Source organism: Agrobacterium sp. LAD9 (assembly GCF_003031125.1).
Classification (GTDB): domain Bacteria; phylum Pseudomonadota; class Alphaproteobacteria; order Rhizobiales; family Rhizobiaceae; genus Agrobacterium; species Agrobacterium radiobacter.
This window is the reverse complement of record NZ_PHGS01000009.1, coordinates 167,436-225,106: the sequence shown is the minus strand read 5'-3', so window position 1 is coordinate 225,106 and position 57,671 is coordinate 167,436. Positions and strand designations below refer to the sequence as shown.

The following is a 57,671-nucleotide window of genomic DNA, read 5'->3' as shown; positions in this document are numbered from 1 at the left end:
TCGCCAAGGAGCCGATCTCGCTCGAAACCCCCGTGGGTGACGAAGAGGATTCGCATCTCGGTGACTTCATCGAGGACAAGAATGCGCTGCTGCCGATCGACGCCGCCATTCAGGCGAACCTGCGCGAGACGACGACCCGCGTATTGGCTTCGTTGACGCCGCGTGAAGAACGCGTTCTGCGCATGCGCTTCGGCATCGGCATGAACACCGACCATACGCTGGAAGAAGTCGGCCAGCAGTTCTCGGTTACCCGCGAACGTATCCGTCAGATCGAAGCGAAGGCGCTGCGCAAGCTGAAGCATCCGAGCCGCTCCAGAAAGCTCCGCAGCTTCCTCGACAGCTAAGCTTTTGCTTCCTTTAAAATTGAACCCGGTCAGTCACCTCTGGCCGGGTTTTTTGTTTCCCGCACTGGCGAACTCTGCGACAAGCCTTATGTGTGAAAACAGGCATTCCGCTTTTATTGGAAATGCTCCGGTTCGATTTGGTTCGATGAGATGCAACAGGTTTCGGCAGGCAGATGGCGGTGGAAGGGATGGGCTGTGCCCGTCTCCGTTCTCCTGCATCTTGCCGTTGTTGCGATCTTCCTTTTCGAACTGCCCGAGCGGATAGTCGAACCGCAGGAGCCGGAGAGCATCAGCGTCGATCTGGTGCCGCCGCCCGAGGAGAAAAAGGCGGAAGAGGCGCCGCCACCGGGTGAAGAGAAGGCGAAAGAGGAAAAGCCGCAACCTCCGCCACCACCGCCGGCCCCGCCGGCCGAAGAAGCGAAACCTTCGCCGCCGCCGCAGGCGACGTTGCCGGCCATCGCCATGCGACCGGAAGAGACGCAGGCGGACCCTGAAGACAAGCCAGGCAAGACCGAGGAAGCGGAAAAGACCGAGCCTTCTGAGGAGCCTGCAAGCCAGCCTGAGAAAACGGCTGAGGAAAAACCCGCGCCTCCCGCCGCCAACAGCGATCTTCAGGCTTCTGCCGAGCAGGGCGAGATTGCGGTTTCGCCGCTGAAGGAGGAGGCTCCGCCGGAGCAACCGCCTGTGCCGCAGGCAAAACCGGCTGATGAAAAGCCTGCTGAGGTGGAGGAAAAGAAGCCCGCGAAACTTCCGGCGGCCAAAAACCTTCTGTCTTCGTCCATGCTGTCACTGGCCCAGAGACGCCAGATGTTCGGCGATCTGCCGCCGCGTCGTCGCATCGTTCAGCTTTGCAGCACCGAAGCTCTGGCGCAGATTCAGGGGGCGGGTTTTGTCGCCAGAGGCATGATCCCCTATTCGGACACGGGCGGCAGGATTTCCGGAAATTCGATCGATGCTTCCGGCGGCGCGTTCAACACGGGCAATGGTTGGCACGATGTGTCGTTCCAGTGCGAAGTCGATCTGGAAAACTACACCGTGACGGAATTCCGGTTTAAAATCGGCAATGAAGTCAGCCCGGAAGATGCGAAAAAGCGGGGCTTTACGAGATTTCAGTGAGAGCGGGTTTCTAAATTTTTGAGGGTCGGCAGTCGGTTTCACGACCTCCCTCTCGTCATCCTTGGGCTTGTCCCAAGGATCTAAGCACGTCGAGACAATTAATAGGTTGCGGGTCCTCGGGATAAAGACCGAGGATGACGCCGCGTTCCTATGCCCGCTCCGTATCCCCCACCAGAAGCCCGATGCCGGCCATCAGCGCATCCTCGTCATAGGGCTTCCTGATAACAGGCACATTGCCGAATTCATCCGGCACCATGCTGCCATCCGCATAACCGGTGGCGAAAAGGAATGGAATGCCGCGCCGGTGAAGTTCCCGGGCAATGGGGATTGAGGTATCGGAACCGAGATTGATGTCGAGAATGGCCACGTCAGGCACGTAGCTCTTCAGTTTTTCAAGTGCCATTGCCGACGAGGTTGCCGTTTCTATGGTTTTGATGCCGTTATCCTCCAGCATGTTCTCGACATCCATGGCGATCAGCATCTGATCTTCGACGAGTAATACTTTCAACGGCTCCTCCCGGTTATATCGTCTGGGCTGCGGTGCGGTTTCATCCTCGGTTTGCGCACTGGAGGCAACCGTCGCCGATGAGACGTGACGGGAGGGCAGGAAAATTTCCGCCTCCAGCCCATCAGGCAAATAGCGCATGGTGCTGCGCCCGCCGAGATCGTAGGGGATGCTGCGGCTGATGAGCGCCGTGCCAAAACCGGCGCGCGACGGGGTAGGCAGTTTGGTGGGCAGGATTTCGCGCCACCCAATCTCGCAATCGCGGTTTTCGCTGATCTGCCAGCGTACATGCAATTGCCCGCCATTTTGCGAAAGCGCGCCGTATTTGGCGGCATTCGTCGCCAGTTCGTGCAGAACCAGCGCCATCACGGAGAAAGCGCGTGAATCGAGCGTGACCTGAGGCCCCTCAAGTTTCACCGTCGTTTCCGGCGAGCGATGGGGCGACAATTCGGCGTCCAGAAGATCGCGAAGCGCGCCGCCGCCTTCACCGCGTATGATCTGGTCATGGGCAAAGGACAATGCCTGAATGCGGCCCTTCAGCGCGGTGACATATTCCTGCAGGGTCTTGCCCTCCTGCGAGGGATTGCCGACCAGCGATTTGATGATGGCGAGAACATTCTTGACGCGGTGGTTGAGTTCCTCGTTCAGCATGCGCTGGCGCACTTCGGCGCGTTCCCTTTCGCCCGCCATCAGCTCGCTGTGATGGAATGCGACCTCGACCAGCGCAATTCTGGCGGCTTCGGCGATTTCCCGGTCGGCTTCCGACCAGGGCTGCGCCTGCAGACGCACCGTCTCTTTCCAGATCGCAAAGCTTTTGCGCGGCGTGAGACGATCCCCCATCGGGCCGGTCTCGTAGGATTTTTCCGGATTGCCGGCCCAGTTCAGGTTCTGCACGATCTCCTTGCGGAAAAAAAGAAGATAGTCGTTCTTTACCTGCGAGAGCGGAATGGCGAGCATTCCGGCCGCGGTGCCGGCGTAGATTTCCGCTTCCGGTATCGCCTGCGACAGCGCATGGGTCGCCCAGACCTTGCCTTCGGAAGCCGAGGCGACGAAACGCGCCAGCCTTGGAATGGCGTCATGCGGCGGCGTTGCGCCATGGCAGTGCCAGTTGTTTCCCACCCACAGGCCAACGCCGTCACACGGCATCAGATCGGCAAAATCCTGGAAACTGTCGATCAGCAGTTCTTCAATATTGGCGTGATGCGCGGCAAGCCGAAGAAAGCGGTCGAGCGCGGCATGGGCGTGGTTGACGGTATCGAGCCTGCGCTTCTGTTTCAGGACCTGCAGATGCATGGAGAAAAATTCCCCGAACATTTCCGCGGCGATCCGGACCGGCATGGTCAGCACGCGCGGGGAATAGTGATGACAGGCGATGAGGCCCCACAGGGCCCCGTCGACAATCACCGAAATGGACATGGAAGCGCCGACACCCATGTTGCGGAGATATTCGCAATGGATAGGCGAGACGCTGCGCAGATGCGCGAAGGACAGATCGAGCGGCTCGCCGGATGCATCGACGGCCGGCAGGACGGGAACGCGGGCGCCGCTGGCATCGGAGATAATGCGAAGCGTGTTCTTGAGATAGAGCGCACGGGCCTGCTGCGGGATGTCGCTGGCGGGGAAATATTGCCCGAGAAAGCTTTCCAGTTCCGGCTGCTTTGCCTCCGACACGACCTTGCCGGCGCCATCTTCCTCGAAACGGTAGATCATCACCCGGTCGTAACCGAGAGTCGCCTTTACCAGCCGCGTCGTTCTGGAAATCAGGCTTTCGACGCTGTCCGCCTCGCGGATGCGGTCCACCATCTTGCGCGCCGTGCCGAGCGGCTGCGTTTCGCTGCCGGAGGGCTCGAATTCGATGATCGTGGTGGACTTGTAGCGGTGAAGCGAAATATCGAAGCTGCGGCCGTCGCCCATTTCCATGGCCGGCAGCATGGCGGGACGCGTGGTTCTGCCGGTGACGGTCAGCGCATTGCGAAGATCGTGGACGAGTTTTTTACCGAGCACGTCCTCGGCGGTTTTGCCATTGATATCGCCGTCGATGCCCAGCAGTTCGCGGCAGTTTTCGGAATGCCGCACCACCATGCGCATGGCGTTATCGCAGGCGATGAGACAGCCATGCGGTTGAATATAGCCTGGGATGTGGATGGGTTCGCGGTCGCAATTGGTCAGGTCGACTTGATAGTCACTGGGTGCCATGAATCAGTCTTTCGCACCCTGTGTCTGTCTGTGCCGAAGATAATCTGGTTGTCGTGAGATGGGAAAGCCTGAATAGTCCATTCTGATAGTGCCAACCCTTCCCCGATTTTTGCAACTGTGACGCCGGTTTTCCGTTGTGCTTTTATGAGCCGCCGTCATGCGATTGTCGTATCCGTGATGTCATCGGATACAATTTGACATGTTGCAACGTTGGCAGCGTCGATTTTGTTCCAAGTTATTTGAAGGAAAAATTGTGCCGCAGAAGAAGATGATCGTCCCCACCCATGGACAGGGCCTTTACGAGTTCACATCCGAGGCCAGGGCATTCGTCAATCATGCCGGGGTGGAGGAAGGCCTGCTGACAATCTTCGTTAGGCACACATCCTGCTCGCTGCTCATTCAGGAAAATGCCGATCCCGATGTGCGGCGTGATCTCATGGTGTTTTTCTCCCGGCTCGTGCCGCCTTCCGATGATCCTTCCATGCGATGGATCATCCACACGCTGGAAGGCCCCGACGATATGCCCGCCCATATCAAATCGGCGCTGACCACGGTTTCCATCGGTGTGCCGATCAGCGACGGCAGGCTTGTGCTCGGCACCTGGCAGGGCCTTTATCTTTTCGAACATCGCGACCAGCCGCATCGGCGGGAAATCGTGCTGCATATCTCGCCGTGATGTCTGGATCCGGATTGATGTATTGCGCGTTAACCTCTCTGAACGCCTGCTGAACATTCGGTTCTGCTGATATTCAGACGGGCGGGTCTAGGGTCTCGTCAATCGCCGGGGGATGTTCCCCTGTCGGCAAAGAAACAAACGGAGTGAAGTTCATGTTCAGCACCTTTGCAAAAGCCGGCCTGGCTACCCTCATAGCCCTCGGTGGAATTTCCTTTACGGCGCCAGCGGCTTCCGCAGGCTCGGATGTCCAGTTCAGAGTTCAGGTTCAGGACGGTTATGGTCATCGTCCCGGCTGGGGCCGTCCGGACCGCCCGCGCCGCGGCTGCTCGGTTTCGCTTGCGGAAGAAAAGGCAAGCCGCATGGGTCTTCGCCGCGCCCGCGTGGTTGATGTATCGCCGCGCCGTGTCGTGGTGGCAGGCTTTGACCGTCGCGGCCGTGATCGTATCGTTTTCGCCAATGAGCGCGGTTGCCCGGTGATCCGGCGCTAACAGCGGCCAGTCTTATCGATCTGCTGATATCCCCGTCGGGCAGAACGATTAAAAAATGCCCCTCGCTTGTCCGGAAAGGCAGGCGAGGGGCATTTCGTTTTGCATCATGCCAATGGCTGAATTCAGGATGGAGGAGGAGCGGCACAGGAGTGCCGCCCGCCGCCGATCTTACTGCTCGAGAGCGAAGGTGACGTTGACCACCACGCTGTAGCTGTTCTCACCCGACGCGATCGGCACGCTGTCGGCTTCCTTCATCATCGAAGCACGCATCACGCCCGCCGGTACCGGCATCGGGCGCTGCGAGTTTTCGCTGATCTGAATGACACGGCCAAGCTTCACGCCCGCCGCTTCCGTCAGCGTCTTCGCCTTGGCCAGCGCATCGGCGACGGCCTGCTTGCGGGCCTCGGTCACCGTCGCTTCGGGCTTGTCATTGGTGAAGGTGATGTCGCCGCCCTGGTTGATGCCGAGCTTGACGGAGGTATCGAGGATCGTGCCGAGCTTCTTCAGGTCGCGCACCCGCACGGTCAGGCCGTTGGATACCTGATAGCCGGTGATCTCGGGCGCAACATAGACGCCGTCCTTGGGTTCATAGTGCTTGTAGAGCGGCTGCACGGAGAAATTGCTGGTCTGCAGGTCGCGGTCTTCAATGGCGGCCTCTTTCAGCGCTTTCAGAACGTCGGCGAGCGCCTTGGAATTTTCGGTAAGAGCCGCAGCCGCGGTCTCCGCCTGCTTGACGACGCTGAAGGACAGGATCGCCATATCAGGGGCAATGGCCGCCTGGCCTTCACCGGAAACACTGATGGTGGCTTCGCGCGGGGAAGCCTCCTGCGCAGACACCTGGGCGGCGAGCGGCATCATGGCAGCTGCGGTCATTGCGGTGAGTGCGAAAAGGCCGGCCGTTTTTGTCTTCATGGTGTTTCCTCGTTGATTGAGTCCCTTTGAAGGGTATTGCCTTAGATTGTGTAGCTAATACGGCGGCGCTGGTTTGGGAAAGCATCAATGGCTTGTCGGGCTCAAAAAATTACGTTAGAGCGTGACCACCGGATTCGAACCATTGCGAAGCCGGTGTTTCGGATCGGTTTTCCGAAAGGGCCTGTAGCTCAATGGTTAGAGCCGGCGGCTCATAACCGCTTGGTTGGGAGTTCGAGTCTCTCCGGGCCCACCATTTTTCTCATATTTTAGACAAAATAGCGAGATTCCAGGCAGCGGATCCCTATTTCCATCGATCATTGCCCTCTTCTGGATTTTTTGTTCCATCCAACAAAAAATCCGACCAGCCGGTTAGGCTGATCGGATCATCAAGATTAAATTTTCGGCTATCGGGTCAGTTACAAACCCGCATACTCTCCGTATGCCAGCCGCCATCATAAGAATTGGGAACGCGGCGGTCTTCGAACCAGCAGCGCGGCGGGGGCGGCGGCGGTGGTTCGTAGTAACGGGGGCCGCCGTTACCGTTGGCGATGGCGCCGCCGATCAGGCCGCCGATGACGCCTGCGGCGAGGCCGCCGGCAATCGCTGCGCCATCATTGTGGCGGCGATGTTCGCGGTAGGGCGGCGGAGGTGGGCCGCCACGGTCATAACCCCGGTCGTAGCGCGGGCGATAGGGATAGTCCTGCGCGGCAGCGGTGCCATAGGATGCAAAAATGCTGCCGGTGGCGACCAGCGCGGCAATAGTGGAAAGAATTATCTTTTTCATCGGGGGCTACTCCATAAGCCTGCTTCGGGAGATAGAGGCTCATTATGCCCGGATGATGGCACGGGACGGGTGAACGGCCTGTGAATATTTCATTTTCAAGCGGTTCATATTTTCCTGATTTCAGACTGCAGGGATCGCGGAAGATGCACGCTTTCCGCAATAAAAAAGCCCGGCGGACGGCCGGGCTTCTTGTCGAAATCCTTCGGTCGCGATCAGAACTTCACGCCGAGACCCACTTTCACAGTGTGCTGGTCGACATCGGTGTTGATACCGAAGATGTCCTTGTCGCTATAGTCGTTGTATCGATATTCCAGCCTGCCGAACACGTTGTCGGTGAAGGCATAGTCCAGACCCGCGCCGACGGTATAGCCGTTGAACGTGGTGCTGTCCTTGCCGGCTCCGGGCGTTTCGATGAAGCCGCGTGTCGCGGTCCAGCCAGCGGTGGCATAGAGCAGGGCGTGGTCGAAGGCATAGCCGACGCGGCCGCGAACGGAACCCTGCCAGTCGGTACCGATCTGCACGCCGGCATAGTCATTGTCGTTCCAGTTATAATCGACATCACCTTCGATGCCGAGCACCAGATTATTGTCGAACTGGTAGTTGTAACCAACGAAGGCGCCGAGAATGCCGCCATCGAAATTATCCGAGGCGACCGGGCCGCCGGCCGAAAAATCGCCATTTGCCCAGCCCGCGCCGCCTTGAATACCAAGATAGGGGCCAGACCAGGTGAAGACCGGCAGGGTTTCCTGCGCGACCGGAGGTGCGGGCGTTTCGTAGACGGCATCCGCGGCCATTGCGGTGCTGGCCGACAGGGCCAGGAGTGACGTTACGATCAGCGTTTTCATCGTTTTTCTCCCTGAGCTGACTGACATCCATAGCATAGATTAGCTGCTTTTAATATGGGGCGGGGTTCGGCGGCTCCAAGAGGCGCTCATGTCCTCCCGGCGTTGCTGCCGTCTTGCCCCGGTTCGCGGCGTTTTATCGCCCCGCCATGCTGTTCTGATGCTGCGAACGCCTTCAGCCGCGTTTGGTTCCCTTTGGTGTTTCGTCAAAGGTTCGGGAAAGTGTTGGGCGGGTGTCACGCTTGGTTGTCTTGACAGCGGGGGACGCGACCATAGAGTTGTGGTTGACTACGGCGGGGCCGGTGCTTTGCGCTGCGCCAGAAGCGGCATAAGCTGCGGCTGAGAGTACACCGCTGCGACCTCCCGGTGAGGGGGATCGTAGCGGGCGGAAAGGGCATGGGAGGATGAGTTCACATGAGGCATTATTTTAGCGGAGGAGGGACGACGTGATTGTCGGAGCCGTTCTCAGCGCCATTCTTCTCCTCACCCTCATTGCGTTTCCGCGGCATCTCAAATCCGTTGTCATCTGCCTGTTGCTGATCTGGACGACCACCGCCGCCTTTGTGATTTATGACTGGCGGCGCGGCAACCAGCGGCTCGACCATATCGTCGCGACCGCCGGCTTCGACGCGGCCTGCCCGGATGCGGCATTGCCAATCCGCCTCAGCTTCCGCAACGACAATAATGTCGCGGTGCAGCGGCTGACCTATACGCTCGAAGGGTTCGAACCGGCCTTCCGTGCCTCCGTCACCTTCGATCCCTATCAGGTGAGCGAAAGACGGATCGAGGCTGGGGAGACGTTCGCGGCCTGCCGTTCCTTCCGGCTGCGCAACAATGAAAGGGTAGAGCCGCAACGTCTGGAATGGCGCGTTACCGTCATATCCGCAGAATTCGACTGAACGGTTCGACTGCTTCCGGCGATCACGGTATTTTGAGAATTTTCGCTCCGGTGAGCGGCCGTCGTAAAACCCTTGCATCACAGTTGCTTCGGGCGGAAAGGTCAACTTCCATCGTCCGCGCCGGAACGGGTCGGGATGGTCGCTGACTTGTTTTCGTCCATTTGCAATGCCACTTCCCCCTTCATTCGATTGATGTCGCGGGTTGATGTTTTGCGTATTGTTCTGAAGTTTCTGAAAATAACGGCCATTGGCCTTGTCGCCCTGCCGGTTCTGGCGGGTGCGCATATGGGCATCGGCCAGCTGACAGGAAATTTCCATGAAGTCATTCCCGGCGAACTCTATCGTTCGGCCCAGCCGAGCGGCAAGGACATCGCGGCCTATGCCAAGGCCTATGGCATCAAGACGATCATCAACCTGCGCGATGAAAAGCGTGAAGGCTGGTATGAAGCCGAAAGCCGCGCGGCGAAAAACAATGGCATCCGGCTTGTCGATTATCCGCTGAGTTCAAGCGAAAAGGTCTCGGTGGAGGATTCGGAAACGCTGGCGGCCGTGCTGCGCAATGCGGAAAAGCCTGTTCTCATCCACTGTGAACATGGCGCCAACCGCACCGGGCTTGCCTCCGCCATCTATGTGGCTGCTGTGGCTGGCAAGGGCGAAGCGGCAGCCGAGTTTCAGCTTTCGCCCTATTACGGGCATGTGCCGATCCCCGGAATCGGGCGCTATGAAATGTACCAGTCATGGGATGATTTCGAGGAAACCATCGGGTTTTGAGGGTTGCTTTATGCTCGACGTCATCCTCGGCCCTGTGCCGAGGATCTAACCACTTTGCGTCCGATGCATAGGCCGCAGATGCTCGGGACAAGCCCGAGCATGACGGCAGAGGGGCTATTGGCCGCAGCGCGCCTTAATAATCCCCGCCGCTTTCCTTGATCACCTTCGTCAGGCTGCCCGTCGCCGGGAAAAGCGGGATGAGGCAGGCCTGGAGCGCATGGTAGATATCGCCCTTGCCTGGGAATAGCGTGTGGGCGGGAACCAGATCTTCCGTCAGTTCCTCGTGCCAGCCGCCATTGGCATGGTCGATGAAGTTGTTGGCGATGGTGCTCCAGATGCGACGATAGCTGTCTTCGTAGAAGCCATCCGCCGGCAGGTTCTCGTTGAGGAAATGGGCCGCACCCGCCGCCTCGGACATGGGCCACCAGAGCTTTGCCCGCTTGTCGGGATTGTCATTCCAGTCCAGCGTATAAAAGAAGCCGCCCTTTTCCCGGTCCCAGCCCAGCGCCATGGACTGCACGAAGAGGGATTTGGCCGCGACAGGCATCCAGTCGTGGCGGCGTTCGCCCAGTATCCACAATTGCAGGATGAGGCGCGCCCATTCCAGCCAGTGACCGGGGGTGGAGCCGGAGGGGCGGAACATTTCGTTGCCGCGATAGTCCTTGTCCAGCGTCCAGTTGTCGTCGAAATGCTCGGGCACGCGGAAATCCAGCTCGCCCGCGCGGCGGCGGATGACGAGATCGGCGATGCGTTCGGCCTTGCTGAGATAGTTATTGTCGCCGGTCACCTCATAGGCGGCCATCAGCGCTTCGGTGAGGTGCATATTGGAGTTCTGGCCGCGATAATTGTCGATGGGCGACCAGTCGCGATTGAATTCCTCGGCGATGGCGCCATGTTTTTCTTCCCAGAAACGACTTTCCAGCACTTCGGTAATATCAGCCAGCATCCGGTCGGCCAGCGGGTGGCCGACGGTCTTGGCGGAAGAGGCGGCCAGAAGCACGAAGGCGTGGCCATAACCCTGCTTGGTGGCGTCCACTGGGCCGGCATCGTTCACCTGCCAGAAATAACCGCCATGTTCGCCATCGCGGTGTTTGTTCCAGAGATAGGTCATGCCGTGGTCGACGATATCGCCGCAGCCCGGCCGGCCGAGCAGGTGGCCGATGGAGAAGCAATGCACCATGCGCGCAGAGGCATGGATGCCGCGCACGGGATCGTTTGCCTGCAGCGGCGCGCCCTTGGCGTCGAGATCGAAGAAACCGCCGGCGGGATTGAGGGCGCGATACTGGAAGAAGTCGAAAAGTCCCTCGGCCTGTTTCACCAGCCACTGGCGGTGCCAGGGCAGGGTATTCCAGTTGCGGCTGTTGTGATCGTCTTCGGGCATTGCGTCCTCCATGCGTTTGCTGCTTCGGCTTATATCCTTGCCGTATAAACCTGTCATCTGTCAGCGATATTTCGTAACGTGACGCAACGACGCAAAGCCATGCCTGCCCCTTGAAGATATATTGACATAAACATATCTTTATGTGACTTGACGACTTGCGATCTTGCAAATCGAAATGAGGAGTGTGCCCGTGTTTGACGATCTGTTTGGCCCTGAAGGGGCAAAGCGCGACGGCGCGGAAATTTTCAAGGCGCTGCGCGAGGCTGCCAGCGAACGCATCCTCATTCTCGACGGTGCCATGGGCACGCAGATCCAGGGTCTGGGTTTTGACGAAGACCATTTTCGCGGCGACCGTTTCATCGGCTGCGCCTGTCACCAGAAGGGCAATAACGACCTTCTGATCCTGACCCAGCCCGACGCCATCGAAGAAATTCACTACCGCTACGCCATGGCGGGTGCGGATATTCTCGAGACCAACACGTTTTCGTCCACACGCATCGCGCAGGCCGATTACGAGATGGAAAATGCGGTCTACGATCTCAACCGCGAAGGGGCGCAGATTGTCCGCCGCGCCGCCCAGCGCGCCGAGCGGGAAGACGGCCGCCGCCGTTTCGTGGCCGGCGCCATCGGCCCGACCAACCGCACGGCCTCTATTTCGCCTGACGTGAACAATCCCGGTTACCGCGCCGTCACCTTCGACGATCTGCGCATTGCCTATGGCGAGCAGATCGACGGCCTGATCGACGGCGGTGCCGATATCATCCTCATCGAGACGATTTTCGATACGCTGAACGCCAAGGCGGCGATATTCGCCTGCGAGGAGCGTTTCGAGGCCAAGGGCATCCGCCTGCCGGTGATGATCTCAGGCACGATTACCGACCTCTCCGGCCGCACGCTTTCCGGTCAGACGCCTTCGGCGTTCTGGAATTCGGTGCGTCACGCCAACCCCTTCACCATCGGCCTGAACTGTGCGCTCGGTGCGGATGCGATGCGTCCGCATCTGCAGGAACTGTCTGACGTCGCCGATACCTTCGTCTGCGCCTATCCCAATGCCGGCCTGCCGAACGAATTCGGTCAGTATGACGAAACGCCTGAGATGATGGCGCGGCAGGTGGAAGGCTTCGTGCGCGACGGTCTCGTCAACATCGTCGGCGGCTGCTGCGGTTCGACGCCGGAGCATATCCGGGCGATTGCCGAAGCGGTCAAAGATTACAAGCCGCGCCCGATTCCCGAGCACAAGCCCTTCATGTCGCTTTCCGGCCTTGAGCCCTTCGTGCTGACCAAGGACATTCCCTTCGTCAATGTCGGCGAACGCACCAACGTCACCGGCTCGGCCAAGTTCCGTAAGCTCATCACCGCTGGCGACTACACGGCGGCTCTCGCCGTTGCCCGTGACCAGGTGGAGAACGGTGCGCAGATCATCGACATCAACATGGATGAAGGCCTGATCGATTCCGAAAAGGCGATGGTGGAGTTTTTGAACCTCATCGCCGCCGAGCCTGACATCGCCCGCGTGCCTGTCATGATCGATAGCTCGAAGTTCGAGATCATCGAAGCCGGCCTGAAATGCGTTCAGGGCAAGCCCATCGTCAACTCGATTTCGCTGAAGGAAGGCGAGGAGAAGTTTCTCCAGCAGGCGCGGCTCGTTCACAATTACGGTGCGGCGGTCGTCGTCATGGCCTTTGACGAGGTCGGGCAGGCCGACACCTATCAGCGCAAGGTGGAAATCTGCTCGCGCGCCTATAAGCTGCTGACCGAAAAGGCCGGCCTGTCACCGGAAGACATCATCTTCGATCCGAACGTTTTTGCGGTGGCGACGGGTATCGAAGAGCACAATAATTACGGCGTTGATTTCATCGAGGCCACCAAGACCATCCGCGAAACCATGCCGCTCACGCATATTTCCGGCGGTGTTTCCAACCTGTCCTTCTCCTTCCGCGGCAACGAGCCGGTGCGTGAGGCGATGCATGCCGTGTTCCTCTACCACGCCATTCAGGTTGGCATGGATATGGGCATCGTCAATGCCGGGCAGCTTGCGGTTTACGACAATATCGATGCGGAACTGCGCGAGGCCTGCGAGGACGTGGTGCTGAACCGTCGCGACGACGCGACGGAGCGCCTGCTCGAGGTGGCTGAGCGTTTCCGCGGCACAGGCGCCAAGGACACCAAGGTGCAGGATCTCTCCTGGCGCGAACTTCCCGTCGAGAAGCGTCTGGAGCATGCGCTGGTCAACGGCATCACCGATTTCATCGAGGCCGATACGGAAGAGGCGCGCCAGAAGGCGGAGCGCCCGCTGCACGTCATCGAAGGGCCGCTGATGGCCGGCATGAATGTGGTCGGCGACCTGTTCGGTTCGGGCAAGATGTTCCTGCCGCAGGTGGTGAAATCCGCCCGCGTGATGAAGCAGGCCGTGGCCGTGCTGCTTCCTTACATGGAAGAGGAAAAACGCCTCAATGGCGGGTCTGAGCGTAGTGCTGCCGGCAAGGTGCTGATGGCGACCGTGAAGGGCGACGTGCACGATATCGGCAAGAACATCGTCGGCGTCGTCCTCGCCTGCAACAATTACGAGATCATCGATCTTGGCGTGATGGTGCCGACGACGAAAATCCTTGAAACGGCTATTGCCGAAAAGGTTGACGTGATCGGCCTTTCGGGCCTCATCACGCCATCGCTGGATGAGATGGTGCATGTGGCGGCTGAAATGGAGCGGCAGGGTTTCGACATTCCGCTTCTGATCGGCGGCGCAACGACAAGCCGCGTGCATACGGCCGTGAAAATTCATCCGCGCTACGAGCAGGGTCAGGCGATCTACGTCACCGATGCTTCGCGCGCGGTCGGCGTCGTGTCGGCACTTCTCTCCGCCGAGCAGAAGCCCGCTTATATCGATGGCATTCGCAGCGAATATGCCAAGGTGGCGGAGGCCCATGCCCGCAACGAGCGCGAAAAGCTGCGCCTGCCGCTTTCCCGTGCCCGGGAGAATGCGCACAAGATCGACTGGTCGAGCTATAGCGCCGTCAAGCCGCAATTCTTCGGCACCAAGGTGTTCGAAACCTACGATCTTGAGGAGCTTTCCCGTTACATCGACTGGACGCCGTTCTTCCAGACCTGGGAGTTGAAGGGCCGTTTCCCGGCGATCCTCGAGGATGAAAAGCAGGGTGAAGCGGCGCGTCAGCTTTATAGCGATGCGCAGGCCATGCTGAAGAAGATCATCGAGGAGAACTGGTTCCGGCCACGCGCGGTAATCGGGTTCTGGCCCGCCAATGCGGTGGGCGACGATATCAGGCTGTTCACGGATGAGAGCCGCAAGGAAGAGCTTGCGACCTTCTTCACGCTGCGCCAGCAGCTTTCCAAGCGCGACGGTCGTCCCAATGTGGCGCTGTCCGATTTCGTGGCGCCTGTTGATAGCGGCGTTGCCGATTATGTCGGTGGTTTCGTGGTGACGGCGGGTATCGAGGAAGTGGCGATTGCCGAACGTTTCGAGCGGGCGAATGACGATTATTCGTCCATCCTCGTCAAGGCGCTGGCCGACCGCTTTGCGGAAGCTTTTGCTGAATGCATGCATGAGCGCGTCCGCAAGGAGTTCTGGGGTTATGCGCCGGACGAAGCGTTTGCCGGCGACGAGCTGATCGGCGAGGCCTATGCCGGTATCCGCCCCGCGCCCGGCTATCCGGCCCAGCCCGATCACACCGAAAAGAAGACGCTGTTTGCCCTGCTCGACGCCACCAATGCGGCGGGCGTGGAACTGACGGAGAGCTATGCCATGTGGCCCGGCTCGTCGGTGTCAGGCCTCTATATCGGCCACCCCGAGAGCTATTATTTCGGTGTCGCCAAGGTGGAGCGCGACCAGGTGCTGGATTATGCCCGCCGCAAGGATATGCCGGTGGAAGAGGTGGAGCGCTGGCTCGGGCCTGTTCTCAACTACGTGCCGACGAATGCTGCCGAGGAAATCGACAGCGCTGCGTGAGGTTTCACTCATCGTCGTTGAAATAAAAAAGCGCGGGTTTTGCCCGCGCTTTTTTTGTTAACTGTTGAACTTACGACCTTAACGCCGCCAGTTCCTCGATGCCGACATGGCTCTCGATCTCGCTGCCGCGCAGATAGAGGTAGAGGCCGATCGCGAAGGCGAGGATGGCGATGAAGACCAGATACCAAGCATGGGCCATCGGATTGATCGCAAGCGCCGTCGTCACGCCGATCGGCGTCAGCCCGCCAAAGACGGCATAGGAGACGTTGTAGGCGAAGGAGAGGCCAGAGAACCGGACCGATGCCGGGAAGGCGCGAACCATGACATAGGGCACCGCACCCGCCATGCCGACCGAGAGGCCCATCACGCCATAAAGCACGAACATGGTCTGAAGCGAGGTGCCGGCGTAGCTGTAGAAGGTGAAGGTGGCGATGCCGAAAAAGATGCTCGCGCCCATGAAGAAGAGGCCGGAGCCGATACGGTCGATCAGGGCGCCGGCGATGATGACGCCGAAGATCAGGAACAGCGTGCCGAAGCTGGTGCCGGCGAGCGCCTGCGTCGGGGTGTAGCCATAGAGCTTCTGCAGGAAGGTGGCGGTCATCAGCGTCGTGACGACGATGGCGGCCGACAGAACCCATGTCAGCAGAGCGGAGATGATCACGCCACGCATATGGTGCTTCAGTACCAGCCCGAGCGGCAGCTTGTCCGTCAGCGATTTTGACTTCTTCATCTCCATGAAGATCGGCGTTTCTTCCAGCCAGCGGCGCAGATAAACAGCGATCAGGCCGAAAATGCCGCCGAGCAGGAAGGGAATGCGCCAGGCGTAACCGGCCACGTCTTCCGGTGTGAAGAGCGAGTTGATGGCGAAAGCGATTAGCGAGCCCAGCATGATGCCGAAAGAGAGGCCGGATGTGAGAAAACCGCAGGCAAGCCCGACGCGGCGGAACGGCACGTGTTCGGCAACGAAGGTCCAGGCCCCCGGCACTTCACCGCCAATGGCAGCACCCTGCAGCATGCGCAGGATGATGAGCAGGATGGGGGCGGCGACGCCGATGGTGGCATAGGTCGGCATCAGCGCCATGCCCAGCGTGGAGAGGGCCATCAGCAGGATCGAGAAGGCAAAGACGCGCTTGCGGCCATAACGGTCGCCATAATGCGCGAGAACGATGCCGCCCAGCGGCCGCACCAGATAACCGGCGGCGAAGATGCCGAAGGTCTGGATCATCACCAGCCAGTCGGGCATTTCCGGCGGGAAAAACAGATGGCCGATGACAGTCGCGAAAAATACGAAAATGATGAAGTCGTAAAATTCGAGCGCACCGCCCAGGGCCGAAAGACCGAGAGTTTTGTAATCCTGGCTGTTGAGTGGCCGGGCTGCTGCCGGTGTGGTGGTGGGAGACATGAAGCTGCTTCTTTTCTAAATTACGTATTACTTATGGGCATGCGGCAAGCGCAGTGCGATTTCAAGCCTTATCGATGTTCAATCGCTCAGGTATTTCGAGGGACGGTCGAGGAAGCGTCGCAGGAAGCTGATGTTCTCCAGCTCGTCATAGAGGCGCTCGGTGACGCCATCCTCATCGAAACAATAAATCGTCGCCTCGGGAATGGCCAAGAGCACCGGTGAATGGGTGGCGATGATCAACTGGCCACCACTATCGGCGGCGTCACGGATGAGGGCCGCCAGTTCGAGCTGTTTTTGCGGCGAAAGCGGGCTTTCCGGTTCGTCGAGAAAATAGAGGCCGGCGCCATGGACCCGCCGGTGCAGAATGTCGAGAAAACCCTCGCCATGCGACCGCCGGTCTATGGCATTGTTCCTGATGATCCCGCGAAACGTCTCCGGAGTTTCCTCGGGAAAGTCTTCGCCTTTTTTCAGAGCCTTCTCCCGCTCCCAGCGAAAATCGTCCAGCGCCTCCTCGTTCTGGCGACGGACATAACCGAGGACATCTTCCGCGCGCAGGAACATGCGAATCTTCGGATATTTCTTGCGGGCGAAATAGAAAGACTTCGCCACGGTCTCGGCATGCTGGAGATAGAGGTCGCCGGCCACCTGTCCGTGATTGCCGATGGCATAAGCCGTCATCCCCGCCGCCAGCCCCTCCAGCAGCGTCGATTTGCCGGAGCCGTTATTGCCGGCAAAAAAGGTGATTGGCGTCTTGAATTCGAGGCGTTCCAGATGGCGCAGCGCCGGAACCGAGAAAGGGTAATCATCCCTCCCGTCCGTGCTTTCCTTCATGGTTACGCTGTCGAGAAACAGCATGTCGCAGTCCTTGCCAATATCCATCCTGTGCGGAGGTGGTGAGCCTCGGCGCGTCTTGGAGACCCGAGGTGTGTGAGTGGGAGTGGAGTTTAGCGCGGTCCGCGGCCTGCGCCAATGGCGCCGGCCTGTTCGGTCTCGACTTTGTTCCGCCGGAACATATACTTTTTAGTGTATTATAAAACAATAATTCGTAATATGTACTATAGTATGATTTTGTTATGCGATTATATATAATAATTATTGTGTAATTAAAAGACTATTTCAGATAGATACTTCGTATTAATACAGTGATGTCAATCGTCATTCATTCTCATTGCTGTTGTGGAGGATGGATGAATTACATTGCACTATTTTCTGCCGCGGCCCTTTTTTCCGCGATATTCGCGAGTGGGGCGGAGGCGCGGAAGGTTCGATTATTTGCCATACCCGGATTTGGCGGCGGTGAGACGATCGATCTCGTCTATGATCTGCCGAACACTGCAGCTTTCCTTCGGGACGGGAATGCGCTTGATCTCGGTTATCTGAACGGTAGCACGAGCGGCTATGTCCTGTATCACGGCGACCGTTATACCAAGCTCAGCGATGCAGATATTGCGAACCTGAAGGCGACGCTTGGTTTTGATCCAACGACCAAACACCGCATGGAACGCGCAGCCCGTGACGAGGAGAACAGCCGCTGGGGCTTCGTGATTTTCATCGCCGTGCTTGTGGTCGGCTTTTTGGTGCTCATCCACAAGGGGCTACAGATCATACGGTGGTTTGCGCGGTCACTGACGACACCAGCCGTCACTGACAATGGTTCGGCGGACGCCGTGTCCGACCCGATGAAAATTCGCAAGAAGCAACTGGTGAACCGCCAATGGAGCGACAGCCAGGCGAATCCCGGCGCAAGTGTACCGTCACCTTCTTCAGAGCAGGCGCCTTCCCGGGCCAGCGCTCCTGTCCGGGCTTTCGGGCGCAGGAACGCCTGAGCCTGACCCGGCTCCGACCGCGAACTGCCGCAGGACCCGGACTATTCGAACCGGTCTATGATGCTGATGCCGCTTTCCCTGAAGCTATCCATGGCGGGCAGGGCGGTTGCGGCCTCTGAAAGCGTGATGTGGCGGCCGATCAGTTTTTCCGGCGCGAGCTTGCCACTTTCGATCATGGCCAGCATGTCCTCGTAACGCCACGCCTGCATGCCGTGGCTGCCGTAGATTTCCAGCTCATGGGCGATCACCCGGGCCATGGGAATGGCGGGCATGGCATGGTCGGCGAGCATGAGGCCCACCTGCACATGGCGTCCACGCCGGCGCAGGTTGCTGATGGAGTTGCAGCAGGTCTGCGGGTGGCCAAGGGCATCGACCGAGACATGCGCACCGCCGCCTGTCACCTCGCGCACGGCTTCGGCAACATCGGCAACCGTGCGGCTGTTGATTGTCGCGGTCGCGCCGAGCTGCCGAGCCATCTCAAGCTTGTCTTCGGCGATGTCGATGGCGACGACCTGCGCGCCAAGACCAGCGCCGATCATGATGGCGGAGAGGCCGACGCCGCCGCAGCCATGAACCGCCAGCCATTCGCCGCCCTTCAGGCGTCCCTGATCGGTCACGGCACGAAAGGAGGTGGCGAAACGGCAGCCAAGACCAGCGGCGGTGGCGTAGCTCATCGATTGAGGCAGATGCACGAGGTTCTGGTCGGCATAGTCGATGGCGACATATTCGGCGAAGGAGCCCCAATGGGTGAAGCCGGGCTGGAACTGTGCTTCGCAGACCTGCTGGTTGCCGGAACGGCATTCATGGCAATGGCCGCAGCCGGACACGAAAGGAACGGTAACGCGGTCGCCGGTCTTGAAGCGGGTGACGTGTCTGCCGACTGCGGCGATGACGCCGGCAAATTCATGACCGGGGACGTGCGGCAGGCGAATATCCGGGTCATGCCCCATCCAGCCGTGCCAGTCGCTCCGGCAAAGGCCGGTCGCTTTCACCGCGATGACGACACCGCCATCGGTTGGTTCCGGATCGGGCAGGGATGCGACTACTGGGGTTTCGCCGAATCGTTCGTAATAAAGCGCGCGCATCATGGCCTCACATCGTTGGTATGCAGGTTCGAAGTGATACCCGCTCTACCATTTCCAGCAAGGGGGAGAAGTGGTTTTGCATCCGGGAAGATGATTCAGTCCTTGATGACCATCAGGTCGCCGGCCGCGAATTTCAGCGTCACCGGCTCACCGACGGCGGGTGGTGCGGTGCCGGGATCGTTGAACATATCAAAAGACAGGGTCGAGCCACCAAGATCGAGACGGGTGCGGATGACCGAGCCAAGGAACTGGCTGGAGGTGACCGTGCCGGAAATGGCGACATCGCCTTTCGCGTCGTTGCCGAGCGAGCCCGCTTCCGGTCGCAGGGCGAGAGTGATTTTTTCGCCGTTCGCCGCATTGACCGGCTTGTGGAGGGTGATCTGCTGCTCTCCGACACGGATGGTGTTGGAGGAGGAATCCACGATGGTGGCGTCGATGAGGTTGAGCGTACCGACGAAGGAGGCGACGAAGCGCGTCGCGGGCTTGTTGTAAATATCGAAGGGCGTGCCGATCTGGTCGGCGCGGCCGCCATTCATGACGACGATACGGTCGGAAATCGACAGGGCCTCTTCCTGATCGTGGGTCACGAAAATGGTGGTGATGCCGAGTTTCTGCTGAATCTGGCGGATTTCCTCACGCAGTGAGACGCGGATTTTGGCGTCGAGCGCCGAAAGCGGTTCGTCGAGTAGAAGGACTTCCGGCTTCGGGGCCAGAGCGCGGGCAAGCGCCACGCGCTGCTGCTGGCCGCCCGACATCTGGTAGGGGTAACGGTCGGCCAGATGTTCCAGATGGATGAGCTGGAGCATTTCCTTCACGCGCGCATCGATCTCGGCTTTCGGTTTGCCGGCGACTTTGAGCCCGAAGGCGACGTTTTCATAGACGTTCATGTTGGGGAACAGCGCGTAGGCCTGGAACACCATGCCGATATTGCGCTGATTGGGGCGGAGCGCCGTCTGGTCCTTGCCATTGATGACGATCGATCCGCCAGTCGGGATTTCAAAGCCGGCGATCATGCGCAGCACGGTGGTTTTGCCACAGCCCGATGGTCCAAGAAAGGAGACGAACTCGCCCTTTTCGATGGCCATGTTGAAATCATGCACGACCTGCACGGAGCCGAAGGATTTCTTGATATTGCTAAGTGTCAAAAAGCTCATGAAAATCTTGTCCTCAGGCCTTGGGAGGCGCGCCCTTCTGGTAGCGTGAAACGAGTTGGATCAGACCCAGGCACCCCCAGGTGATGCCGAAGGAAATCACGGCAAGGGCCGCCGGTTCATAGGCGCGGTTGGCGCCGAGCAGCTGCATATAGGGGCCGAAGGCCGGGCGGTTCAAAAGGGCCGCCATGGTGAATTCACCGATGACGATCGCGAAGGTCAAAAACGCGCCCGAGAGCACCGCGACCAGAACATTGGGCAGGATGATGCGCGACAGGATGGTCGTCCACCCCGCGCCAAGGCTTTGCGCTGCTTCCGTCAGCGTCGAGACGTCGATGGTCCTGAGACCGGTGTCGACGGCGCGGTACATGTAGGGCAGGGCGAGCGTGGCATATCCGAACATCAGAAGAAGGTTTGTGCCGAAGGTCGTGCCGGTCAGCGGCAGCCAGCTCGAGGTGTTGTAGAGACGGATGTAACCGAACACGATGACGATGGCCGGGATAACCAGCGGCAGAAGAGTAATGAATTCGATATATGGCCGCAGGCCCGGCAGTTTCAGCCGTACCCAATAGGCGGTGGGCACAACAAGCAGAACGCCGAAGACGATGGTGAACAGCGCCATCACGACGGAATAGCTGAAGGTTTCCTGAAAACGCGGATCGGTAAGCACCTTGGCATAGGCGTCGAAGGAATATTCGCCGCGCCGCATTTTCAGCGAGAAGTTGGTCATGCCGATCAGCGGCAGGGCGAAATAGAGCAGGCCGAAAATCAGCGCGCCCCAGGCGAAGAAACGCTTCATTTCAGCCACCTTTCGCTGCGGGCGCGCAGCCAGATATAAAGTGCATTGGCGATGCCTGTGACGACGATCATGCCGAAGGCAAGCGCATAACCGAGATGCGGATTGCCGAGAACGTCGCCACGGATCTGCGCGAAAAGCAGGATCGGAACGATATTGAGCGAGGAACCGGTGAGCGCGATCGCGGTTGCCACCGCGCCGAAAGCGTTGGCAAACAGCAGCGACATGGTGCCAAGCAACGACGGCAAAAGGATGGGGAAGGCAACCATGCGCCAATATTGCAGGCCGGTTGCACCGAGAATTTCCGCCGCTTCGCGCCATTCGCGCTTCAGGCCATCAAGTGCCGGCGTGATGATGAGGATCATCAGCGGTATCTGGAAGAACAGATAGGTGACGGTGAGGCCCCAGAAGGACAGGATATTAAAGCCCAAAAGCCTGAGATCAACGCCGACCTGCGTCTTCAGAAAAACGGTAAGCAGGCCGACCGGACCGAGCGTGGCGATGAAGGCAAAGGCGAGCGGCACGCCGGCAAATTGCGAAGCGACGCCGGAAAAGGTGAGAAGCGGGCCACGAATGCGCTGCGGCAGGCCACCCAGCACCACGGCTGCGGCCACGGCAAAGCCGATCAGGCAGCCGAGCGCTGCCGAGGCAAGGCTGATCTTGATCGAAATCCAGTAAGCGGCAAGGATCGATGAGGTGAAAAGCCCGGCAATGTTTTCCAGCGTGAAGCTGCCATCCGTCTGCTGAAACGCGCCGATGACGATCTTCATCGTCGGCAGGATCAGAAACAGCAGAACAAAAACGGCAAAAGGTACGATCCCTATCCAGTGAAGAGGCAGTTTCCTGCCCGCATCGGATGGTCCGCCGGTGTTGGTCGATGACATGCCTTGTCCCCAAACGCCGCTTTCAAAACGGTCTGTCTATTAAGGTATTCATTATAAAAGAAGCACCCCGGCTTTGATCGGCCGGGGTGCATTTTCAACAGTTTACTTCACGTTCGCGCCGACGACGCTGTCCCAGCCGCCGGTGACGGCAGCCTTGTTGGCGTCGACTTCCTCGAGTGTCGGGAAGATCGCCTTTTCATAGGCTGCTGCCGGCGGCAGGCTGTCGATAAGCGCCTGCGGAACCTTGCCGGCCTTGACCATGGCGTTGAAGCGGATCGGGTGGCAATAGCCCTTCAGCCAGCCAAGCTGACCGTCGTCGGAATAGAGATGCTCCATCCAGAGCTTTGCAGCGTTCGGATGCGGTGCGTAGGCGGAAATGCCCTGAACGTACACGCCGGCGAGAACGCCCTTCTCAGGAACGACAACTTCCGTCGGCGGGTTGTCGTTCAGCGTCTTCTTCCAGGAAAGGGCGTTATAGTCCCAGGCGATGATGATCGGGGTCGCACCCTGGGCCAGCGTGCCGGCCTTGCCGATGACCGGAAGGAAGTTGCCCGCCTTGTTGAGGTCGGCGAAATACTTCAGGCCGGCTTCACCGGCTTCCTTGCCGGACTTTGCACCAGTGGAAAGACCGGCGGCGAGAACGCCGAGGATCGCCTGGTTGGAGGCGCGCGGATCGCCGGCAAGCGCTACCTGACCGGAATATTCCGGCTTCTGCAGGTCGGCCCAGTCCTTCGGCGTATTCTTGACGAGGTCCTTGTTCACGAACATCGACATGACGCCGTAATAGTCGCCGTACCAGTAACCTTCCGGATCCTTCACATTGTCAGGGATTTCGTCCCAGGTGGAGACCTTGTAAGGCTGCAGCAGGCCTTCGGCCTTCATCTGCGGACCGAAGGCGAGACCGACGTCAACGACGTCAGGAGCCTGCGGGCCCTTGTTGTCCTTGTTCGCCTTGATGGCTTCGACTTCATCGGCGGAGCCGGCGTCGGGGTTCAGCTCGTTGACGGTGATTTCCGGGTACTTTGCCTTGAAAGCGGCAATCACGTCGCCGTAACCACACCAGTCGTGCGGCAGCGCGACGGTGGTCAGCATGCCTTCCTTCTTGGCGGCGGCGATCAGTTCGGCGCTCGGTTCAGCGGCGGCAATCGCGGTGGAGGCGATGACCACCGCGGTGGTCGTAGCAAGCAGTCGGCGGCAGTGAGAGATCACTTTTTTCTCCTCTTCGTGTTCTCATATTGCGGACGCTGATACGGATTCTCGATGAAGCTAATGTGACGGCCAGATTACAATTTATTTATCCGGATTCCGCCACTTTACACTCGTTTTCCGCCATTATCAGGTTTGTATGCCTGCAATTGCGGGAGTTGCCCGTTGTCGTCCGTTAGACCAGATGCGTTCCCCAGCTTGGTGTTTTCCCCTGTTTTATCGTGCTGGTGGCGATGACAGGTATCCAATCAGCGTGCGGCATCCGCGTCAAGTCGTATGCCGGCTATGCAAATTCATGTTCTTTCCGGCCTGCGGAACAGCCGTGTCTGTTCAAACAGGCCTTCCAGCGCGTTCATGCGCTCCTTGGTTTCATCCCAGGTGCCGCTCTGCACCGCCTCGATCAGGGCTTCGACCACGAACAGTGTGACCACGGAGGAATCCCATGCCGAGGGAGCCTCGATCCTGACGCGGAAAATGTGCAGCGCATGGCGCGCCACCGGCGATGTCCATTGATCGGTGAAGAGGATGATCTGCACGCCGTTGGCCTTGGCCACCTCGGCGAGCGTCGTCATGTCGTGCTCGTAACGGCGGATGTCGAATATGACGAGCACGTCGCCGGCGCTCATGTTCAGCATATACTGCGGCCAGGCGCTGGAATTGGACGACATCAGCGTCGTCTTCGGGCGGATCACCTGCATATGGGTGAAGAAATATTCGGCAATCGCGCCGGTGATGCGCCCACCCACGAAATAGATGCTGCGCTTGCGGTCGGAAAGCAGCGCGGCGGCATTGTCGAAGACGGCGGTGTCGAGATCGCTCAGCGTATCGCGCAGATTGCCGGTAATGGCGTCGGCGAAGCGGTTGAGAATGTGCAGGCCGGGCGCATTGGTTGCCCAGCGGTCGTGTTTGGCGATTGGACCGGAGATCGTTGCTTCAAGTTCCTGATGCAGATGCGCCTGAAATTCCGGATAGCCCTTATAGCCGAGTTTCTGCACCATGCGCGCCACCGTCGGCGTCGAAACGCCGGCATTTTCCGCGATCGTGGTGATGCTGCCGAGGCCGGAGACGGGGTAGTTGCCGAGCAGGCTTTCCGCCAGCCGTTTTTCCGAACGGGTCAGCGCGCCGTAATGAGCGTGGATGACATCCGACACGGTCGCCGTCGTGCTGCGCAAATTTTTCCCCTTTCCGGTCTTCTGCCGGTGCATGGGTAAAATAAACATCTGTGCCAGCTATCGAGTCAATGGGAAAAATGAAGAGAAAATTTCAAAATTCCATTTGACACTCGCAATAATGTGAAGAATTCTTTTCGTCATTGGTGGAACACGGGGTTTCCGGGTGGGGTTCGTGCATGACGGTGCGTTCACGGTTTTTCACAGAAGCGGAAGGGCAGGCCGTCGGCATTGAGAATGCGGCGGCGAAAGGCGATGTCCTTCTCGTCTGCGAGCATGCCTCCGCCACCATCCCGCAGAAATACGGCACGTTGGGTCTTTCGCCGGAGGTGCTTTCGAGCCATGCGGCCTGGGATCCGGGCGCTCTCGCCGTTGCCCGGCTGCTTTCTGAAAAATTTGACGCCACGCTCGTCTACCAGCGGTTTTCGCGTCTCGTTTATGATTGCAACCGGCCGCCCGAATCGCCTTCCGCCATGCCGGTGAAAAGCGAGATTTACGATATTCCCGGCAATTTCGAGCTCAGCGAAGCGGAGCGGTTCGCCCGCACGTCAGCGCTTTATGTGCCGTTTCATGATCGGGTGAGCGAGATCATCGCTAAGCGGCAGGCGGATGGCCGCAAGGCGGTTGTGGTAACCATTCACAGTTTCACGCCCGTTTATCACGGCCGGTTCCGCGAGGTTGAGATCGGCATCCTGCACGATAGCGACAGCCGCCTGGCGGATGCGATGTTGGCGGGCGCCGAAGGATCTTCGCTCAGGGTCAATCGCAATGATCCTTATGGCCCGGAAGACGGCGTGACGCATACGCTACGGCTGCATGCGCTGCCGGACGGGCTTTTGAACGTCATGATCGAAATCCGCAACGATCTCATCGCCAATGAAGGAGATCAGGCGGCCATTGCCGGTTTTCTCCATGAGCTCATGGAGAAGGCGCTCTCATCGATTGACGGGTGAGGGAGCAAGGGCTGGCCGATGGTGAAAGCACCGGGGCCGGCCATTGAGACGAGACTGCCGCCATTCAATAAAGCCGGAAAGGCGCGAAGCGGCAAGGGAACAGCAAGTGCGTGCGGCAGAGCGAGGGAAGCACCCGCGTGAAGCCGGAAACTGGGGCACAATCGGCCAATAACGGCTGACTGGCTTGTTTTTTTCTTATCAGGAGAGAAGGGCATGGACAGTTCATCATCAGGCGTCAGCTACAAGAAGGCTGATGCATCCTATTTCGAAAAACGCGGACTATCCCGTTATGCGGGCGTGTGGTCGCTGTGGTCACTCGGCGTCGGCGCGGTCATATCCGGGCATTTTTCCGGATGGAATTTCGGCTTTTCCACCGGCGGCTGGGGCGGCATGCTGGTGGCGGGCATCATCATCGCCATCATGTATCTCGGGCTGACATTTTCGATCGCGGAAATGAGCCCGGCCTTGCCGCATACGGGTGCGGCCTATTCCTTTGCCCGCACGGCCATGGGTCCATGGGGCGGGTTCATCACCGGACTTTGCGAGAATGTCGAATATGTGCTGACGCCGGCGGTCGTCGTCACCTTCATCACGGCCTATGTGAACTCCATTCTCGGCCTTGATCCGGCCTATTCACCCTTCGTGTGGATAGCGTTCTATCTGATCTTTCTTGCGCTCAATGTCTTCGGACTTGAGCTTTCCTTCAAGGTCACACTTGTTATCACACTGATTTCGCTCGCCGTTCTGGTGTTCTTCTGGATCAGCGCCATTCCCAATATCGATTTTTCGCGTTTCGCGCTCAATATCGGTGTCGGACCTGATGGCAAGGCGGTGGAGCTGCCGGAAGGTGGCGGTTCCTTCTTCCCCTTCGGTTTCTCGGGCGTTCTCGCCACGCTGCCTTTCGCGGTCTGGCTGTTCCTCGCCATCGAGCAGCTGCCGCTGGCGGCTGAAGAATCAGTCGATCCCAAACGAGACATGCCCAAGGGCATCATTCTCGGCATGGTGACGCTGATGGTCTCGGCCTTCATGATCGTGCTGCTCAACCCATCCCTGCCGGGCGTTGGCGCCTTCCATCTCAGCTCCTCGCTCGAGCCGCTGCTTGATGGCTTCAAGGCGATCTACGGCGATGGCGGCGTGGTGGTGCTGGGTCTTGTTGCCTTGACCGGCCTGATCGCCAGCTTCCATACGATCCTTTATGCGCAGGGCCGGCAGATCTATTCGCTGTCGCGTGCGGGTTATTTCCCGACCGTGCTGTCGATCACCCACTCGAAATACCGCACACCCTATGTCGCCAATATCTCCGGCGCGATTGTCGGCCTCGCTGTCATGCTTGTCATCTGGTTCTCGCTGGGTGCGGAACAGGGCGGCAGCATCATCGGCAGCGTGCTTTTGAACATGGCAGTGTTCGGCGCCATGTTCTCCTACATCATGCAGGCGATTTCCTTCATTCTGCTGCGGAAGAACCTGCCGCATATCGAGCGGCCGTTCCGCTCGCCCTTCGGCATTCCGGGCGCGGTGCTGACTGTTATCATCGCCATCGTCACGCTGCTTTACCAGATCCAAGATCCAAACTTCACCAAGGGCGTGCTCTGGGTCGCCGTCTGGTTTGCCGTGGCGATCGCCTATTTTGCCTTTGTCGGACGCCATCGCCTCATCCTGTCGCCGGAAGAGGAATTCGCGATGGAGCACAAGCAGGCTGCGGTTACCGCAGCGGCTGCAAAGGCCTGATGCACAAACAAACGGGCGGCCGCATCCCGGCCGCCCGATCGCCACAATAAAAGGGAACGGACAAAAATGACGAGCTACACATTCGACGCGCTTAAAATGGATGTCGCCGAGGGGCGCATCGACACGGTTCTGGCCTGCCTTGTCGACATGCAGGGGCGTCTGATGGGCAAGCGGTTCCAGGCGGAATTCTTCGTCGAAAGCGCCTTTGAGGAAACCCATAGCTGCAACTATGTGCTTGCCACCGACATGGAGATGGAAACCGTTCCCGGTTACAAATCCTCAAGCTGGGAAAAGGGATATGGCGACTATGTGCTGAAGCCAGACCTTTCGACGCTGCGGCGCGTGCCCTGGCTGGAAGGCACGGCGCTGGTGCTGTGCGACGTGCTTGACCATCACACCCATGAAGAAGTGCCGCATTCGCCGCGCGCGCTCCTGAAAAAACAGGTGGCGCGGCTGGAGGCGATGGGGCTGAAGGCCTACATGGCGACGGAGCTGGAGTTTTTCCTGTTCGACCAGACCTTCGACGCGGCACGCGCCAGCGGTTACAAGGGCCTGAACCTCGCCAGCGGCTATAACGAGGATTACCATATCTTCCAGACGACCAAGGAAGAGGATGTCATGCGGGCGCTGCGCAAGGGCCTGCAGGGTGCTGGAATTCCGGTCGAGAACTCCAAGGGCGAGGCGTCTCCCGGTCAGGCGGAAATCAATGTGCGTTATGCCGAGGCGCTGACCATGGCCGACCGTCACGCCATCATCAAGAACGCCACCAAGGAGATTGCCTGGTCGAAGGGCAAGGCGGTGACGTTCCTTGCCAAGTGGAATTACAATGCCGCCGGCAGTTCTTCCCATATTCATCAGTCGCTGTGGAGCCTGGACGGCAAGCCGGCTTTCCTCGACAAGGACGGCGAACACGGCATGTCGGATGTGATGCGGCACTATGTTGCCGGGCTTCTGGCGCATGCCAGCGACATCACCTATTTCCTGGCGCCCTACATCAATTCCTACAAGCGGTTCATGGCCGGCACTTTTGCACCGACCAAGGCGATCTGGAGCCTCGACAACCGCACGGCGGGATATCGCCTTTGCGGCGCGGAAACGAAAGGCATCCGTATCGAGTGCCGCGTCGGCGGGTCGGATCTCAATCCCTATCTCGCCATGGCCGCTCTTCTCGCGGCGGGCATTGACGGCATCGAAAATAAACTCGAACTTGAGCCCGCTTTTGTCGGTGACGCCTATGGCGGGAAGGACGTGCGCGAGATACCCAAGACGTTGCGTGACGCGACCGCCTTTCTGGACGGATCGAAAATGCTGCGCCAGGCCTTTGGCGACGACGTGGTCGATCACTACGTGCATGCCGCAAGGTGGGAGCAGGAAGAATACGACCGCCGCGTGACCGACTGGGAAGTGGCGCGCGGTTTCGAGAGAGCCTAATCATTACGGGAAAACATCATGACCATGATCCAGAATATCTCGCCCATCGACGGCTCGGTTTATGCCGAGCGGGAGGCGATGTCGCTGGAAGCGGCGCGCGCCGCCGTTTCGAAAGCGCGCAAGGCGCAAAAGGACTGGGCGCGACGTCCGCTTGAGGACCGCGTTCAGCTGGTTCTGAAAGGTGTGGCGCGCCTTAACGAAATGGTGGCCGAAGTGGTGCCGGAACTGGCGCATATGATGGGCCGTCCGGTTCGTTATGGCGGCGAGTTCAAGGGTTTCAACGAGCGCTCCAACTATGTCGCTTCCATCGCGGCCGATGCGCTGGCACCGCTCGTCATCGAGGAGAGCGGCAATTTCGAACGCCGCATCGAGCGTGAGGCGCATGGCGTGGTCTTCGTCATTGCCCCGTGGAACTACCCCTATATGACGGCGATCAACACCGTCGCCCCCGCCCTGATGGCCGGCAATACGGTAGTTATCAAGCACGCTGCGCAGACGCTTCTGGTCGGCGAGCGCATGGTTAGGGCTTTCGTTGAGGCCGGCGTGCCGGAAGATGTCTTCATCAACGTCTTCCTCGACCATGCCACGACCTCGGCGCTGATTTCCGAAGGCCTGTTCAATTTTGTCAACTTCACCGGTTCGGTGGAAGGCGGACGGGCTATCGAGCGCGCCGCAGCCGGCACCTTCACCGGTCTCGGTCTTGAACTCGGTGGCAAGGACCCCGGCTATGTGATGGAGGATGCCGATCTCGACGCTGCCGTCGATACGCTGATGGATGGTGCCACCTATAATTCCGGGCAATGCTGCTGTGGTATTGAGCGCATCTACGTCAACGAAAACCTCTATGATGCATTCGTCGAGAAGTCCGTCGCCTGGGTCTCCAACTACAAGCTCGGCAATCCGCTGGAACAGGAAACGACGCTCGGGCCGATGGCCAACAAGCGTTTCGCCAAGGTGGTGCGCGCGCAGATCGCCGATGCCGTTTCAAAGGGTGCCAAGGCGCTGGTCGATCCGAAGCTGTTCCCCGCCGATGACGGCGAGGGGGCCTATGTCGCGCCGCAAATCCTCGTCAATGTCGATCATTCCATGGAGTTCATGACCGAAGAAACCTTCGGCCCTGCTCTTGGCATCATGAAGGTCAAGAATGACGATGAAGCCATCGCGCTGATGAATGACAGCAAATACGGCCTCACCGCCTCGCTCTGGACACAGGATGCAGCGCGCGCTGGGCGTATCGGCCGCGAGATCGAAACCGGAACCGTGTTCATGAACCGCGCCGATTATCTCGATCCCGCCCTTTGCTGGACTGGCGTGAAGGAAACGGGCCGCGGCGGCTCGCTCTCCATTTTTGGTTTCCAGAACCTGACCCGACCGAAATCCTACCATCTGAAGAAAGTCACGAAATGAATATCGTCGCCAACTGGAGCTATCCCACCGCCGTCAAGCTTGGCCGTGGCCGGATCAAGGAACTGGCGGAAGCCTGCAAGACGCTCGGCATCAAAAAGCCGCTTCTCGTGACCGATCGCGGCCTTGCCAATATGGCGATCACCGCGCATGCGCTGGATGTGCTGGAAGAGGCCGGGCTTGGCCGGGCGATCTTCGCCGATGTCGATCCGAACCCCAACGAGATCAACATGGAAGCCGGCGTCAAAGCCTATCGCGATAGCGGCCATGACGGCGTCGTCGCCTTCGGCGGCGGTTCCGGCCTCGATCTCGGCAAGACCATCGCCTTCATGGCCGGGCAGACGCGTCCGGTCTGGGATTTCGAGGATATTGGCGACTGGTGGACACGGGCGGATGCCGCCAAGATCGCGCCCATCGTCGCCGTTCCGACGACGGCTGGCACCGGCTCAGAAGTCGGCCGCGCCAGCGTCATTACCAATTCGCAAACCCATGTGAAAAAGATCATCTTTCATCCGAAGCTGCTGCCCGGCGTCGTCATCTGCGATCCGGAGCTAACCGTCGGCATGCCGAAGGTCATCACGGCGGGTACTGGCATGGATGCCTTTGCCCATTGCCTCGAAGCCTATTCGTCGCCGTTCTTCCATCCGATGAGTGCCGGTGTGGCACTTGAGGGTCTGCGCCTCGTCAAGGAATTCCTGCCGCGCGCCTATAAGGACGGCACGGACATCGAAGCGCGCACCAATATGATGGCGGCGGCGGCGATGGGGGCGGTTGCCTTCCAGAAGGGTCTCGGCGCCATTCACTCGCTCTCGCATCCGATCGGCGCGGTCTACAATACCCATCACGGCATGACCAATGCCGTCGTGATGCCTGCGGTGCTGCGCTTTAACCGCCCGGCCATCGAAGACAAGATCGCCCGCGCGGCCGCCTATCTCGGCATATCAGGTGGTTTCGATGGTTTCTATGATTATGTGCTGGAGCTTCGTAAAGAACTCGGTGTGCCGGAAAACCTGACCGCCATGGGCATCAAGCCTGATCGCATCGATGAGCTGGCGGCGGAAGCGATCAAGGATCCGAGCTGCGGCGGCAATCCGGTGCCGATGACGCTTGAGAATACCAGGGCGCTTTTCGAAGCCTGCTTTTAAGGGATATCTGCGGTGAAGAAGAAGGCGTCAGTATCTGCGCCATTGCTTGCAATGGTGCTTCTCGGCTTGCCTGCTACGGCGCATGCCGCGTCCTTTCACGAACTTTCTGCCCAAGGTTACAAGGCTTCGACGCTTGCGAGCAACAAGGCTGGAGTTTTGGGTTGGACATTGTCGAAAGGAAATAGCCGTTATTTTTGCCGCGGCGAGCTGGGTGTGGCCTATTCCGGTAAAAACGGAATGGTCAGCTTCAGCAGCAGCGGTCGTATGATAACGCTCGATCGGAAAGCATTTGAAAAATACATGGGTGGTCGTGATGCAAACTTACCGCGATACGAAGATCTGAAGGCGGGGCGTCCCCGTCCGGATGATGTCGGACCCTGCCAGAAACTGTCGTGAAGAATTGGGCGGTCCAAGTGCCTTTGCCAGCTCGCTGAAACTTCTTTCTTAAAAACGAGAAAGCCCGCGCCGTTTTATGGCGCGGGCTTTTTGCTGTATCGCATAACCGTTCTTAGCCTTTTCTTAACCATCTTCGTTAAGGTTATGGAAAGCACCATGAATTGCTTCGGTGCGTGAATGAGCATGAAACGGCTCTGACCAACAGGGGGTATCATGTCAGTCATCACTTTCGCCAACACCAAGGGCGGTGCGGGAAAAACCACCGCCGTACTGCTTCTGGCAACCGAACTTGCCCGCAGCGGCCACCGTGTGACGGTGCTGGATGCCGATCCGCAATTGTGGATTTCCCGCTGGCACGAATTATCAGGCGACATCGAAAATCTCTCGGTGATTTCGCATGTGACGATGGCCTCGCTCGAGGGCCATATTCGCGAAAACAAGGCCAACACCGACTGTTTCATCATCGACCTGCCGGGAGCGAAAACCCCGCTTCTGACCATGGCGCTCGGTATTTCCGACCATGTGCTGATCCCCGTACAGGGCTCAGCCATGGATGCGCGCGGCGCCGCCGAAGTTCTCGATCATATCGAATTCCTGAACCGCAAGATGGGCAAGGCGATCGCCCATTCCATCGTGCTGACGCGGGTCAATGCCATGGTGGCGACACGCTCCCTGCTGCTCGTCAAGATGCTGCTCGCGGAAAAGAACGTATCGGTTCTGAATACGCCGATTGTCGAGAGAGCGGCCTATCGCGATATTTTCGACTACGGCGGCACGCTTCTCTGTCTCGACAAGGACAAGGTCAGCAATATCGACAAGGCCGTGGAGAATGCGAAAGCCTTCGCGACTGAGGTCGTCGACCTTCTGCCGCAACGGCTTCTGCGGCTCGGCACGCAACCTGCGCGCCTTTTCACCCGCAAGGCCGCCTGAGAGCTGCCCCCAGGGCAGGGCGGCTCCATCCGCCTGCTTAAGGCCAGAGGACTTTTCTGCTCGTTAAGGCGCATAGCCGCGCAGCTTGTTGTAACGTGCGATCTGTTCCTTGGTCAGCAGCTTCACCGTTTCGAGATGAGCGGCAAGCTGGATGTATCTCAGCCTGGCGTGGCTTTCTTCAATACGGTCGAGCTGCGCGCGCAGTTGATCCGCATCGTTTGCGCCGTTACCGGGCGCAGGTGGAAAATTATCCGCTTGATTTGGAAATGATCGTTTCCTATATTGCGGCCATGACCAATATCGCCCAACCCAATTCCCAGGAACAGCGCCATCGCGGCAGGCCACGCGAGTTCGATCTCGATCATGCGCTTGATGGCGCGATCCGTGTCTTTTCCAGACGCGGTTACCACGCCACCTCCGTTGGCGATCTCACCGATGCGATGGAACTGGCGCAGGGCAGTCTTTACAAGGCCTTCAAGGACAAGAAGGCCGTGTTCATCGCCACGATGGAGCGCTACAGGATCGTACAGACCGAGCGTTTCGAGGCAGCGGTGGCCGGTTTCGATACCGGTTACGAACGCCTTAGGGCAGGCCTGATGTTCTATGCGGAACGGTCGCATGGCGGTGTCGGTTCTGATGGGTGTCTGGTGGTTGGTGCTGCTGCCGATCTGGCGGCCCTGGACGACGACATTGCAGTCGTGGTCGAGCGGGCAGTGAAGGCGAGAGAGCGCATTGTCGCCCGTCTCGTTGCCGACGGGCAGAAGGATGGTTCCGTGCGTTCAAAGGCTGATCCCGATGATCTCGCCCGGGCGATGTTGTGCATGATGTACGGCATGCGCGTGGTGGGAAAGACGGGGCGCAGCCTCAAAGACATGGTGGCAGTGGTGGATATCGCCATGAAGCTTGCCGAGTGATTTTTGTGATTATTTAGGAAACGATTGTTTCCATATTGGAGAAAATGATGACGACGCGTGTAATTGAAGGGGATGATGTTGAGGCAACATCCATTTCCCCGGCTTTGACTTTCCTCTTGGCGACAGCCTGCGGACTGATTGCCGCCAACCTTTATTATGGCCAGCCGCTTGCCGGCATTATCGGGGCGGAACTTGGTCTTTCCGCCGGCGCTACCGGCCTTATCGTAACCCTGACACAGATCGGTTACGGTATCGGTCTGCTGTTTGTCGTGCCGCTTGGCGATCTCGTTGAAAACCGCAAGCTGGTCGTCAGTTCCGTCGCGATGGCGGTGCTTTCCCTTGTGGGAGCGGCATTCGCGCCGCATGCGGCCCCGTTTCTGATTGCGGCCTTTCTCGTCGGCGTCAGTTCGGTCGCGGTACAGGTCATCGTTCCCTATGCCGCCCATATGGCGCCGCACGCCATTCGCGGCAGGGTCGTCGGCAATGTCATGAGCGGGCTGATGGCCGGCATCATGCTGGCGCGGCCGGTATCCAGCCTCCTGTCGGAAGTGGTGTCATGGCGCGGTGTTTTTCTGACGTCTGCGGCAGTCATGGCGCTTCTTGCCGTGGTGCTTTTCCGGCTTCTGCCCACCCGCATGCCCGATGCGCGGCTGAGCTATGGGGCCTTGATGGCCTCGATGGGCCGGCTGGCGCTTCACACGCCGATCCTGCGGCGGCGGGCGATCTATCATGCCTTCCTGTTTGCGGCTTTCAGCCTGTTCTGGACCACGACGCCGCTTTATCTGAGCGGACCGCATTTCAATCTGAGTCAGGGTGAGATCGCGCTCTTTGCACTGGCCGGTGCGGCCGGCACCGTGGCCGCCCCGATTGCCGGGCGGATGGCCGATCGCGGCTGGACGCGTGCGGCCACCTTCTTTGCACTGGTGGCGGTGGCGCTCTCCTTCGCCGTCACGCATCTGGCGCCTGAAGGCTCACATCTGGCGCTCGCCATTCTGGTCGTCGCGGCCATCGTTCTGGATTTCGGCGTCACCACCAATCTGGTGCTCGGCCAGCGGGCGATCTTTACGCTCGGAGCGGAATTCCGCAGCCGCCTGAACGGCATCTACATGGCGACATTCTTCATGGGTGGTGCGATCGGTTCCGCCGTGGGCGGCTGGGCCTATGCTGTCGGCGAATGGCAGGCCGCCTCGTGGATCGGCTTCGCCTTGCCGGTGGCGGCCCTTCTATATTTCCTGACGGAAAAGCGCGACTGAAACTCCATCAACGAAAAAAGCCCGGCGGACCAAACCGCCGGGCTTTTTCTTTTTTGTTCCAGTCAATCTATTCCGCGAATTCGACCACCACGCCGGGACGGACCATTTTCGCCAGTTCGGTCGCATCCCAGTTGGTCAGGCGGATACAGCCGTGGCTGTTGGTCTTGCCGATTTTGGACGGTTCCGGCGTGCCGTGAATGCCGTAGGTCGGCTTCGACAGGGCAATCCAGACCGTGCCGACCGGGCCGTTCGGACCCGGCGGGATCTGCAGGATCTTGTCGTTCTGGCCCTGCTTGAAGTTGATTTTCGGATTGTAGGTGTAGCCCGGATTGAGCGCGATGCGCTCCACCGTATGCGTGCCGCTCGGCGACGGCGTATCCGTGGAGCCGATGGTGGCGGGATAGGCGGCGATCAGATTGCCGTCCTGACCATAAGCGAAGACCTGTTTGATGCCCTTGTGCGCAACGATACGGGCGACCTGCCCCTTCTTCGTCTCACCCGGATTGACCACCTTGATGATGGTGCCGGGCACGGAGAAATCGATGCCGGGGTTCAGTTCCTTCAGGTAGTTCTCATCCATGTGGAAGCGTTCGGCCAGCGCCTCGGACGTGGAGGTGAAGGAGAGGGCCGGCAATTGTGATTTTGCGGCATAGTCGTCCGGAATGGAGGCGACATAGGGACCGGCGGCGTCGGCGGCGGTAATCGTATAATCCACGATCGGCATGCCGCCGGAGGCGCGCAGCCGCTCCAGAATATCATCGGAGTTGTTCGGATCGAGCTTTTCGCCGGTCATGTCCTGCCAGGCGGCAATCGCCTTGTTGACGTTGTCGCCCATCTTGCCGTCGATGACGCCGGGCGAGATGCCCTCGCGATCGAGGAAGGTCTGCAGCGCGACGATTTCCTGACGCGAGCGGTTGACAGGTGTGGTCACCGGCGTATGCCGCTCAATCAGGTGATCCGGCTGCGGAACGGCGGCCGTGGTGCTCTCGCCGGGCATCGGTTGACCGAGTGGGCCGCTTTCAACCGCGCCGGGCGCGGGAACGGAACCGGTATAGAAATTGTCGTCGGAGCCGTCGCCGCGATATTCGCGGTAATCGCGCACGCTGCCATTGTCCTGATAGCCATAGTCGCGCTGCGGCTCGCGATACTGGCCGCCGGGGGCGGGCGGATAATAGGTGGTGTCGCGCTGGCGTGACTGCTGACGCTGCTGATAACCGGAGGGCATTTCGGTGGCCAGGAGATTGCCGTACTGGTCGTAAAACACCGTGCGACCCATCGCATCACGGCTGATGACGATATCACCGCGCTCCGGCATGAAGTCGAGCACACGACCGTCCGGAGTGACCAGCATTGTCTGCTGTTGGTCGCCATAACGCTGCTGCGCACCAGCCTGCAGCGGGGCGAAAACCGCCACCAGCGCGACCGTCAGACCCAAAGCTGCGTTAAGAAACTGTTTCACGATTCTGCTATCCCTTGCTTGTTCACCGATAAACACACCGCAATCTTGACCCTATTGTGAAAAAGGTGAATTCGCGGTTAATGCAATCTTAATTTCCGTCACGGTTAGTAGCGTTTCCGTGAACCATGCGTTTTTAGTGCCACAGGGAGGTTATCTTGCGTTCGTTTCAGGCTGGCAGATCGCCACGCATTTTCCTCGATGAAACCTCCGTTTTCGATATCGGCGCCTGCGTCGTCGATGGCATTGACATCGCGCCCGGCCGCGCCATTCCCGATGATGGCGATGCGCGTATCGACCATTCGCTGGAAGGCTTTCTGTTCACCTGCGGTCCCGACCATATCCGCCATCCCGAACCGATCGACGGCGACGGTGAGGGGCGTCGATATCCGCTGCATGGCTCCTTCTCCTCGCATCCCGCGACGATCATCGTCTTCGATGTTCAGGAGTCCAATGCGCTGGCGCGCGTCGAGGTTCCCGTGAAGCTTGCCGATGGCGGCACAGCGCTGCTGGAACGGACATGGAGCATCGATGGCGAAAGCGGCGAAGTCAGCCTTGATGACAGGATCGTCAATACGTCCGAGCGGCCGATCCCGGTGTTCCTGATGTATCACATGAATGTCGGCGCCCGCCTGTTTGACGATGCCGTGCGGCTCGAAGGCGCGATGCTGGAGGGCGGCGGCCATGGCTGGCGTTTTGGCGAGGAGCCGGGCAATGTTTTCTGTGTCTCTGCTGGAAAAGATGAATGGGCGGAATTGAAGCTTGGCCCGATTGCGGCCATCAGCGGGAAGACGCTGACCGTGCGTTTTCGCACGGAGACGCTGCCCTATCTGCAGATGTGGCGCAACCAGCAGGAGTCCGCCAATGTGCTCGGCATCGAGCCGGTTTCGCATCGCTGGGTGGGGCGTAGCCAGCTTGAGGCGGCGGGCGAGTTCAATATTCTTCAGCCGGGCGAAAGCCGTTCCTTCGGCCTGCGCTTTTCCATCCTCTGAGCTGTACCGAATGAAGGCCACGCATCATTGACGCATGGGGTTTGACCGCTTACATCGGATGCGGATTTAAGGATGACAGCCAGCGGCGCGGACACCGGTTTCAGCGGAGGTATGACATGGATATCAGGCGCATAGACGACGAATATTCGGTAACGGGACAGATCAGCGTTGCTGATCTGGACGAGATCAAGGCGCTCGGCTTCAAGTCGATCGTCTGCCACCGCCCTGACGGCGAAGAAGAGGGCCAGCCGCTTTTTGCCGATATTGCCGAGCGTGCCGAGCAGCTTGGCCTCACCATCATGCATGTGCCGGTTGGACGTTACGGCGTCGACGCCGATGCCGTTACGGGCATGGTGGATGCGCTGGACGAATTGCAGCGCCCGATGCTTGGTTATTGCCGCTCCGGCGCGCGCTCGACGGCGATCTACGAAAAGACCCATCACCTGCGCGGCTGATTTTCCGCGCATCCCGATTTTTAATGCCAATCAACAGGAGTTTTCCATGACCATCAAGCGTATCGAGCCGGGCAAGCGCATGAGCGGCGCCGTCGTTCACGGCAACACCGTTTACCTGGCCGGCCAGGTTGGCGAAGGCACTGGTGTGACCGAGCAGAGCAAGTCGGCTCTCGCTGAAGTCGATCGCCTGCTGGCCGCTGCCGGTTCCGACAAGTCGAAGATCCTGCAGACCATCATCTACCTCTCCGACATGTCCACCTTCGGCGAAATGAACGCTGTCTGGGAAGGCTGGATCGACCCGGCAAACCCGCCGGCCCGCGCCACCAGCGAAGCAGCGCTTGCGACGCCGGACTACAAGGTTGAATTCATCGTGACCGCTGCTCTCTGAGCAACGGTTTGATTTCTGAGAAAAGGCCGGGTTGCGGATTGCAGCCCGGCCTTTTTTGATGGGATGGGGTCAAAAAACTCTCCCTGTCATGCCGGGCTTGACCCGGCATCCAGCCACGCCGCGCCTGCGCCGTAAAAAGAGTCTTTTGCGATCAAAGACTTGATCGCGCTGGACCCCGGATCCAGTCCGGGGTGACGGGGCGACATGGCCACAAAATGCCAAGTAGAAGCAATTTTCATGGTTTTTGAATCGCTTGCGCCTGTCACCTCACCGGCTAAGCAAGCGCCTTCTCAAATTGCTTCAACGTCGTCACCCGCTCAGCAAACCACAGCCGCGCCAGATCGCTGGCCGAGGCGAGATCGATTCCATCCGGGTCGATGGAGGTGATCGTCCAGCGGCCTGATTTTGCGCCGGCCAGAACGGTAAGCCGGGATGCTTCGCCCTTGATGGCGTTGAGGCGGGTCGCTTCGCTTTCCGCCGCCGCCATCAACTCTTCCGCGCCTGATAGATCGGTGCGCAGATCGGCCGGGGTGATGTTGCTGGCATTGCGGGCCGGGCCGCCATTGATCTGCACGCCCTCTGTCCGCAGCCGGTAAAGCCGCGTATCGGGCAGGGAGAGATAGAGCTTGGCCTTGGGATAACGGGCAATGTAGCGCCCGATGGCGAGTGGAACTTCATCCGGGCCGATTTGTTCCGCCTTGCCCACCAGTGTCAGCCTTGGCAGCGTCAACGCATCGCCCTTGCCAAACGGCGCGAGTGTCAGCGAGATGCGCGGGTCGGCCTCCATGTTGCGGGCGTGCAGCGTCAGCCCGGCCGCGAAGAAGAACGGCGCGCCATCCGGCTCGATGCCGATATTGGTCGCGGTCGTATAGGGATAACCGCTGACGGGATCGAGAGTGGCGAGCGCTGCCGTGCGGGATGTGTGCAGCACGTCGCGGGCTACGCGCACCGCCTCGAAAGGCGCGCCGGCCGAGGGTTCGATCTTCGCGCCGCGTGGAGTGATGACGGGAGGGGCTGCGTCCGGCATGTCGTATCCTAAGCTGTGAGTCTCAGTCAGGATTTACACCATGCCGGAGCCGTGTCTATCACCAATATCGGAGGGCAATGTCAGGTTCGGGTCCTGATCTGCGTCAGGGTACGTGTCGGCGTGATCGCTTCCGCATCCAGCTTTACTTCGATGATGGCCGGCTTGCCGCTTGCACGGGCCCGTTCGAAGGCGGCGGCGAAGTCTTCGGTCTTTTCCACCGTTTCGCCGTGGCCGCCATAGGCCTTGGCAAAGGCGTTGAAATCCGGATTGACGAGATCGGTGCCGCTGACACGGCCGGGATATTCCCGCTCCTGATGCATGCGGATGGTGCCATAGGTGCCGTTATTGACCAGCACGGTGATGATCGGCAGCCCGTAACGCACGGCGGTGATGAATTCCTGTCCGTGCATCATGAAACAGCCGTCACCTGCAAAGCAGATCACCTCACGCTCCGGGAAAAGGTGCTTCGCGGCAACCGCCGCCGGCAGGCCGTAACCCATCGAGCCTGATGTTGGCGCCGATTGCGTGTTGTAGCGACGGAAACGATGGAAGCGATGCACCCAGGTCGCATAGTTGCCCGCGCCATTGGTGAAGATCGCATCCTCGGGCACATTGGCCTCGATCCAGTCCATGATCGGACCCATCTGCAGCGCGCCGGGGCCGGTCTGCGGTGGGGCGGACCAATTCAGATAGGCCGCATGCATGGCGGCGGTGCGATCCGCCCATGCGGCATTTGCAGAAAGCGTGAGCAAGGAGAGGGCGCTAACGAAATCATCCGGCGCGGCGCAGATTGCCAGATCCGGTCGATAGACGCGGCCAAGTTCCTCCGCTTCCGGATAGATATGGACGAGTTTCTGCGACGGGTAGGGGATGTCGAGCAAGGTATAGCCGGAAGACGGCATTTCGGAGAGGCGGCCGCCGAGGAGAACCACGAGGTCGGATCCCTTGATCTCCTTGGCCAGCGCCGGGTTGATGCCGATGCCGACATCGCCCGCATAGGAGGGGCTCAGATGATCGAACAGCATCTGGCGGCGGAAGGAACAGCCGACGGGCAGTTTGTGCTTTTCCGCAAAAGCCTTGAAGCCTGCGACGCTTTCCTCGGACCAGCGCGTACCGCCGATGATGAAGACCGGGCGCTTTGCCTCATCAAGCATTTTTGCGAAGGCGGCCATCTGCGACGGGCCGGGATGTGCCTCGACGGGTGTGTAGGGCTTCGCCTTGGGCGCTTCGACCTCTTCCACCAGCATGTCTTCGGGCAGCGTCAGCACCACCGGGCCGGGGCGGCCGGAGGTTGCGACGGCAAAGGCGCGGGTGACGAATTCGGGAATGCGGCGGGCGTCGTCGATCTCGCCCACCCATTTGGCGAATTCGGTGAAGGCGCGGCGATATTCCACTTCCTGAAAGGCCTCGCGCTCACGCGCTTCGCGCTGCACCTGGCCGATGAAGAGGATCATCGGAATGGAATCCTGCCTTGCGATATGCAGGCCGGCCGAGGCGTTGGTTGCGCCCGGACCGCGGGTCACCATGCAGATGCCGGGTTCGCCCGTCAGCCGGCCCCAGGTGTCGGCCATCATGGCGGCGCCGCCTTCCTGGCGGCAGACCACGGTTTCGATGCCGCTTTCATAAAGCGCATCCAGCACGGCGAGATAGCTTTCGCCCGGAACGCAGGAAACGCGGGAGACGCCATTGGCCTTCAGCGCTTCGACGATCAATTGCCCGCCTGTTCTTTTCATTCCGGCTGCAGTCATGGCGTCGTGGTCCTTTCGATGTTTTCCAGTTCGGCCAGCACCTGCGCCTGATGTTCGCCGAGCTTCGGGCTCGGGCGTTCATAGCGCAGCGGCGTTTGCGACATGATAATCGGTGTGCGGACACCGGGGATGACGGTGCCGTCTTCGGCCTCCAGATCGATGCGAAGGCCACGTGCCTGAACCTGTGGATCGGCGAACATTTCCTCGATGGAGTTGATCGGCCCGGCCGGGACGGCGTTCTTTTCGCAGGCGGTCAGAAGATCGCGCTTCTGCCATTTCAAGGTTTCCGTCGACACGATCTGCCGCACCTCGACCTTATGGGCCACGCGGGCCTTGTTCGTCGCGTAACGCTCGTCATCGGCAATCGCACCGATGCCGAGAATATTGCAGAGGCGGCGGAACTGGCCGTCATTGCCGACCGCAAGGATGAGGAAGCCATCGGCCGTCGGCACCACCTCATAGGGGGAAATATTCGGGTGGGCGTTGCCGAGTCGGACGGGAGGCTTGCCGGAAATCAGGTAATTCATGTTCTGGTTGGCCAGCACGGCCGATTGCACGTCGAGAAGCGCCATGTCGATGTGCTGGCCTTCGCCTGATCGAATGGCGTGGATCAGGGCTGCCTGAATGGCTGACACGGAATAGATGCCGGTAAAGATATCGGCAACCGCAACACCCGCCTTCATCGGCTGGCCATCCGCTTCGCCCGTGATCGACATGAAGCCGGACATGCCCTGCACGATATAGTCGTATCCGGCGAGATCGGCGTAAGGCCCGGTCTGGCCGAAGCCGGTGATGGAGCAATAGATCAGCTTCGGATTGAGCGCCCGCAGGCTCTCGTAATCGAGGCCATATTTGGCAAGCCCGCCGCGCTTGAAATTCTCGATGACGACATCGGCGGTGCGCACCAGCCGGCGCACCAGCTCGCAACCCTCGGGCGTCTTCAGATCGGCAACGATGGAGCGTTTGCCGCGATTGGTGGCGTGATAGTAGGCGGCGGAGAGGTTTTCTCCATCGGCATCTTCGACGAAGGGCGGGCCCCATGCGCGGGTATCGTCGCCGCCCTCGGGGTTTTCCACCTTGATGACGTCGGCGCCCATATCGGCCAGCATCTGCCCTGCCCAGGGACCGGCCAGAACACGCGCCAGCTCGATGACGCGAATGCCTGATAGCGGCGGTTTCCTGTTCGGCATGTCGGTCATCTGTCCCCCGGTATTTGTGTCTGCCGGTTTATAGACCGCTGCTTGCCGCGTCGCATGTGATTTTATCTCATGGACTTATTCCGTTTCGGCAAAGGCCGCCTCAATCGCCGACGACGCGCCCGCACCAGGCGGCGAAATCCGCCGCCACGGCCTGCCAGCCGATCTCGTTCAAGGTCTCGTGCCGCATGCCCTTGTAGATCGTGTGCTCGACATGGCTGAAACCGGCCTCCCGGAAACGCTCCGCCAGCCAGACGATCTCTTGGCCGTCATTGGTGGCGGCGTCCTGATCGCCGCTGACAAGCAGAAGCGGCAAGGCTTTTGGCAGGCGCTCGATGAGTTTCGGTGCGCGATAGGACATTTGGAAAACATCCTGCCACAGGGAAACACTGGCCTCGAACTGGCAGAGCGGGTCTTCCACATAGGCGTCCACCGCCGCCCTGTCGTGGCTCAGCCAGTCGGCATGGGTGCGCCTTTCCGGCATTCGGGCATTCCATGCGCGGAAGGTTGCCTTCGGCAGAATGGCGCTCGGCACGTCAGAGCCTTTCAGCATTTTTTCCAGCCGCAGCAGAACCTGTGCGACACGGCCCATGAGGCCGGGATTGAGATTGGAATTCCAGATCGACAGGCCGTCGAAGGCATCCGGATGGCTGACGGCGGTGTTAAGCGCCACGAGGCCACCCATGGAATGGCCGAACAGGATCACCGGCAGGCCGGGGTGCCTTTCGCCGACCATCCGGCGCATCGCCATGACATCGGCAATGACCTTTTCCGCGCCGTCCTTCCAGCCAAAACGGCCGAGAGGCGCATCTGCCGCTCTCGTGCGGCCATGGCCGCGATGGTCGTGGGCATAGACTTCGAAACCCTGCTTCGACATCACATCCGCGAACCGGCGATAGCGGCCTGCATGGTCAACCAGCCCGTGGCAGATCATCAGCACGCCGCGCGCCGGGGAAAGGGCGGAGGGCTGGTGGCGAAAGGCGATGGATGCGCCGGAGGGGGCTTCCAGTCTCTCAATACGGCTGAAGGCCAAGTCGTCGGTCGTTTCATTCATGATCGCGCCTGTCCTGCCATAACATCCCTTGTCATAATCATGGGGTCATAATCGTGCCAGAGGTTGCCCCAAGGTCCTATTTACCCTACATAGCGGCAAATTTCCCGATACGTACTCTTAAAAATCCGATGTGGAGCATTCGCTACAATGGCACGTCAATTCATCTATCACATGGCCGGGCTGAACAAGGCCTATGGCGCGAAGAAGGTTCTGGAGAACGTTCATCTCTCCTTCTACCCAGACGCCAAGATCGGTATCCTCGGCCCGAACGGCGCCGGTAAGTCGACTGTTTTGAAGATCATGGCCGGTCTCGACAAGGAATATACCGGCGAGGCATGGCTGGCCGAAGGCGCGACGCTTGGTTATCTCGAGCAGGAGCCGAAGCTCGACGAAAACAAGACCGTGATGGAAAACGTCATGGAAGGCGTGGCGAGCAAGACGGCAATCGTCGACCGCTACAACGAATTGATGATGAACTATTCCGACGAAACGGCGGATGAGGGCGCGAAGCTCCAGGACATCATCGACAGCCAGAACCTGTGGGACCTCGAAAACCAGGTCGAAATGGCGATGGACGCCCTGCGTTGCCCGCCCGGTGACTCAGCCGTAACAGGCCTTTCCGGTGGTGAACGCCGCCGCGTGGCGCTGTGCCGCCTGCTGCTGTCGCAGCCGGACCTGCTGCTGCTCGACGAACCGACCAACCACCTTGATGCGGAAACCATTGCGTGGCTTGAAAAGCACCTGCGCGACTATCCCGGCGCCGTGATGATGATCACCCACGACCGCTACTTCCTCGACAACGTCACGGGCTGGATTCTCGAGCTCGACCGTGGCCGCGGCATTCCCTATGAAGGCAACTACTCCGCTTACCTGCAGGCGAAAGCCAAGCGCATGCAGCAGGAAGCCCGCGAAGATGCATCGCGCCAGAAGGCCATCAGCCGCGAAAGCGAGTGGATCGCCTCCAGCCCCAAGGCACGCCAGACGAAATCCAAGGCCCGTATCAAGGCCTATGACGAACTGGTGGAAGCAGCTGAAAACCGCCGTCCCGGCGACGCGCAGATCGTTATTCCGGTTGCCGAGCGTCTTGGCCGCGTTGTCATCGAGGCCGAGAACCTCACCAAGTCCTATGGCGACCGCGTGCTGATCGAAAACCTTTCCTTCAAGCTGCCGCCCGGCGGCATCGTCGGCGTCATCGGTCCGAACGGTGCGGGTAAGTCCACGCTGTTCAAGATGATCACCGGTCAGGAACAGCCGGATAGCGGTTCGGTAACTGTCGGCGAGACGGTTCAGCTCGGTTATGTCGACCAGAGCCGCGATACGCTGGCGGGTGACAAGACCGTCTGGGAGGAAATCTCCGGCGGCAACGACATCATCAAGCTCGGCAAGTTCGAAGTGAACTCGCGCGCCTATTGCGGCGCCTTCAACTTCAAGGGCGGCGATCAGCAGCAGAAGGTCGGTAACCTCTCGGGTGGTCAGCGTAACCGCGTGCACCTCGCCAAGATGCTGAAGGCCGGCGGCAACGTGCTGCTGCTCGACGAACCGACCAACGACCTTGATACGGAAACGCTGGCAGCGCTCGAAGAAGCGCTGGAAGCCTTCGCCGGCTGCGCCGTTATCATCAGCCACGACCGCATGTTCCTCGACCGCCTGGCCACCCACATCCTCGCTTTCGAGGGTGACAGCCATGTGGAATGGTTCGAAGGCAACTTCGAAGACTACGAAAAGGACAAGGTCCGCCGCCTCGGCCCGGAAAGCATCAAGCCCGGCCGCGTGAGCTACAAGCGCCTGACACGCTGATCCTTTCATCATCTCTTCAAGAAAGGCCCGCCGTAAAGCGGGCCTTTTTCCGTGCAATAAGTGGACATGATCGTCTCGCACGACACTTTACGCTTGCATCGAACGCCACATCGACATAAAGATATCTTTATATCTTGATTAGCTTGCGAGGCACGGCAGAGTGACGTTCGGTCTGGACAAATTGGTGGATCTGTTGAAAGCGGCGGGTGAGACGACACGCTTTCGCTTGCTTGCGCTTCTGGCGGCAGGCGATCTGACGGTTACCGATCTTACCGAAATCCTCGGCCAGTCGCAGCCGCGTATCTCCCGTCACCTCAAGCTTTTGACGGAAGAGGGGCTTATCGAGCGTTATCAGGAAGGCGCATGGGCCTATTTCCGTTTGCGGCAGGATGGCGAACCTGCGGGCGTCGTTCGGCAGCTGCTTGGCGCCGCGTCGCCGTCGGATGCCGTTCTCCAGCGTGACAGTGAACGGCTTGCCACTGTCAAGCGGGTGCGGGCGGAGCGGGCGCAGGATTATTTCAGCCGCAATGCTTCCGCCTGGGACGAGCTGCGTCGCCTGCATGTCAGTGACGAGGCCGTGGAAGGCGCGCTCCTGAAGCTGGTGGGCACCACGCCTGTCGATTCGCTTCTCGATCTGGGCACCGGTACCGGCCGTATCCTGCAGCTTCTGAGCGGCATCTATCGCCGCGCGATCGGCGTCGATGCCAGTCGTGACATGTTGTCGGTGGCGCGTGCCAATCTCGACAAGGCGGGCGTGGTCAATGCCTCGGTCCGTCATGGCGATATTCTCAATCTGCCGCTGGAGGGACAGGATTTCGATCTGATCGTTATCCATCAGGTCCTGCATTTCCTCGACCAGCCGGAAATCGCGCTTTCGGAAGCCGCGCGCATGCTGCGTCCCGGTGGGCGGCTGATCGTCATCGACCTTGCGCCGCATTCCTTCGAATATCTGCGCGATGAACATGCGCATGTGCGGCTCGGTTTCTCGCATCCGCTGATGGAAGAATGGCTGAAAAAGGCCGGACTTGCTCCGGACCGTGCCGTCGATCTTCATTCTGAAAAAGCGTCCGACGAAGCTCTGGACGTGACGATCTGGGTTGCCCGAGACCAGCGGCTGCTGATGGCAGACGATGTGGTGCAAGAGGCCGTTTTACTTGCTGCCGGGAGGGCATGATATGTTGAGGTCGGAAACCGCACGCCGTGATGGCGATATCCGGTTGTCTTTCGAATTTTTCCCGCCCAAGAATGCCGAGATGGAAACCCAGCTCTGGGAAACGGTTGCCGAGCTGAAGAAGTGGGATCCGGATTTCGTGTCCGTCACCTATGGCGCCGGTGGATCCACCAAAGCGCCGACGCTGGATGCGGTGCGCCGCATGATCGGTGACAGCCATCTGTCGACCGCAGCACATCTGACCTGCGTGGATGCCAGCCGTGAGGACGTGCATCAGGTCATAGAAGAGTTCCGTAACGCCGGCGTTCGCCATTTCGTGGCGCTGCGTGGCGATCCCTCCACCGGCATCGGCACGGCTTACCAGCCGCATCCGGAAGGTTACGAGAACGCGGCGGCTCTGGTGAAGGGACTGCGCGAGATCGGCGATTTCGAGATTTCCGTTTCGGCCTATCCGGAAAAACATCCCGAGAGCGCGAGCGATGCCGTTGATATCGATATGCTGAAGCGCAAGGCGGATAATGGCGCGACGCGTGCGCTGACGCAGTTCTTCTTCGATAACGACGTGTTCGAGCGCTATATGGAGCGGGTGACGGCGGCGGGGATCACCATACCGGTGGTTCCGGGCATCATGCCGATCCAGAACCTCACCCAGCTCAAGCGTTTCGCAGGCCGTTGCGGCACCAGCGTTCCCGGTTTCCTGGATGAGCGTTTTGAAGGCTATGACGACGATCTGGAAGGTCGTGCCCGCGTGGCTGCAGAGGTTGCCGCCGAACAGATCGCCGATCTTCAGCGCCGTGGCGTCAATGAGTTCCACCTCTACACCATGAACCGCGCCCCGCTGGTCGACGCGGTGCTTGAAAATCTCGGGCTGGAGCGTCTGCGCCGCAGCGCCGCCTGATTTAAAGCAGCAGATTACCGACATGAAAAAAGCGCAGGTCCCTCGGGGCCTGCGCTTTTTAAACTCGTGTCATCTACGGTTCTTATCTGCGTTTGGTCTTCACGTCGCGTCAGATGAAAAGCATCATCGCTACGAACAAAAACGCCAAACCGACTGCCAAGGCATTGAGAGATTTTGTAAGTCCCATGGGTGCCTCCTCTTGTTGACAGGTTCGATAATATGACCGTTTTGTGGCAGTTGAAAAGCGGTTTTTGTGATGCAGTGCAGCACGTCGCCAGGCGATATAAAAAAGGAATTTATGTAATTAATTGAAAATAAAAGATTATTTTCTTATCATGCAGTGCTTCATATGTTTAAAAAAAGTAAATGACCGGGGTGTTATCCCCAGTCATCAGGTCGAGATTAACACTTTATGCCTTGATTCCGGCCGATAGATTAAAGGCCGGAAGGCGCCGTTAAGATTGCTTAAAGCGCCTGCAGAAGTGCGGTAGACGGCCAGCCATCGGCGGGCAGTCCGAGACGCTGCTGCTCCTTCTGGATGGCGACGCGGGTGCCGGAACCGAGAATGCCATCCACCTTGCCGACATTGTGTCCGCGCGCTTCGAGCTTGGTCTGAAGCTCCTTCATCGTCGCGTCATCGAAACCGGGCTCCGGATTGCCCTTGTTGTAAACGGGGGAGCCCATCAGGCGGGTGGCGAAATACGCGGCCGAGGTCGTGTAGATGAACGACTGGTTCCATTCCAGATAGATGTTGAAGTTCGGATAGGTGATGAAGGTCGGTCCCTTGCGCCCCTGCGGCATGATGAGGGCCGCGGGCAGGGTGGCGAAGTTCTTGTTGCCGTCGCGCGGGGTCACGCCCAGCGCGAACCAGTCACCGGCGGTCAGCGGGCCGCCAAGGCCGGACTTTTCCCAGGGCAGGTTTTCCGGCAGCGACACTTCCTGGATCCAGGGTTCGCCCTTCTTGAAACCGAGATGCTGGATGAATTTCGCAGCCGTCAGGATCGCATCCGGGGCGCTGCTCTTGACGTTGATGTGGCCGTCGCCATCACCATCAACGCCGAAGGCGATGATGTCCTTGGGCAGCATCTGCACCTGGCCGATTTCACCGGCCCATGCACCGGTGTTGGCAGCGGGATCGAGATCGCCATGCTGGACCATTTCGATCAATGCCAGCAGCTGCGGGCGGAAGAGTTCCGGGCGGCGGCAATCATGCGAAAGGGTCACCAGCGCGTTACGGGTGTTGAAATCACCCTGAACGGCGCCAAAATCCGTCTCCATGGCCCAGAAGGCGGCGATGACGCCGGCCGGTACACCATATTCACCTTCGGCGCGGGCGAAGGTGGAGGAGAGTTCCTGCAGCTTCTTGCGGCCGATATCCAGACGGGCCTGGCTGACGGTGCGCTGGGAGAATTCTAGGAAGGTCTGGCGGAAGACGCCCTGGGCGCGGTCACGCGAGAGCACTTTCGGATCGATCTGCGCGCCCGCAAGCGCCTTCTGAATAGCATCGGCCGGAATGCCCTTGGCGAGCGCATCGGCTTTCACGCCTTCAAGGAATGCGCCGAGATCGCCGCCGCAGGCAACCTGCTTGGGATCCTCAGGCGAGGCAACGGGCGGGGTGGCAAAGGCGGAGGCGGTGGAAAGAAGCGACAAAGCGGCGGCAAAAACGATGCTGCGCGACCGGAACGTGGGCATGGGAATTTCCTCGATAGGTTGTTAGCCCGCTTTACCCATATGTTTGCGACAAAAAAACGGACCGTGCGATCTGACGTTGCAGAACAACGCCGATTTTTCGAAAGTGTTGCTTCTTGGCCGTCTTATTTGGCCGAAGCAATCCATTTCCGCCAGTTTTTCTCCGTACCGGCAAAGACATTGATGTCGGTTGGACCGTTTACGCCGGGCACGACGCCGGTTGCCGTATATTGCCAGAAGGCCCATTTGCGATCTTCGTAGATCTTGGCCGGATGGGCGGCAACGGAACGCACCCAGAAATGGTAATCCTTGAACTGACCGACGAGGTTGTCGCGGTGGAAATCAACAGAGGTATAGATGATCGGGCGCTTGCCATAATGGGCCTCGATACGATCAAGGAAACGCTGCATCTCGACGCGAACGACGCCGGGCGCCGGGCGCGTCTTGCAGGTGGGCGAAGAGGGGTTCCACTCCACGTCGAGAACCGGCGGCAGGGTGACGGCATCCTTTGGCACGTTGCGAATGAACCAGTCCGCCTGGGCATCCGCTGTCGAGCAGAAATAATAGAAATGATAGGGCGCGTGCAGAATATCCGCGGCTGCCGCGCTGCGCCAATGGTCGCCGAACTTCGGATCGATGCGGTCCGATCCCTCTGTCGCCTTGATGAAGACGAAGGAAACACCTGACTTGCGGACGGTCTGCCAGTCGACATCACCATTCCATTTGGACACGTCGATGCCGTGCACCTCATGACGGTGCGGGTTGTTCATGCCGAAATCCTGCGGATCGGTATCGGAAAATTTCGGTTTGGAAACGGATGCGGTTTCCAGCAGGTCATAGCTGGTGGAGGTGCAGCCGCCGATCAACAGCAAAGCCGACAATAGTGCCGATAAACGCAGCCGCATTGGAATCCTGATGAAAATGTTGCCCATCCCACGGCCGCAAAATGGCGCGCCGTATCTCCCGATTTACGCATAACATGGTAAACAAACTGATATGGCAAGGGGCAACGTGCTTTTTGCACCCCGCAAGTCGCTGGATTCGAAGCGGTTTGCGGTTTTAACGCCGAAATCTGGCCCGGCAGGAGCCTTGAGGTCGACCCCCCTTTGGCCCCCAAAGATTCGCACCGCCCCCGGGAATCAGGCGTCGGCCAATATGCGGTGGATTTTCGGCTGCTGCGCTTCAACGACCGGAAGTGTGATGACAGCCCGCCACGCATAGCCCCGGGCGATTTCCTCGAATTCGAGATTACCGTCAAAACGGCCGGCCATATTGGCCAGAACATAGCGGAGATTGGCGCGGGGCGTAACGTGAAAGCGGGTGAGCCAGGCTTGCAGAAGCGTGCGGAACCACTTCGGCAATTGTTCTTGCTGGCCGAAATCGACAATATGCAGCGAACCGCCCGGTTTTACTGCCGTGAGCGCCTGTTCGATCGCCTTTTCCCAGTCCGGTATCATCGACAGCGCATAGGGGATCATGACGCGGTCGAAGCCCTCGGACTGGCCGAATTCCGAAGCACGGAAGGCGGTGGCATCGGCCACGCGCAGAATGGGGCGTTCCGCCTTGCCGGCGAAATTCTCGGATGCGGTCAGCAGCATTTCGGCGGAAATGTCGAGGCCAAACAGTTTCGCGTCCGGAAACTTGCGGCTGGCCAGCAGCAGGTTGCGACCGGTGCCGCAGCCCACTTCCAGCAACGTGCCGCCCTTCGGCACGTTGAGGCCGGAAATGGTCCTGTCGCGGCCGAGAAGGTAATATTTGCGGGTGATATCGTAGATATGCCGCTGGTGGCGATACATGCGGTCCATCAGGCTCGCATGCGCGCTGTCTGCAAGTCCCACATTCTCGCCGATGGTTTTCATGCCATAGCCCTCTCGTAAATATGGAAGCCGCCGTAGATGGCCGAGCGGTCCATGGCGTTGAGCTCGTTGGAGCGCTCTTCGAGATAGACCCACTGGTTGCGGATATCAGGGGAAAGCCGACCTTCGATGACGCTCTTTTCGGCGGCGGTGCGAAAGATGATGCGTGCGCCCGAGGCGGCGGTGCGGCTGATCTGCGACCACAATTCGTTGAGCTGCACGTCCGTCATCCAGTCCTGTGCGTCGAGGAGGATGTAGCGGTCGACGGCGCTTGCCGGCTTGCGCGAGAGAAGCTCGGTATAGGTGGCGTGGTGCACTGCGACGCGCGCCGTGTTGTTGCGGATCGTCTCATAATATTCCGGCTTGAGATAGGCAGGCAGTGCGCCCTCATGCGGCTCGGGGTAACGGCGCGCGAAGGCCTGCCAGGCAAAATAATTGTCGCTGAGCGGGAAGTTGCAGGCGAGCTTTTCGAGCCGCTCCTTCAGCACGGAGGCAACCGTGCCGTCGTCGGAAAGGCTTGCCAGCTCGTCATATTGTCGGGGCGGAATGCCGAGGCCGAAAAGCGAGCTTTTGCGCTTCGTCAGCCAGCGCACCACCGGCTTGTCGAATAGCGGTGCGACCTTGCTGTCGAAAAACTGGCGCTGTTCGTCCAGCGTCCGGGTCTTGGCCATTTCGGTGAGTTTCACGCCATGCAGCCGGGCCATGAGATGGCCGGCGCCGATGAAGCGGCCGAGCAGGCCGGTACGGTAGATATTCCTGTCGAACACCGAGATGCGGCGGCGGCCGGAAAGGGTGCGCTTCGACCAGTAAGCCTTGGTCGTGGCGTCGAGATGCTCGGCGATGAAGCGGTCATAACCGTGGCTGTTGCTGCGGGTGTTGGCGCGGCCGAAATGGCGCACCACATCCTGATGGGCCGGCAGATGGCGAAACGCCGCAAGCTTCAGCTTGTTCAGCGCAATGTGATGCGGGTTGAGATCAACCACATCGATGCTGGCAGGGTTGCGGGAGAGATAGGCCAGCATGTTGCAGCCGCCTGAGCCGATGGTGACGATGCGGTGGCCTTCGCCAAGCTCCATCGCTTCCATGTCGATCTCAGGGTCTTCCCAGATCTGTGGATAGACGAGGCCGGAAAAGAGGACGCCGAAGAAGCGCTCGGACAATCCGCTTTTTGAGAGCGCCTTGTGCTGGAGCAATGCGGACTTCAGTTTTGTGTTCTTGCTGAAGCCGGTCTTGGGTGCCGCACTCGTCATATGTTCACCTCTCAGTCGATTGAGAGGCGTCTACAGCCGTGACACTACAATTTGATGACAGGGGCTGTGGGCAAAGACGGGGAATAAAGGAGACGGCGGAAAACCAGCCCGTATCTCGGATTGTCGATAAGCTTCCATTGGATACGGCGTCATCCTCGGGCTGGTCCCGAGGATGACGAAAAAAAACGTCGCGGCGTTTATTTGGAAAGGCTGCTTAGCTGCACGGCGCTCCCAGCGCCGCCAGAGGCCATCACTTGCGCAGAACGTGCAGCATGCCCTTGCGCTTGGCATCGTAATAATAACCGCGTGCGTAAAGCCGGACGGCATTGTCGCGGTCGTTACCAGCCACAACCCATGCGCCGCGCAGATATTTCACCGCGTATTTGAGATTGGTTTCGGCATCGAACAGGCCGGAGGCGGGGCCATCGAAGCCCATGGAGCGGGCCGTGGCGTGCCGAATCTGCATCAGGCCGAAATTGCCGCTGCTATAGGCGCCGGGATTGTATCGGCTCTCGCGCTGCACCACGCGGTGAACCAGATCTTCCGGCACATCATACATGGTGGCGTATTTGGTAATAAGGCCGCTCAGCTTTTCGCGTCCAGCCGGCGCGGAATTGAGCGGCGCCGTCATTGATTCGTTCTGCCGGATGGCGGCAAGTGCGGCATTGGTGGGGCCGGCGGCATAGGCCAGAACCGTGCTGTCCGGCTTCGGTAGCGGAATGACTTTGCGTTCCGCCGTCAGTTCGGTGCCGATGGAGGGCGAGCCGGGCGGCGGCGGTGCGGGAGGGAAGCTGCCCTTGATGGCAACCACCTGCGGCAGATCGGCGGCGGCATTGTGGGCAGTCGGCTTGGCCGCCGTTTCGATGGCTGCTGCCGCGGGAGCGGCGCCTGTCGGCGCGAGTGCTGCAACGGCGGTGGGTGCGGATGTCGCCCCTGCGGCCTGAGCCACTTCCGTCTGGTGCGGCTGCATCTGGGCGGTGATGGCTGCGGCGGCTGCGATTTCGGACGCCGGCGGCAGGGCCACGCGTCCGCCCTTGACGGCGACGGCAGTGGGAAGTGCTGCTGGCTGGGAAGAGGTTGCGGTTTCGGCGGTCTGCACCGCTGATGCTGCCGAGGTTGCGCCCGCTGCGGCTTCGGCCGTTGCCGGCTGCGTCGATGTTTGCGCAGGAGTGGTAGCGGGATTGACCGTCGCGATCTTCGGGCCGTTAGGCCCTTCCTTCGCGGTATATTCGACGCTTGTGCATGCGCTCAATGCCAGTGCCAGACCCACGGTGGAAGACAGAAGAAGTGCACTTCTTCCGCGGAATTTGCCCGAATTTCGCATGTTGCCGCCTTCGTTATGCCTGTCTTTCGATACCCCCGCGTCGAGCGAAGCAGGCAGTGTCCCGTCGAGCCTTCATTAACCTATTGTAAGGATAGCGGCAAGCCGGGACGTGGCGGCCCGGTTTTTCAGGCTGCGATGCGCCTGTATCCGGCGCTGACAGCGCGGCCGGAAATGAAGTGAGTGCGGTATTTCGGCCGGATTTTCTTGTCGCCCGACATGCGGCGCACCAGCGCGAGCGTCGGGCCGGCAAACAGCGCCTGTGCGGTCAGAATCACAAGCGCCAGAAGCAGGATGGCGGCCTGCGCCATGGCGAGCGTTTCAATTGTGTTGCCTGACGTAGAAACGAATTGTGGCAACAGCGCCAGAAAGAAAGTGAAGTAGCGCGGGCGCAAAGCGGCAATGGCGTAACAATCGCGGAAAATGCCGCTCCAGGATTTGCCCGGCAGATTGTCATTGTCGGCATTGGCCGCCTGGGCGGCCGGCGTGGCGAAGGTCCACAACAGAAACAGCATCAGCCAGCCGATGCCGGCCCATTGCACGATTTCCACGAAGGATTGCGGCAGGTAGGCGAGACCGGCCACCGGAATGGCCGAAATCGTCATGGCCGTGACGATGCCGAGCGCGCCGCCGACAGCGGAGGCGAAGACCGTCTTTTTGCCGCGGATGGCGGCATAGGAGGCAACAGAGAATACAAGGGGAGAGGGGAGTGCGAACACAACGGCACATGCTGCACAAAAAATCAGCCAGGCCTGTCCAGACATTCTCTTCCTCCTTGCCCTCCCTGTCGCCGTCTTATTTTAGACTATCGTAAAATCAGGCCGCTGTGAACGGCTGACCGACGTGTTCCATCACTTCGGTAAACCATTTTGCAGAGAGGTCGAAATGCTTTCCGCCCTTGATACGCGGAAACTCGATCGTCCGCAATTTGCCATTCTGGTCTTCGTCATGGCCGGTGACGCCGGAGACCTTGTTGAGCGCGCTTTCGACCGCGAGATCGACCATGCCCTGGATGAGGCGCAGATCGTCCCCATTGGCGGCGGCGGAGCGGGCGAAATAGCCTGATTTCTGCACCATGGAGCGTTCAGCACCGATGAGGCTGGCGAACTGCTTCTGGAACCAGCCGCCAACATTGATGGTGTCGATCTTGACGTGACCAAAGGCGTCGCGCTTGACGGCCTCTCCGGACGCTTCGCGTTCGGCAACGATCGAATCAAGGCCGGCGCCTTCCGAGACGAACAGCGTGACATAGCCGTTTTTGTCCATGATGTCCTTCAGGCGCTCGGCTTCCGCCTCGATGTCGAAGGCCATTTCCGGCAGGTAGATGCCGTCGATGTTCTTCATCTGCGTGTTCATCATCAGGCCTTCGACATATTCATTGCCGCTGGTCTTCTGGATATAGGCGCGGGCGGTGGCGGCCGTCAGCCAGCCGCAATGGCGGCCCATGACTTCGTGGATGACGAAGGTCTTCGGCGCAGCGCTCTGTTCGTTACTGACATTGTCAAAGAAGGAGGCGCCGACTTCGGCGGCCGTCCAGGCGCCGAGCGACTGCTTGATCGGCACCACGTCATTATCCACCGTCTTCGGCAGGCCGACGACGGTGAGGTTATAGCCGTTCGCGCCGAGATAGGCGGCAAGGTCCGCAGCCGTCGTGTTGGTGTCGTCGCCGCCGATGGTGTGGAGAATGGTGATGCCGTCGGCCGCCAGCCGGTCAGCGGCGACGCGCAGCGGATTGTCGCCTTCCTTGACCAGACCGCGCTTGGCGCAATCGGCGGCATTGGTGAGCTTGACGCGGCTGTTGCCGATCGGCGAGCCGCCGTAACGGTGCAGCAGATGCGCCTTTTCGCGCATGTCTTTGTTGATTTCGATACGGTCACCCAGAAGCACGCCCTGATAACCCGAGCGGTAAGCGATGATGTCGATCTCGGGCGCAATGTCGCTGTAACGCTCGATCAGGCCGCCAACGGCCGAAGAGAGACAGGGCGCAAGGCCACCCGCGGTCAGCATTGCGACTTTCTGTTTGGCCATCATGGCTCTCCTTTTCACATATACCCAAAGACATGTCTGGCAAATGGATGCGACAGCCGCGTGTAGGTGTAAAGTGAATTTATGAAAAAAAACGCGGATTTCTCGCGGTTTTTCAGCGGCTTGAGCAAAGTGGTGGAATATAATCGTTTCAATCGGCATAGCCGGTGGCCGGCTATCCGCCGTCTGTGGAAAACCGTGGTCCCATCGTCTGCCGCACTCTTGTTCCTGAAGCAAAACTGTCGCAAAGATGAATAAAAGTTAATGCCGCCGGACCGCTGGACATATTGCATTCGCGGCAATATCCCGTCATGCTTGTCGCATGATGTTCGATTTCGCGTGTCTGCAAATTTCATCCCTGTGGGAACGGCTGCTCGGCGCAATCGGCGACGCGGCAGGCGGTGCACTCGGGCGCGTGGTGGAAGCCATCCGCACCCTTTTCGAAGGTGATCCGGAAACCCGCCGCAAGGTTTCCTTTTCCGTGGCCATCATTGCACTTTCCGCCAAGATGGCGAAGGCCGACGGGGTCGTCAACGATGCCGAGGTTCGCGCTTTCCGGCAGATTTTCGATTTCCCGGAAGAAGAAGCCAAGAACGTCGCTCGTCTTTATAACCTCGCGCGTCAGGACGTTGCCGGTTACGAAGCCTATGCGGAGCGGCTGGCGGGTCTTTGCGGTTCCGGGCACGCCAATTGCGAGATGCTGGAAAGTGTCATCGACGGCCTGTTCCACATCGCCAAGGCCGACGGGCTGATCCACGAGCGGGAACTGGCCTTCCTCGGCCGGATCGCGGAAATCTTCCGTATCACCGAAGATCATTTCGAAACGATCATGGCGCGGCACGTCCACATGGACGGGCGCGACCCTTACCGCGTACTCGGTGTTTCACCTTCGGACGATTTTCTGGATATCCGCAAGCGGTACCGAACGCTGGTTGCCGAACACCATCCCGACAAGCTCATCGCCCGCGGCGTTCCCATGGAATTGCATGCGGCCGCGAATGAGCGTATGGCGGCTCTCAACGCCGCTTATGCGGCCATTGAGAAAGAACGCCGCGTCGCATGAGTGAATGTCTGCCGGATTTTACCCCGGATTTCGGGGGCGCAGCCGTTGCGCCTTCGCCTAATCATGGCGAAAGGCTGGGTGTAGCCGGTCCTGATATCATTCTTCTGCACTATACTGGCATGACGACGGCCGATGGCGCGCTGTCATGGCTCTGCAATCCCGAAAGCCAGGTCTCCAGCCATTATTTCGTCTTCGAGGACGGGCGCGTCCTCCAGCTCGTGTCGGAAACCCGCCGTGCCTGGCATGCGGGCAAAAGTACCTGGGCGGGGGATGAAGACATCAATTCCCGCTCTATTGGTGTCGAAATTGCCAATCAGGGCCATCCAGGCGGCCTGCCGGAATTTCCGAAAAAGCAGATCGAAGCCGTCATCGAATTGTGTCGCGATTGCGGCCAGCGCTGGAATATCGCCCCTGAAAGGGTGCTGGCGCATTCGGATGTCGCCCCGATCCGCAAGGTCGATCCGGGTGAAAAATTCCCGTGGGACATCCTGTCGCAGCAGGGTGTCGGCCATTGGGTGGAGCCTGCGCCGATCCGTGGCGGGCGCTTTTTTCAGCGCGGGGACCATGGCCAGCCGGTCGAAGCGCTGCAGTCGATGCTGTCCATTTATGGTTATGGCGTTGAAATAACAGGCGCTTATTGCGAAAAAACCGAAGGCGCCGTGGCTGCTTTCCAGCGGCATTTCCGCCCTGCTCTGGTGGATGGCATCGCCGATTTCTCCACCATTGACACGCTGCACCGGCTGATCGCCAGCCTGCCGAGATTTTCGGGCGCTTAACCGCCGATTCTGGAAAAGCATTCCCGCTTTTCCAGCGTGTTCAAGTCGCTTTTTTTCTTGTGCCACAGTTAATCCGCATTGAGGAAGTTTAAGAACGTCACTGCATGCGGTGTCGTTCTTCAGGGGAACTTACCGTCAATATCAATCAAGGAGACTGGACAGCGGAAGGTCGCGATCGACTTTCCGGGCGCAGACTATTTGTGTCGTTTCATTGTTCCGGTCATCCGATCTGGAGAATTTTTCTACATATGAACAGGGTTGTTGTTGCTGTCGTGGCGGGCGTTGTTATGCTCGCTTCGCAGGCGGGGATTGCTTTTGCCAAAGACGAGGACGTCAAGACCAAAACCGTGACGCTGGAGACCTTCTTCCGCAAGCCCGGTTATCCCATCCCCGAAAAGAGCCTGCCTTCCTCGCTCAGGAACGATTATTCCGATCTGATCGTCAAATATGCCAAGCGTTACGGCGTTCCCACCAATCTGGCGCATGCCGTGGTTTCGGTCGAAAGCAAGTTCAATCCGAAGGCCCGCGGCAGCGCAGGCGAGGTCGGGCTGATGCAGATCAAGCCGGCAACGGCGCGGATGATGGGCTATCGCGGCACCACCAAGGCGCTCTACGATCCCGAGACCAATATTCGCTGGGGCATGCAATATCTGGCGACGGCGCATCAGCTGGGCGGGGGCCAGGTCTGCAGCACGATCCTGCGTTACAATGCCGGCCATGGCGCCACCCGCATGAACCCGGTCTCCAAGCGTTATTGCGGCAAGGTGCAGGCGCTGCTGGCCGGCTGAGGCCGGTTTGTATTGTCTGTAAAATTGCGAAAAGCGATTCCGGTTCGGCCCGGCATGCTGTAGTCAGAAGCAAAGCTGATACGGAGCGTGACATGCCGGATTTCAAATATATCGTCGTCGGGGCCGGGATGATGGGAGCCGCCGCGGCGCGGCATCTCTCAGCACAAACG

At 59.5% G+C, this 57,671-nt stretch carries 52 protein-coding genes and 1 tRNA gene (2 of these 53 cut by a window edge); 28 read left to right on the top strand and 25 right to left on the bottom strand.

The window, feature by feature from the left end:
* Together rpoD and DA915_RS10790 are read left to right on the top strand one after the other, a co-directional pair.
* Positions 1–344, top strand: the final stretch of a protein-coding gene (rpoD, locus tag DA915_RS10795) for an RNA polymerase sigma factor RpoD (protein WP_003494761.1). The gene continues 1,711 nt to the left of window position 1, outside the view; 344 of the gene's 2,055 nt are visible here — the last part of the coding sequence; the start codon falls outside the window, past its left edge; its stop codon occupies positions 342–344.
* Between the two features lie 195 nt (positions 345–539).
* Positions 540–1,460: a DUF930 domain-containing protein gene (locus DA915_RS10790; protein ID WP_192886462.1), complete on the top strand. Its 921-nt coding sequence runs from the start codon at positions 540–542 to the stop codon at positions 1,458–1,460.
* A 148-nt stretch (positions 1,461–1,608) separates the two neighbouring features.
* Here the strand turns inward: DA915_RS10790 and DA915_RS10785 are convergent, their stop codons facing one another.
* The gene (locus DA915_RS10785; RefSeq protein WP_107675804.1) at positions 1,609–4,161 is read right to left on the bottom strand and encodes an HWE histidine kinase domain-containing protein; all 2,553 of its coding nucleotides are present in this window, start codon (positions 4,159–4,161) and stop codon (positions 1,609–1,611) included.
* 253 nt (positions 4,162–4,414) lie between these two features.
* Here DA915_RS10785 and DA915_RS10780 point away from each other — a divergent pair, with 253 nt between their 5' ends.
* Positions 4,415–4,837, top strand: coding sequence for a secondary thiamine-phosphate synthase enzyme YjbQ (locus tag DA915_RS10780; RefSeq protein WP_060725123.1), 423 nt, complete (start codon positions 4,415–4,417; stop codon positions 4,835–4,837).
* A 152-nt stretch (positions 4,838–4,989) separates the two neighbouring features.
* Positions 4,990–5,325, top strand: a complete 336-nt coding sequence (locus tag DA915_RS10775) for a hypothetical protein (RefSeq protein WP_004430463.1) — start codon at positions 4,990–4,992, stop codon at positions 5,323–5,325.
* Between the two features lie 168 nt (positions 5,326–5,493).
* On the opposite strand, the gene DA915_RS10770 is transcribed toward DA915_RS10775, so the two are convergent.
* The gene (locus DA915_RS10770) at positions 5,494–6,237 is read right to left on the bottom strand and encodes an SIMPL domain-containing protein (RefSeq protein ID WP_107675803.1); all 744 of its coding nucleotides are present in this window, start codon (positions 6,235–6,237) and stop codon (positions 5,494–5,496) included.
* 177 nt (positions 6,238–6,414) lie between these two features.
* On the opposite strand from DA915_RS10770, the gene DA915_RS10765 reads away from it, so the two are divergent.
* Positions 6,415–6,490: transfer RNA gene (locus DA915_RS10765), tRNA-Ile, on the top strand.
* A 159-nt stretch (positions 6,491–6,649) separates the two neighbouring features.
* Here DA915_RS10765 and DA915_RS10760 read toward each other — a convergent pair.
* Both DA915_RS10760 and DA915_RS10755 read right to left on the bottom strand, forming a co-directional pair.
* On the bottom strand, positions 6,650–7,021 hold the full coding sequence (locus DA915_RS10760) for a hypothetical protein (RefSeq protein ID WP_004430631.1): 372 nt from the start codon (positions 7,019–7,021) through the stop codon (positions 6,650–6,652).
* Between the two features lie 212 nt (positions 7,022–7,233).
* Positions 7,234–7,866 (bottom strand): outer membrane protein, encoded by a 633-nt coding sequence (locus DA915_RS10755; RefSeq protein WP_004430633.1) that lies wholly within the window; start codon positions 7,864–7,866, stop codon positions 7,234–7,236.
* Positions 7,867–8,309: 443 nt separating this feature from the next.
* Between DA915_RS10755 and DA915_RS10750 the strand changes: the two genes are divergently transcribed.
* Positions 8,310–8,762: a hypothetical protein gene (locus DA915_RS10750; RefSeq protein WP_080866314.1), complete on the top strand. Its 453-nt coding sequence runs from the start codon at positions 8,310–8,312 to the stop codon at positions 8,760–8,762.
* A gap of 210 nt (positions 8,763–8,972) precedes the next feature.
* Positions 8,973–9,533 (top strand): dual specificity protein phosphatase family protein, encoded by a 561-nt coding sequence (locus DA915_RS10745; RefSeq protein WP_035212709.1) that lies wholly within the window; start codon positions 8,973–8,975, stop codon positions 9,531–9,533.
* A 133-nt stretch (positions 9,534–9,666) separates the two neighbouring features.
* Here the strand turns inward: DA915_RS10745 and DA915_RS10740 are convergent, their stop codons facing one another.
* A complete protein-coding gene (locus DA915_RS10740; protein WP_162686237.1) occupies positions 9,667–10,926 on the bottom strand; it encodes an AGE family epimerase/isomerase in 1,260 nt (419 codons plus the stop codon).
* A 178-nt stretch (positions 10,927–11,104) separates the two neighbouring features.
* On the opposite strand from DA915_RS10740, the gene metH reads away from it, so the two are divergent.
* A complete protein-coding gene (gene metH / locus DA915_RS10735) occupies positions 11,105–14,878 on the top strand; it encodes a methionine synthase (RefSeq protein WP_107675802.1) in 3,774 nt (1,257 codons plus the stop codon).
* Positions 14,879–14,948: 70 nt separating this feature from the next.
* Here the strand turns inward: metH and DA915_RS10730 are convergent, their stop codons facing one another.
* On the bottom strand, positions 14,949–16,280 hold the full coding sequence (locus DA915_RS10730; RefSeq protein WP_060727421.1) for an MFS transporter: 1,332 nt from the start codon (positions 16,278–16,280) through the stop codon (positions 14,949–14,951).
* Positions 16,281–16,358: 78 nt separating this feature from the next.
* Positions 16,359–17,135, bottom strand: coding sequence for an AAA family ATPase (locus tag DA915_RS10725; protein ID WP_107675922.1), 777 nt, complete (start codon positions 17,133–17,135; stop codon positions 16,359–16,361).
* 290 nt (positions 17,136–17,425) lie between these two features.
* Between DA915_RS10725 and DA915_RS10720 the strand changes: the two genes are divergently transcribed.
* The gene (locus DA915_RS10720) at positions 17,426–18,106 is read left to right on the top strand and encodes a hypothetical protein (protein ID WP_244600701.1); all 681 of its coding nucleotides are present in this window, start codon (positions 17,426–17,428) and stop codon (positions 18,104–18,106) included.
* Between the two features lie 41 nt (positions 18,107–18,147).
* On the opposite strand, the gene DA915_RS10715 is transcribed toward DA915_RS10720, so the two are convergent.
* From DA915_RS10715 to DA915_RS10685, 6 genes are all read right to left on the bottom strand, one after another.
* On the bottom strand, positions 18,148–19,191 hold the full coding sequence (locus tag DA915_RS10715) for a zinc-dependent alcohol dehydrogenase family protein (protein WP_004430649.1): 1,044 nt from the start codon (positions 19,189–19,191) through the stop codon (positions 18,148–18,150).
* A 95-nt stretch (positions 19,192–19,286) separates the two neighbouring features.
* Positions 19,287–20,345: an ABC transporter ATP-binding protein gene (locus DA915_RS10710; protein ID WP_107675800.1), complete on the bottom strand. Its 1,059-nt coding sequence runs from the start codon at positions 20,343–20,345 to the stop codon at positions 19,287–19,289.
* A 13-nt stretch (positions 20,346–20,358) separates the two neighbouring features.
* The gene (locus tag DA915_RS10705; RefSeq protein ID WP_004430656.1) at positions 20,359–21,141 is read right to left on the bottom strand and encodes an iron ABC transporter permease; all 783 of its coding nucleotides are present in this window, start codon (positions 21,139–21,141) and stop codon (positions 20,359–20,361) included.
* Positions 21,138–22,022 (bottom strand): ABC transporter permease subunit, encoded by an 885-nt coding sequence (locus DA915_RS10700; RefSeq protein ID WP_004430658.1) that lies wholly within the window; start codon positions 22,020–22,022, stop codon positions 21,138–21,140. The genes DA915_RS10705 and DA915_RS10700 overlap by 4 nt, the downstream gene beginning before the upstream one ends.
* Positions 22,023–22,124: 102 nt before the next feature.
* Complete coding sequence (locus DA915_RS10695) at positions 22,125–23,231, bottom strand: ABC transporter substrate-binding protein (RefSeq protein WP_107675799.1); 1,107 nt, start codon at positions 23,229–23,231, stop codon at positions 22,125–22,127.
* A 290-nt stretch (positions 23,232–23,521) separates the two neighbouring features.
* Positions 23,522–24,400, bottom strand: coding sequence for a MurR/RpiR family transcriptional regulator (locus DA915_RS10685; protein ID WP_004430661.1), 879 nt, complete (start codon positions 24,398–24,400; stop codon positions 23,522–23,524).
* Between the two features lie 176 nt (positions 24,401–24,576).
* On the opposite strand from DA915_RS10685, the gene DA915_RS10680 reads away from it, so the two are divergent.
* The 9 genes from DA915_RS10680 to DA915_RS10635 all read left to right on the top strand — a co-directional run bounded on the left by DA915_RS10680 (position 24,577) and on the right by DA915_RS10635 (position 34,551).
* Positions 24,577–25,350: an N-formylglutamate amidohydrolase gene (locus tag DA915_RS10680; RefSeq protein WP_107675798.1), complete on the top strand. Its 774-nt coding sequence runs from the start codon at positions 24,577–24,579 to the stop codon at positions 25,348–25,350.
* A gap of 213 nt (positions 25,351–25,563) precedes the next feature.
* A complete protein-coding gene (locus tag DA915_RS10675) occupies positions 25,564–27,078 on the top strand; it encodes an amino acid permease (protein ID WP_004430663.1) in 1,515 nt (504 codons plus the stop codon).
* Positions 27,079–27,144: 66 nt separating this feature from the next.
* A complete protein-coding gene (locus tag DA915_RS10670) occupies positions 27,145–28,509 on the top strand; it encodes a glutamine synthetase family protein (RefSeq protein WP_107675797.1) in 1,365 nt (454 codons plus the stop codon).
* An 18-nt stretch (positions 28,510–28,527) separates the two neighbouring features.
* Positions 28,528–29,916, top strand: coding sequence for an aldehyde dehydrogenase family protein (locus tag DA915_RS10665; RefSeq protein ID WP_107675796.1), 1,389 nt, complete (start codon positions 28,528–28,530; stop codon positions 29,914–29,916).
* On the top strand, positions 29,913–31,058 hold the full coding sequence (locus tag DA915_RS10660; RefSeq protein WP_107675795.1) for an iron-containing alcohol dehydrogenase: 1,146 nt from the start codon (positions 29,913–29,915) through the stop codon (positions 31,056–31,058). The genes DA915_RS10665 and DA915_RS10660 overlap by 4 nt, the downstream gene beginning before the upstream one ends.
* Before the next feature lie 12 nt (positions 31,059–31,070).
* Positions 31,071–31,454 carry a hypothetical protein gene (locus DA915_RS10655; RefSeq protein ID WP_107675794.1) on the top strand — a complete coding sequence of 128 codons (384 nt, stop codon included), beginning with the start codon at positions 31,071–31,073 and terminating at the stop codon, positions 31,452–31,454.
* 213 nt (positions 31,455–31,667) lie between these two features.
* On the top strand, positions 31,668–32,384 hold the full coding sequence (locus DA915_RS10650; protein WP_107675793.1) for a ParA family protein: 717 nt from the start codon (positions 31,668–31,670) through the stop codon (positions 32,382–32,384).
* A gap of 266 nt (positions 32,385–32,650) precedes the next feature.
* Positions 32,651–33,298 (top strand): TetR/AcrR family transcriptional regulator, encoded by a 648-nt coding sequence (locus tag DA915_RS10640; protein ID WP_107675791.1) that lies wholly within the window; start codon positions 32,651–32,653, stop codon positions 33,296–33,298.
* A gap of 47 nt (positions 33,299–33,345) precedes the next feature.
* On the top strand, positions 33,346–34,551 hold the full coding sequence (locus DA915_RS10635) for an MFS transporter (protein ID WP_004430678.1): 1,206 nt from the start codon (positions 33,346–33,348) through the stop codon (positions 34,549–34,551).
* 67 nt (positions 34,552–34,618) lie between these two features.
* Here the strand turns inward: DA915_RS10635 and DA915_RS10630 are convergent, their stop codons facing one another.
* Positions 34,619–36,010 (bottom strand): L,D-transpeptidase family protein, encoded by a 1,392-nt coding sequence (locus tag DA915_RS10630; RefSeq protein WP_107675790.1) that lies wholly within the window; start codon positions 36,008–36,010, stop codon positions 34,619–34,621.
* Between the two features lie 155 nt (positions 36,011–36,165).
* Between DA915_RS10630 and DA915_RS10625 the strand changes: the two genes are divergently transcribed.
* The 3 genes from DA915_RS10625 to DA915_RS10615 all read left to right on the top strand — a co-directional run bounded on the left by DA915_RS10625 (position 36,166) and on the right by DA915_RS10615 (position 37,842).
* Positions 36,166–36,999 (top strand): aldose 1-epimerase family protein, encoded by an 834-nt coding sequence (locus tag DA915_RS10625; RefSeq protein WP_107675789.1) that lies wholly within the window; start codon positions 36,166–36,168, stop codon positions 36,997–36,999.
* Positions 37,000–37,115: 116 nt separating this feature from the next.
* The gene (locus DA915_RS10620) at positions 37,116–37,454 is read left to right on the top strand and encodes a TIGR01244 family sulfur transferase (protein WP_004430682.1); all 339 of its coding nucleotides are present in this window, start codon (positions 37,116–37,118) and stop codon (positions 37,452–37,454) included.
* Between the two features lie 46 nt (positions 37,455–37,500).
* Positions 37,501–37,842: a RidA family protein gene (locus DA915_RS10615; protein ID WP_006310481.1), complete on the top strand. Its 342-nt coding sequence runs from the start codon at positions 37,501–37,503 to the stop codon at positions 37,840–37,842.
* Positions 37,843–38,116: 274 nt separating this feature from the next.
* Here the strand turns inward: DA915_RS10615 and DA915_RS10610 are convergent, their stop codons facing one another.
* The 4 genes from DA915_RS10610 to DA915_RS10595 form a co-directional block, all read right to left on the bottom strand.
* On the bottom strand, positions 38,117–38,869 hold the full coding sequence (locus DA915_RS10610) for a HugZ family protein (RefSeq protein ID WP_107675788.1): 753 nt from the start codon (positions 38,867–38,869) through the stop codon (positions 38,117–38,119).
* A gap of 80 nt (positions 38,870–38,949) precedes the next feature.
* Entirely contained in the window at positions 38,950–40,617 is a 1,668-nt protein-coding gene (locus DA915_RS10605; RefSeq protein WP_192886461.1) for a thiamine pyrophosphate-binding protein, read from the bottom strand.
* Positions 40,614–41,816: a CaiB/BaiF CoA-transferase family protein gene (locus DA915_RS10600; RefSeq protein WP_004430689.1), complete on the bottom strand. Its 1,203-nt coding sequence runs from the start codon at positions 41,814–41,816 to the stop codon at positions 40,614–40,616. The genes DA915_RS10605 and DA915_RS10600 overlap by 4 nt, the downstream gene beginning before the upstream one ends.
* 100 nt (positions 41,817–41,916) lie before the next feature.
* Positions 41,917–42,867 (bottom strand): alpha/beta fold hydrolase, encoded by a 951-nt coding sequence (locus DA915_RS10595; RefSeq protein ID WP_192886460.1) that lies wholly within the window; start codon positions 42,865–42,867, stop codon positions 41,917–41,919.
* A gap of 147 nt (positions 42,868–43,014) precedes the next feature.
* On the opposite strand from DA915_RS10595, the gene ettA reads away from it, so the two are divergent.
* The 3 genes from ettA (at position 43,015) to metF (ending at position 46,733) form a co-directional block, all read left to right on the top strand.
* On the top strand, positions 43,015–44,664 hold the full coding sequence (gene ettA, locus DA915_RS10590; protein WP_004430692.1) for an energy-dependent translational throttle protein EttA: 1,650 nt from the start codon (positions 43,015–43,017) through the stop codon (positions 44,662–44,664).
* 160 nt (positions 44,665–44,824) lie between these two features.
* On the top strand, positions 44,825–45,838 hold the full coding sequence (locus DA915_RS10585; RefSeq protein WP_004430694.1) for a metalloregulator ArsR/SmtB family transcription factor: 1,014 nt from the start codon (positions 44,825–44,827) through the stop codon (positions 45,836–45,838).
* A 1-nt stretch (position 45,839) separates the two neighbouring features.
* The gene (metF, locus tag DA915_RS10580) at positions 45,840–46,733 is read left to right on the top strand and encodes a methylenetetrahydrofolate reductase [NAD(P)H] (protein WP_004430696.1); all 894 of its coding nucleotides are present in this window, start codon (positions 45,840–45,842) and stop codon (positions 46,731–46,733) included.
* A 465-nt stretch (positions 46,734–47,198) separates the two neighbouring features.
* On the opposite strand, the gene DA915_RS10575 is transcribed toward metF, so the two are convergent.
* From DA915_RS10575 to DA915_RS10545, 7 genes are all read right to left on the bottom strand, one after another.
* Positions 47,199–48,425, bottom strand: coding sequence for a lytic murein transglycosylase (locus DA915_RS10575; protein WP_004430698.1), 1,227 nt, complete (start codon positions 48,423–48,425; stop codon positions 47,199–47,201).
* A gap of 122 nt (positions 48,426–48,547) precedes the next feature.
* Entirely contained in the window at positions 48,548–49,327 is a 780-nt protein-coding gene (locus DA915_RS10570) for a GH25 family lysozyme (RefSeq protein ID WP_107675920.1), read from the bottom strand.
* Between the two features lie 234 nt (positions 49,328–49,561).
* Entirely contained in the window at positions 49,562–50,281 is a 720-nt protein-coding gene (locus DA915_RS10565; protein WP_162687099.1) for a class I SAM-dependent methyltransferase, read from the bottom strand.
* Positions 50,278–51,528, bottom strand: a complete 1,251-nt coding sequence (locus DA915_RS10560; RefSeq protein WP_060725106.1) for a DUF3419 family protein — start codon at positions 51,526–51,528, stop codon at positions 50,278–50,280. The genes DA915_RS10565 and DA915_RS10560 overlap by 4 nt, the downstream gene beginning before the upstream one ends.
* A 250-nt stretch (positions 51,529–51,778) precedes the next feature.
* Entirely contained in the window at positions 51,779–52,852 is a 1,074-nt protein-coding gene (locus DA915_RS10555) for a lytic transglycosylase domain-containing protein (protein ID WP_107675786.1), read from the bottom strand.
* 125 nt (positions 52,853–52,977) lie between these two features.
* On the bottom strand, positions 52,978–53,613 hold the full coding sequence (locus DA915_RS10550; RefSeq protein WP_004430707.1) for a LysE family translocator: 636 nt from the start codon (positions 53,611–53,613) through the stop codon (positions 52,978–52,980).
* Between the two features lie 52 nt (positions 53,614–53,665).
* Positions 53,666–54,877 carry a pyrophosphate--fructose-6-phosphate 1-phosphotransferase gene (locus tag DA915_RS10545; RefSeq protein ID WP_107675918.1) on the bottom strand — a complete coding sequence of 404 codons (1,212 nt, stop codon included), beginning with the start codon at positions 54,875–54,877 and terminating at the stop codon, positions 53,666–53,668.
* A 319-nt stretch (positions 54,878–55,196) separates the two neighbouring features.
* Between DA915_RS10545 and DA915_RS10540 the strand changes: the two genes are divergently transcribed.
* The 4 genes from DA915_RS10540 to DA915_RS10525 all read left to right on the top strand — a co-directional run.
* On the top strand, positions 55,197–55,937 hold the full coding sequence (locus DA915_RS10540) for a DnaJ family molecular chaperone (RefSeq protein WP_004430712.1): 741 nt from the start codon (positions 55,197–55,199) through the stop codon (positions 55,935–55,937).
* A complete protein-coding gene (locus DA915_RS10535) occupies positions 55,934–56,713 on the top strand; it encodes an N-acetylmuramoyl-L-alanine amidase (RefSeq protein WP_107675785.1) in 780 nt (259 codons plus the stop codon). The genes DA915_RS10540 and DA915_RS10535 overlap by 4 nt, the downstream gene beginning before the upstream one ends.
* Before the next feature lie 248 nt (positions 56,714–56,961).
* Positions 56,962–57,501 carry a lytic transglycosylase domain-containing protein gene (locus DA915_RS10530; protein ID WP_003522187.1) on the top strand — a complete coding sequence of 180 codons (540 nt, stop codon included), beginning with the start codon at positions 56,962–56,964 and terminating at the stop codon, positions 57,499–57,501.
* A gap of 92 nt (positions 57,502–57,593) precedes the next feature.
* A protein-coding gene (locus DA915_RS10525) for an FAD-dependent oxidoreductase (protein ID WP_107675784.1) crosses the window boundary here: on the top strand, positions 57,594–57,671 show its beginning. Its footprint extends 1,110 nt past the window's final position; only the first 78 of its 1,188 coding nucleotides appear in the window; it begins with the start codon at positions 57,594–57,596; its stop codon lies beyond the right edge, outside the window.

Coding starts and splice junctions, on each gene's coding strand:
- DA915_RS10610 (WP_107675788.1), bottom strand. CDS start 38,869: ATGCCGGACGCAGCCCCTCCCGTCATCACTCCACGCGGCGCGAAGATC.
- DA915_RS10680 (WP_107675798.1), top strand. CDS start 24,577: ATGACGGTGCGTTCACGGTTTTTCACAGAAGCGGAAGGGCAGGCCGTC.
- DA915_RS10545 (WP_107675918.1), bottom strand. CDS start 54,877: ATGGCCAAACAGAAAGTCGCAATGCTGACCGCGGGTGGCCTTGCGCCC.
- DA915_RS10640 (WP_107675791.1), top strand. CDS start 32,651: ATGATCGTTTCCTATATTGCGGCCATGACCAATATCGCCCAACCCAAT.
- DA915_RS10600 (WP_004430689.1), bottom strand. CDS start 41,816: ATGACCGACATGCCGAACAGGAAACCGCCGCTATCAGGCATTCGCGTC.
- DA915_RS10560 (WP_060725106.1), bottom strand. CDS start 51,528: ATGACGAGTGCGGCACCCAAGACCGGCTTCAGCAAGAACACAAAACTG.
- DA915_RS10720 (WP_244600701.1), top strand. CDS start 17,426: ATGTCAATCGTCATTCATTCTCATTGCTGTTGTGGAGGATGGATGAAT.
- DA915_RS10770 (WP_107675803.1), bottom strand. CDS start 6,237: ATGAAGACAAAAACGGCCGGCCTTTTCGCACTCACCGCAATGACCGCA.
- DA915_RS10775 (WP_004430463.1), top strand. CDS start 4,990: ATGTTCAGCACCTTTGCAAAAGCCGGCCTGGCTACCCTCATAGCCCTC.
- DA915_RS10670 (WP_107675797.1), top strand. CDS start 27,145: ATGACGAGCTACACATTCGACGCGCTTAAAATGGATGTCGCCGAGGGG.
- DA915_RS10760 (WP_004430631.1), bottom strand. CDS start 7,021: ATGAAAAAGATAATTCTTTCCACTATTGCCGCGCTGGTCGCCACCGGC.
- DA915_RS10705 (WP_004430656.1), bottom strand. CDS start 21,141: ATGAAGCGTTTCTTCGCCTGGGGCGCGCTGATTTTCGGCCTGCTCTAT.
- DA915_RS10660 (WP_107675795.1), top strand. CDS start 29,913: ATGAATATCGTCGCCAACTGGAGCTATCCCACCGCCGTCAAGCTTGGC.
- DA915_RS10785 (WP_107675804.1), bottom strand. CDS start 4,161: ATGGCACCCAGTGACTATCAAGTCGACCTGACCAATTGCGACCGCGAA.
- DA915_RS10725 (WP_107675922.1), bottom strand. CDS start 17,135: ATGCTGTTTCTCGACAGCGTAACCATGAAGGAAAGCACGGACGGGAGG.
- DA915_RS10615 (WP_006310481.1), top strand. CDS start 37,501: ATGACCATCAAGCGTATCGAGCCGGGCAAGCGCATGAGCGGCGCCGTC.
- DA915_RS10555 (WP_107675786.1), bottom strand. CDS start 52,852: ATGCGAAATTCGGGCAAATTCCGCGGAAGAAGTGCACTTCTTCTGTCT.
- DA915_RS10665 (WP_107675796.1), top strand. CDS start 28,528: ATGACCATGATCCAGAATATCTCGCCCATCGACGGCTCGGTTTATGCC.
- DA915_RS10650 (WP_107675793.1), top strand. CDS start 31,668: ATGTCAGTCATCACTTTCGCCAACACCAAGGGCGGTGCGGGAAAAACC.
- DA915_RS10540 (WP_004430712.1), top strand. CDS start 55,197: ATGATGTTCGATTTCGCGTGTCTGCAAATTTCATCCCTGTGGGAACGG.
- DA915_RS10715 (WP_004430649.1), bottom strand. CDS start 19,191: ATGCGCGCGCTTTATTACGAACGATTCGGCGAAACCCCAGTAGTCGCA.
- ettA (WP_004430692.1), top strand. CDS start 43,015: ATGGCACGTCAATTCATCTATCACATGGCCGGGCTGAACAAGGCCTAT.
- DA915_RS10535 (WP_107675785.1), top strand. CDS start 55,934: ATGAGTGAATGTCTGCCGGATTTTACCCCGGATTTCGGGGGCGCAGCC.
- metF (WP_004430696.1), top strand. CDS start 45,840: ATGTTGAGGTCGGAAACCGCACGCCGTGATGGCGATATCCGGTTGTCT.
- DA915_RS10570 (WP_107675920.1), bottom strand. CDS start 49,327: ATGCGGCTGCGTTTATCGGCACTATTGTCGGCTTTGCTGTTGATCGGC.
- DA915_RS10565 (WP_162687099.1), bottom strand. CDS start 50,281: ATGAAAACCATCGGCGAGAATGTGGGACTTGCAGACAGCGCGCATGCG.
- DA915_RS10635 (WP_004430678.1), top strand. CDS start 33,346: ATGACGACGCGTGTAATTGAAGGGGATGATGTTGAGGCAACATCCATT.
- DA915_RS10710 (WP_107675800.1), bottom strand. CDS start 20,345: ATGAGCTTTTTGACACTTAGCAATATCAAGAAATCCTTCGGCTCCGTG.
- DA915_RS10595 (WP_192886460.1), bottom strand. CDS start 42,867: ATGAATGAAACGACCGACGACTTGGCCTTCAGCCGTATTGAGAGACTG.
- DA915_RS10675 (WP_004430663.1), top strand. CDS start 25,564: ATGGACAGTTCATCATCAGGCGTCAGCTACAAGAAGGCTGATGCATCC.
- DA915_RS10755 (WP_004430633.1), bottom strand. CDS start 7,866: ATGAAAACGCTGATCGTAACGTCACTCCTGGCCCTGTCGGCCAGCACC.
- DA915_RS10730 (WP_060727421.1), bottom strand. CDS start 16,280: ATGTCTCCCACCACCACACCGGCAGCAGCCCGGCCACTCAACAGCCAG.
- DA915_RS10605 (WP_192886461.1), bottom strand. CDS start 40,617: ATGACTGCAGCCGGAATGAAAAGAACAGGCGGGCAATTGATCGTCGAA.
- DA915_RS10550 (WP_004430707.1), bottom strand. CDS start 53,613: ATGTCTGGACAGGCCTGGCTGATTTTTTGTGCAGCATGTGCCGTTGTG.
- DA915_RS10700 (WP_004430658.1), bottom strand. CDS start 22,022: ATGTCATCGACCAACACCGGCGGACCATCCGATGCGGGCAGGAAACTG.
- DA915_RS10530 (WP_003522187.1), top strand. CDS start 56,962: ATGAACAGGGTTGTTGTTGCTGTCGTGGCGGGCGTTGTTATGCTCGCT.
- DA915_RS10575 (WP_004430698.1), bottom strand. CDS start 48,425: ATGCCCACGTTCCGGTCGCGCAGCATCGTTTTTGCCGCCGCTTTGTCG.
- DA915_RS10740 (WP_162686237.1), bottom strand. CDS start 10,926: ATGGAGGACGCAATGCCCGAAGACGATCACAACAGCCGCAACTGGAAT.
- DA915_RS10620 (WP_004430682.1), top strand. CDS start 37,116: ATGGATATCAGGCGCATAGACGACGAATATTCGGTAACGGGACAGATC.